This is a genomic window from Streptomyces sp. NPDC001678 (assembly GCF_042892945.1).
In the GTDB taxonomy this organism is placed as follows: Bacteria; Actinomycetota; Actinomycetes; order Streptomycetales; family Streptomycetaceae; genus Streptomyces.
Window position 1 is genome coordinate 1 of the sequence record NZ_JBIAUP010000018.1, and the last position, 55,634, is coordinate 55,634.

The 55,634-nt window shown below is 69.7% G+C and carries 54 protein-coding genes and 3 pseudogenes (1 of these 57 running past the window's edge); 31 read left to right on the top strand and 26 right to left on the bottom strand.

Going from position 1 to position 55,634, the window contains the following annotated elements; genetic code table 11:
• Nucleotides 1-401: pseudogene (locus tag ACFYZR_RS28465) on the bottom strand (hypothetical protein); the annotation flags it as partial.
• 302 nt (nucleotides 402-703) lie between these two features.
• Between ACFYZR_RS28465 and ACFYZR_RS28470 the strand changes: the two are divergent.
• From ACFYZR_RS28470 to ACFYZR_RS28490, 5 genes are all read left to right on the top strand, one after another.
• A complete protein-coding gene (locus tag ACFYZR_RS28470) occupies nucleotides 704-1,621 on the top strand; it encodes a hypothetical protein (protein WP_391915239.1) in 918 nt (305 codons plus the stop codon).
• A gap of 230 nt (nucleotides 1,622-1,851) precedes the next feature.
• Entirely contained in the window at nucleotides 1,852-2,091 is a 240-nt protein-coding gene (locus ACFYZR_RS28475; RefSeq protein WP_391915242.1) for a hypothetical protein, read from the top strand.
• Between the two features lie 823 nt (nucleotides 2,092-2,914).
• A complete protein-coding gene (locus ACFYZR_RS28480) occupies nucleotides 2,915-3,181 on the top strand; it encodes a hypothetical protein (RefSeq protein ID WP_391915245.1) in 267 nt (88 codons plus the stop codon).
• 24 nt (nucleotides 3,182-3,205) lie between these two features.
• Nucleotides 3,206-3,442 (top strand): hypothetical protein, encoded by a 237-nt coding sequence (locus ACFYZR_RS28485; RefSeq protein ID WP_391915248.1) that lies wholly within the window; start codon nucleotides 3,206-3,208, stop codon nucleotides 3,440-3,442.
• 126 nt (nucleotides 3,443-3,568) lie between these two features.
• Entirely contained in the window at nucleotides 3,569-3,820 is a 252-nt protein-coding gene (locus ACFYZR_RS28490) for a hypothetical protein (RefSeq protein WP_391915251.1), read from the top strand.
• A gap of 168 nt (nucleotides 3,821-3,988) precedes the next feature.
• Here ACFYZR_RS28490 and ACFYZR_RS28495 read toward each other — a convergent pair whose 3' ends face one another.
• Nucleotides 3,989-4,981: an amidase gene (locus ACFYZR_RS28495; RefSeq protein WP_391915253.1), complete on the bottom strand. Its 993-nt coding sequence runs from the start codon at nucleotides 4,979-4,981 to the stop codon at nucleotides 3,989-3,991.
• 224 nt (nucleotides 4,982-5,205) lie between these two features.
• Between ACFYZR_RS28495 and ACFYZR_RS28500 the strand changes: the two genes are divergently transcribed.
• Nucleotides 5,206-5,673, top strand: coding sequence for a hypothetical protein (locus ACFYZR_RS28500; protein WP_391915256.1), 468 nt, complete (start codon nucleotides 5,206-5,208; stop codon nucleotides 5,671-5,673).
• On the opposite strand, the gene ACFYZR_RS28505 is transcribed toward ACFYZR_RS28500, so the two are convergent.
• Together ACFYZR_RS28505 and ACFYZR_RS28510 are read right to left on the bottom strand one after the other, a co-directional pair.
• Nucleotides 5,575-6,327, bottom strand: a complete 753-nt coding sequence (locus ACFYZR_RS28505; RefSeq protein ID WP_391915258.1) for an NUDIX domain-containing protein — start codon at nucleotides 6,325-6,327, stop codon at nucleotides 5,575-5,577. The genes ACFYZR_RS28500 and ACFYZR_RS28505 overlap by 99 nt on opposite strands.
• A 244-nt stretch (nucleotides 6,328-6,571) precedes the next feature.
• Nucleotides 6,572-7,423 carry an oxidoreductase gene (locus ACFYZR_RS28510; RefSeq protein WP_391915261.1) on the bottom strand — a complete coding sequence of 284 codons (852 nt, stop codon included), beginning with the start codon at nucleotides 7,421-7,423 and terminating at the stop codon, nucleotides 6,572-6,574.
• Nucleotides 7,424-7,628: 205 nt separating this feature from the next.
• Here ACFYZR_RS28510 and ACFYZR_RS28515 point away from each other — a divergent pair, with 205 nt between their 5' ends.
• Nucleotides 7,629-8,501 carry a helix-turn-helix transcriptional regulator gene (locus ACFYZR_RS28515; RefSeq protein ID WP_391915264.1) on the top strand — a complete coding sequence of 291 codons (873 nt, stop codon included), beginning with the start codon at nucleotides 7,629-7,631 and terminating at the stop codon, nucleotides 8,499-8,501.
• A gap of 122 nt (nucleotides 8,502-8,623) precedes the next feature.
• Here ACFYZR_RS28515 and ACFYZR_RS28520 read toward each other — a convergent pair whose 3' ends face one another.
• Nucleotides 8,624-8,803 (bottom strand): hypothetical protein, encoded by a 180-nt coding sequence (locus ACFYZR_RS28520; protein WP_391915266.1) that lies wholly within the window; start codon nucleotides 8,801-8,803, stop codon nucleotides 8,624-8,626.
• Between the two features lie 234 nt (nucleotides 8,804-9,037).
• On the opposite strand from ACFYZR_RS28520, the pseudogene ACFYZR_RS28525 reads away from it, so the two are divergent.
• The 5 genes and pseudogenes from ACFYZR_RS28525 to ACFYZR_RS28545 form a co-directional block, all read left to right on the top strand.
• Nucleotides 9,038-9,963: pseudogene (locus tag ACFYZR_RS28525) on the top strand (2-hydroxyacid dehydrogenase); the annotation flags it as partial.
• Between the two features lie 745 nt (nucleotides 9,964-10,708).
• The gene (locus ACFYZR_RS28530; RefSeq protein WP_391915269.1) at nucleotides 10,709-10,912 is read left to right on the top strand and encodes a cold-shock protein; all 204 of its coding nucleotides are present in this window, start codon (nucleotides 10,709-10,711) and stop codon (nucleotides 10,910-10,912) included.
• A gap of 363 nt (nucleotides 10,913-11,275) precedes the next feature.
• Entirely contained in the window at nucleotides 11,276-12,763 is a 1,488-nt protein-coding gene (locus tag ACFYZR_RS28535; protein WP_391915272.1) for a DEAD/DEAH box helicase, read from the top strand.
• Nucleotides 12,764-12,809: 46 nt separating this feature from the next.
• Complete coding sequence (locus ACFYZR_RS28540; protein WP_391915275.1) at nucleotides 12,810-13,112, top strand: CBS domain-containing protein; 303 nt, start codon at nucleotides 12,810-12,812, stop codon at nucleotides 13,110-13,112.
• A gap of 49 nt (nucleotides 13,113-13,161) precedes the next feature.
• Entirely contained in the window at nucleotides 13,162-13,488 is a 327-nt protein-coding gene (locus ACFYZR_RS28545; protein WP_391915277.1) for an SCO5918 family protein, read from the top strand.
• 251 nt (nucleotides 13,489-13,739) lie between these two features.
• Here the strand turns inward: ACFYZR_RS28545 and ACFYZR_RS28550 are convergent, their stop codons facing one another.
• Nucleotides 13,740-14,075 carry a MerR family transcriptional regulator gene (locus ACFYZR_RS28550; protein ID WP_391915280.1) on the bottom strand — a complete coding sequence of 112 codons (336 nt, stop codon included), beginning with the start codon at nucleotides 14,073-14,075 and terminating at the stop codon, nucleotides 13,740-13,742.
• A 1,230-nt stretch (nucleotides 14,076-15,305) separates the two neighbouring features.
• Here ACFYZR_RS28550 and ACFYZR_RS28555 point away from each other — a divergent pair.
• Nucleotides 15,306-16,058: a DUF6424 family protein gene (locus tag ACFYZR_RS28555; protein WP_391915283.1), complete on the top strand. Its 753-nt coding sequence runs from the start codon at nucleotides 15,306-15,308 to the stop codon at nucleotides 16,056-16,058.
• A 71-nt stretch (nucleotides 16,059-16,129) separates the two neighbouring features.
• Here ACFYZR_RS28555 and ACFYZR_RS28560 read toward each other — a convergent pair whose 3' ends face one another.
• A complete protein-coding gene (locus ACFYZR_RS28560; RefSeq protein ID WP_391915285.1) occupies nucleotides 16,130-16,261 on the bottom strand; it encodes a hypothetical protein in 132 nt (43 codons plus the stop codon).
• 2 nt (nucleotides 16,262-16,263) lie between these two features.
• Here ACFYZR_RS28560 and ACFYZR_RS28565 point away from each other — a divergent pair, with 2 nt between their 5' ends.
• Nucleotides 16,264-16,590 carry a hypothetical protein gene (locus ACFYZR_RS28565; RefSeq protein ID WP_391915287.1) on the top strand — a complete coding sequence of 109 codons (327 nt, stop codon included), beginning with the start codon at nucleotides 16,264-16,266 and terminating at the stop codon, nucleotides 16,588-16,590.
• A 56-nt stretch (nucleotides 16,591-16,646) separates the two neighbouring features.
• Here ACFYZR_RS28565 and ACFYZR_RS28570 read toward each other — a convergent pair whose 3' ends face one another.
• From ACFYZR_RS28570 to ACFYZR_RS28580, 3 genes are all read right to left on the bottom strand, one after another.
• Complete coding sequence (locus tag ACFYZR_RS28570) at nucleotides 16,647-18,593, bottom strand: APC family permease (RefSeq protein WP_391915289.1); 1,947 nt, start codon at nucleotides 18,591-18,593, stop codon at nucleotides 16,647-16,649.
• A 460-nt stretch (nucleotides 18,594-19,053) separates the two neighbouring features.
• Nucleotides 19,054-19,431 (bottom strand): glycine-rich domain-containing protein, encoded by a 378-nt coding sequence (locus ACFYZR_RS28575; protein WP_391915542.1) that lies wholly within the window; start codon nucleotides 19,429-19,431, stop codon nucleotides 19,054-19,056.
• A gap of 981 nt (nucleotides 19,432-20,412) precedes the next feature.
• A complete protein-coding gene (locus ACFYZR_RS28580) occupies nucleotides 20,413-21,072 on the bottom strand; it encodes a hypothetical protein (RefSeq protein WP_391915291.1) in 660 nt (219 codons plus the stop codon).
• 197 nt (nucleotides 21,073-21,269) lie between these two features.
• On the opposite strand from ACFYZR_RS28580, the gene ACFYZR_RS28585 reads away from it, so the two are divergent.
• A complete protein-coding gene (locus ACFYZR_RS28585; protein WP_391915294.1) occupies nucleotides 21,270-21,746 on the top strand; it encodes a HEAT repeat domain-containing protein in 477 nt (158 codons plus the stop codon).
• Between the two features lie 69 nt (nucleotides 21,747-21,815).
• Here the strand turns inward: ACFYZR_RS28585 and ACFYZR_RS28590 are convergent, their stop codons facing one another.
• Nucleotides 21,816-22,196: a YybH family protein gene (locus tag ACFYZR_RS28590; protein WP_391915297.1), complete on the bottom strand. Its 381-nt coding sequence runs from the start codon at nucleotides 22,194-22,196 to the stop codon at nucleotides 21,816-21,818.
• A 171-nt stretch (nucleotides 22,197-22,367) separates the two neighbouring features.
• On the opposite strand from ACFYZR_RS28590, the gene ACFYZR_RS28595 reads away from it, so the two are divergent.
• The 3 genes from ACFYZR_RS28595 to ACFYZR_RS28605 all read left to right on the top strand — a co-directional run bounded on the left by ACFYZR_RS28595 (nucleotide 22,368) and on the right by ACFYZR_RS28605 (nucleotide 25,129).
• A complete protein-coding gene (locus ACFYZR_RS28595; RefSeq protein WP_391915300.1) occupies nucleotides 22,368-23,294 on the top strand; it encodes an AraC family transcriptional regulator in 927 nt (308 codons plus the stop codon).
• A 175-nt stretch (nucleotides 23,295-23,469) separates the two neighbouring features.
• A complete protein-coding gene (locus tag ACFYZR_RS28600) occupies nucleotides 23,470-24,108 on the top strand; it encodes a hypothetical protein (RefSeq protein WP_391915302.1) in 639 nt (212 codons plus the stop codon).
• Nucleotides 24,109-24,268: 160 nt separating this feature from the next.
• Nucleotides 24,269-25,129: a hypothetical protein gene (locus ACFYZR_RS28605; protein WP_391915305.1), complete on the top strand. Its 861-nt coding sequence runs from the start codon at nucleotides 24,269-24,271 to the stop codon at nucleotides 25,127-25,129.
• Nucleotides 25,130-25,232: 103 nt separating this feature from the next.
• Here ACFYZR_RS28605 and ACFYZR_RS28610 read toward each other — a convergent pair whose 3' ends face one another.
• Nucleotides 25,233-25,871 carry a hypothetical protein gene (locus ACFYZR_RS28610; protein ID WP_391915307.1) on the bottom strand — a complete coding sequence of 213 codons (639 nt, stop codon included), beginning with the start codon at nucleotides 25,869-25,871 and terminating at the stop codon, nucleotides 25,233-25,235.
• A gap of 135 nt (nucleotides 25,872-26,006) precedes the next feature.
• Entirely contained in the window at nucleotides 26,007-26,471 is a 465-nt protein-coding gene (locus ACFYZR_RS28615; protein WP_391915557.1) for a hypothetical protein, read from the bottom strand.
• Between ACFYZR_RS28615 and ACFYZR_RS28620 the strand changes: the two genes are divergently transcribed.
• Complete coding sequence (locus ACFYZR_RS28620; protein ID WP_391915545.1) at nucleotides 26,439-26,966, top strand: hypothetical protein; 528 nt, start codon at nucleotides 26,439-26,441, stop codon at nucleotides 26,964-26,966. The genes ACFYZR_RS28615 and ACFYZR_RS28620 overlap by 33 nt on opposite strands.
• 16 nt (nucleotides 26,967-26,982) lie before the next feature.
• Here the strand turns inward: ACFYZR_RS28620 and ACFYZR_RS28625 are convergent, their stop codons facing one another.
• From ACFYZR_RS28625 to ACFYZR_RS28645, 5 genes are all read right to left on the bottom strand, one after another.
• Nucleotides 26,983-29,055, bottom strand: coding sequence for an MMPL family transporter (locus ACFYZR_RS28625; protein WP_391915310.1), 2,073 nt, complete (start codon nucleotides 29,053-29,055; stop codon nucleotides 26,983-26,985).
• A 65-nt stretch (nucleotides 29,056-29,120) separates the two neighbouring features.
• A complete protein-coding gene (locus tag ACFYZR_RS28630; RefSeq protein ID WP_391915312.1) occupies nucleotides 29,121-30,329 on the bottom strand; it encodes a beta-ketoacyl-[acyl-carrier-protein] synthase family protein in 1,209 nt (402 codons plus the stop codon).
• Nucleotides 30,330-30,352: 23 nt separating this feature from the next.
• Entirely contained in the window at nucleotides 30,353-30,658 is a 306-nt protein-coding gene (locus ACFYZR_RS28635) for an acyl carrier protein (protein ID WP_391915313.1), read from the bottom strand.
• Nucleotides 30,659-30,777: 119 nt separating this feature from the next.
• Nucleotides 30,778-31,725, bottom strand: a complete 948-nt coding sequence (locus tag ACFYZR_RS28640; protein ID WP_391915315.1) for a lysophospholipid acyltransferase family protein — start codon at nucleotides 31,723-31,725, stop codon at nucleotides 30,778-30,780.
• Nucleotides 31,722-32,477 (bottom strand): GNAT family N-acetyltransferase, encoded by a 756-nt coding sequence (locus ACFYZR_RS28645; protein ID WP_391915547.1) that lies wholly within the window; start codon nucleotides 32,475-32,477, stop codon nucleotides 31,722-31,724. The genes ACFYZR_RS28640 and ACFYZR_RS28645 overlap by 4 nt, the downstream gene beginning before the upstream one ends.
• A gap of 382 nt (nucleotides 32,478-32,859) precedes the next feature.
• On the opposite strand from ACFYZR_RS28645, the gene ACFYZR_RS28650 reads away from it, so the two are divergent.
• Nucleotides 32,860-33,978, top strand: a complete 1,119-nt coding sequence (locus ACFYZR_RS28650) for a cytochrome P450 (RefSeq protein ID WP_391915318.1) — start codon at nucleotides 32,860-32,862, stop codon at nucleotides 33,976-33,978.
• Nucleotides 33,979-34,164: 186 nt separating this feature from the next.
• Here ACFYZR_RS28650 and ACFYZR_RS28655 read toward each other — a convergent pair whose 3' ends face one another.
• Nucleotides 34,165-35,379 (bottom strand): MFS transporter, encoded by a 1,215-nt coding sequence (locus ACFYZR_RS28655; RefSeq protein WP_391915322.1) that lies wholly within the window; start codon nucleotides 35,377-35,379, stop codon nucleotides 34,165-34,167.
• A gap of 75 nt (nucleotides 35,380-35,454) precedes the next feature.
• Between ACFYZR_RS28655 and ACFYZR_RS28660 the strand changes: the two genes are divergently transcribed.
• Together ACFYZR_RS28660 and ACFYZR_RS28665 are read left to right on the top strand one after the other, a co-directional pair.
• Nucleotides 35,455-35,817, top strand: a complete 363-nt coding sequence (locus ACFYZR_RS28660) for a MerR family transcriptional regulator (RefSeq protein ID WP_335939779.1) — start codon at nucleotides 35,455-35,457, stop codon at nucleotides 35,815-35,817.
• Between the two features lie 71 nt (nucleotides 35,818-35,888).
• On the top strand, nucleotides 35,889-36,689 hold the full coding sequence (locus tag ACFYZR_RS28665) for an alpha/beta fold hydrolase (protein WP_391915325.1): 801 nt from the start codon (nucleotides 35,889-35,891) through the stop codon (nucleotides 36,687-36,689).
• 17 nt (nucleotides 36,690-36,706) lie between these two features.
• Here ACFYZR_RS28665 and ACFYZR_RS28670 read toward each other — a convergent pair.
• Together ACFYZR_RS28670 and ACFYZR_RS28675 are read right to left on the bottom strand one after the other, a co-directional pair.
• Nucleotides 36,707-36,813: pseudogene (locus ACFYZR_RS28670) on the bottom strand (IS5/IS1182 family transposase); the annotation flags it as partial.
• A 112-nt stretch (nucleotides 36,814-36,925) separates the two neighbouring features.
• Nucleotides 36,926-37,459, bottom strand: a complete 534-nt coding sequence (locus tag ACFYZR_RS28675; protein WP_391915327.1) for a GNAT family N-acetyltransferase — start codon at nucleotides 37,457-37,459, stop codon at nucleotides 36,926-36,928.
• Between the two features lie 192 nt (nucleotides 37,460-37,651).
• On the opposite strand from ACFYZR_RS28675, the gene ACFYZR_RS28680 reads away from it, so the two are divergent.
• From ACFYZR_RS28680 to ACFYZR_RS28715, 8 genes are all read left to right on the top strand, one after another.
• A complete protein-coding gene (locus ACFYZR_RS28680; protein ID WP_391915330.1) occupies nucleotides 37,652-38,572 on the top strand; it encodes a hypothetical protein in 921 nt (306 codons plus the stop codon).
• Nucleotides 38,573-38,636: 64 nt separating this feature from the next.
• Nucleotides 38,637-39,530: a hypothetical protein gene (locus ACFYZR_RS28685; RefSeq protein ID WP_391915332.1), complete on the top strand. Its 894-nt coding sequence runs from the start codon at nucleotides 38,637-38,639 to the stop codon at nucleotides 39,528-39,530.
• A gap of 33 nt (nucleotides 39,531-39,563) precedes the next feature.
• Nucleotides 39,564-39,944 (top strand): hypothetical protein, encoded by a 381-nt coding sequence (locus tag ACFYZR_RS28690; protein WP_391915335.1) that lies wholly within the window; start codon nucleotides 39,564-39,566, stop codon nucleotides 39,942-39,944.
• A gap of 24 nt (nucleotides 39,945-39,968) precedes the next feature.
• Nucleotides 39,969-40,358, top strand: a complete 390-nt coding sequence (locus ACFYZR_RS28695; RefSeq protein ID WP_391915338.1) for a hypothetical protein — start codon at nucleotides 39,969-39,971, stop codon at nucleotides 40,356-40,358.
• A gap of 45 nt (nucleotides 40,359-40,403) precedes the next feature.
• On the top strand, nucleotides 40,404-41,687 hold the full coding sequence (locus tag ACFYZR_RS28700; protein ID WP_391915341.1) for a hypothetical protein: 1,284 nt from the start codon (nucleotides 40,404-40,406) through the stop codon (nucleotides 41,685-41,687).
• Nucleotides 41,648-42,736 (top strand): polyprenyl synthetase family protein, encoded by a 1,089-nt coding sequence (locus ACFYZR_RS28705; RefSeq protein ID WP_391915344.1) that lies wholly within the window; start codon nucleotides 41,648-41,650, stop codon nucleotides 42,734-42,736. The genes ACFYZR_RS28700 and ACFYZR_RS28705 overlap by 40 nt, the downstream gene beginning before the upstream one ends.
• 33 nt (nucleotides 42,737-42,769) lie before the next feature.
• Nucleotides 42,770-44,542: a hypothetical protein gene (locus ACFYZR_RS28710; protein ID WP_391915346.1), complete on the top strand. Its 1,773-nt coding sequence runs from the start codon at nucleotides 42,770-42,772 to the stop codon at nucleotides 44,540-44,542.
• A 46-nt stretch (nucleotides 44,543-44,588) separates the two neighbouring features.
• Entirely contained in the window at nucleotides 44,589-48,383 is a 3,795-nt protein-coding gene (locus ACFYZR_RS28715) for a hypothetical protein (RefSeq protein WP_391915349.1), read from the top strand.
• 44 nt (nucleotides 48,384-48,427) lie between these two features.
• Here the strand turns inward: ACFYZR_RS28715 and ACFYZR_RS28720 are convergent, their stop codons facing one another.
• Genes ACFYZR_RS28720 through ACFYZR_RS28735 form a run of 4 tightly spaced genes read right to left on the bottom strand, consistent with a single transcriptional unit; the run spans nucleotide 48,428 to nucleotide 52,158 of the window.
• The gene (locus ACFYZR_RS28720; RefSeq protein ID WP_391915351.1) at nucleotides 48,428-49,423 is read right to left on the bottom strand and encodes a hypothetical protein; all 996 of its coding nucleotides are present in this window, start codon (nucleotides 49,421-49,423) and stop codon (nucleotides 48,428-48,430) included.
• Nucleotides 49,424-49,458: 35 nt separating this feature from the next.
• Nucleotides 49,459-50,832: an FAD-binding oxidoreductase gene (locus ACFYZR_RS28725; protein ID WP_391915354.1), complete on the bottom strand. Its 1,374-nt coding sequence runs from the start codon at nucleotides 50,830-50,832 to the stop codon at nucleotides 49,459-49,461.
• Nucleotides 50,829-51,356, bottom strand: coding sequence for a papain-like cysteine protease family protein (locus tag ACFYZR_RS28730; RefSeq protein WP_391915356.1), 528 nt, complete (start codon nucleotides 51,354-51,356; stop codon nucleotides 50,829-50,831). The genes ACFYZR_RS28725 and ACFYZR_RS28730 overlap by 4 nt, the downstream gene beginning before the upstream one ends.
• Nucleotides 51,357-51,390: 34 nt before the next feature.
• Nucleotides 51,391-52,158, bottom strand: coding sequence for an endonuclease/exonuclease/phosphatase family protein (locus ACFYZR_RS28735; protein ID WP_391915360.1), 768 nt, complete (start codon nucleotides 52,156-52,158; stop codon nucleotides 51,391-51,393).
• Between the two features lie 359 nt (nucleotides 52,159-52,517).
• Between ACFYZR_RS28735 and ACFYZR_RS28740 the strand changes: the two genes are divergently transcribed.
• Entirely contained in the window at nucleotides 52,518-53,021 is a 504-nt protein-coding gene (locus ACFYZR_RS28740) for a hypothetical protein (RefSeq protein ID WP_391915362.1), read from the top strand.
• A gap of 30 nt (nucleotides 53,022-53,051) precedes the next feature.
• Here ACFYZR_RS28740 and ACFYZR_RS28745 read toward each other — a convergent pair whose 3' ends face one another.
• A protein-coding gene (locus tag ACFYZR_RS28745; RefSeq protein WP_391915365.1) for a pyridoxal-dependent decarboxylase crosses the window boundary here: on the bottom strand, nucleotides 53,052-55,634 show its 3' portion. 270 nt of this gene lie beyond the right edge of the window; the window shows 2,583 of its 2,853 coding nt (coding positions 271-2,853); its start codon lies off the right edge, out of view — the gene reads right to left on this strand; its stop codon occupies nucleotides 53,052-53,054.

Genomic DNA, 55,634 nt, shown 5'->3' on the forward strand with positions numbered 1-55,634 from the left:
ACGGCATCCACCGCGTCTGCTCCGACGACCAACTCCCCTGGTCCTTCCTCACCCACACCGGACTGACAATCCACCCCCAACAACCACAGAACTAATGAAAACATCAGTAGTTGGGCCAGGATCTGGTCTACCGGCAGTGCGCGTATCCGGACGGCGGTCAGTTCGATCGCCAGGGGCAGCTCGTCCAGCCGTCGGCACAGCGACGCCACCGCTCGGCGATTGTCTGCGGTCACGATGAAACCCGGCGCCGCCGCGGCCCGTTCGGCGAACAGGGTTGCGGCGGCGCAGTCACGGCCGTCCCCCAGGGCGTCCACCCGCTCCTCGACCGGCACGGCCAGCGGTGCCACCACCAGCGTGTGCTCGCCACTGATCCCCAACGGCTCCCGGTTGTTGGCCAGCATCCGGACATCCGGACAGGACATCCGGACATCCGGGCAGCAGCTTGCCCACGGAGGGCATCTGTCGAGGGCAAGTACCTCATGCTGACGGCCGGGGCGCCGGGCGATACTCGCCGTACTGCGACTGCTGCCAAGGTCGCTCGCGCGCCGCTGCCGTGTCGGCCTCCACGCTCTCGGTCGGCGCCGTTACTTCGTATCGAAGGTGTATCGAGGAGGTAACCGGGTGAGGCTGTCCCGGGGCCCGGACCGTACGTGCTGCTGACGGCTTCGGGCGGACCGGAGCGTTTGACCATGGGGGAGTAACCGTGATCCGTAAGCGCACCGCAGTGATCGTCTCCGTCGCCACGAGCGGAGTGCTTCTGCTCTCTGCCTGCGGAGCGGAGGACAAAGGCAGCTCCGCGTCCGCCTCTTCGGCGGCCGCTCCCGCGGCGGGCCAGGGCAAGGACGCCGGGGCCGGCTCCTCGGCCGGGCAGGGCCTGAGCCTCCTCGGCGGCACCGCGAAGACAAACAACGCCTCGCCCAAGACGGGTGACTGGGCAGTCGAGCCCGGGAAGCCGGCGACGAAGCCGGAGGCGCAGCGATGGGTGCAGTTGTCCGCCTCGAAGGCCGGGGCGCTGAACCCGGTAGTGGTCAACGGGGCGGGCTTCACCCTCTACCGTTTCGACAAGGACAGCGCGAACCCGTCGAAGTCCACGTGCAACGGCGACTGTGCGTCCACTTGGCCGCCGGTTGTCGTCGCACCGGGCGGCAAGGTCTTCCTCGACGGTGTCGACAAGCCGAAGGTCGGTACCGTCAAGCGGGACGACGGCAGCCTCCAGGTGACGATCGGAGGCTGGCCCGTCTACCGCTTCAGCAAGGACACCAAGCCCGGCGAGACCAAGGGCCAGGGCGTCGGCGGTACCTGGTTCGGTGTCACCCCCGACGGCAAGAAGGCGGGCGGCGCCGGTGGCAACACCGGCACCGGCAGCCCGCAGCCCAAGCCCGCCACCAGCGTCGTCCTCTTCGACGAGCGGAACTTCGGCGACCCCTCCCAGGGCCTGGCGGGCAAGGGGTGCCAGAACGTGGCCCGGGACAACGTCGCCTCCTCCCTCCAGGCCCAGGGCAGCCTGAAGATCTGGTCCGAGCGCAACTGCACGGGCAAATCCAGGATCGTCAACGGTGACGTGGCCGACCTCGCGACCATCGGCTTCGACAACGACATCTCCTCCGTCTACTTCGGCTGACCGGGGCATGGGCCCGCGGTTCGTGCGGGCCCTGATGGCCCTGATGGCCGGCCCGGGAGACTGAGGAAGGCTGGGTAATCGAGCTGCCCCGAGCGCCAGGCGGTCGGGGCAGCGGCGAGCGGCGACTCGCCACGCAGTGGTCGCTTCGTCCTCTACTTTCTCGATCGTTCAGCGCTGCCGACCGAAGTCACGGCGCGACGGGAGCCGGCGGCGAGATCGACCTGTGCGATGTGCCAGCCGGGCATGCCGAACTGGCCCTGCGTGCCCAGAAGGCACTGGGAGCCCAGATCATCGGTTTCGACGTGATCCTCCACCGGGGTGAGCCGGTCATCGTCGATGAGAACACCTTCCCCGGCTTCTACCTCGAACTCTTCCGCGCCGCGGGGAAGGACCTGGGCTTCGAGCTGTTCCGGATGATCGTCCGAGCTCTCGAGGAATGCCGCACCACCCCGCTGCGACGGCGTCGCTGACGTCTACAAAGACAGTCGCACGGGCGTGACCGCGGCTGCGGCGATTTCCGCCGGGTAAGACAGGCGCGCGGAAAGGCAATGCGAACGAGGCGGCGGCGGGTCCGTTGGTGGGCCAGTGCCCTGGTCCACGACGGCGCCGATGGCTTCGTCGCTCGGTGGGACCGGGGCCCTGACGGTCGATGAGCCGCCATCCCGGCTACCGCGAGATCTCCCTACTGCGCGAGATCAAGGCGCGAGTCGGCATCGGCAGTTCACCGACCTGACCGTCGAGCACGTTCGCTCTCTACCCGAGGACCTGTCGCCGCTGCTCGACGACCGCTTCGATCCCGCACTCGTCCGCGACCGGGACATCCCCTTGCGGACGTTGGGCACACTGTGGTCCACACTCGTCACGCCTTGGAGGGACGGCCGATGCGCTGAAGCGACTGTCGTTCATCCTGCTCGGGAATCACGGGAATCAGGCGAAGCCCAGTCTGTCCGAGCTCGCGCGCCACGCTTCGCTGCACGCCCACAAGGCGACGCCCCACGGGCGCTGTACGAGGACTGACCAAAGGTGCGGATCGCCCTGGGCCGGGGAGAGGAGTGCGCACGTGGCCGTCAGCCGGGCCAGGAAAAGAAGGAGGTTGCAGATGACGAAGGAGCTCCTCTCCGCCTGGTCTGAGCTATTCGGGCACAGTATCGTCTTTCGGCAATACGACGAGCTCCAGCGAAGCGTTTGGGTCGCTCTCGCAAGGGAAAAGAAGCGACCAAGGTGGTTCGCGGTGAGTTCGTGATACGCGATATCGCTGGCCAGAGATTCTTGGCAGGTCAAGAGGAGGGCGTGATGGCGCAGGTTTTCTGTGCCCCGACGGGCGAGATCGCGACGACCGGGGGGCATGCGGCCGTGATCACCTGGTGGCCCGGCGTCGCGAAGCCAGGGACGTGGCAGGACGTCTCCGGTTGTCCTCCCACCGGCTCCAACGGAAGGCTGAGGAAGACGGTCCTGGAGCAGTACGAGAGCGGTGGTGGCGCCGTTCTCCAGGTGGAGTGGGACTACAGCGGTACGGACAACGTCAGCTTCCGTCCCGTGTTCCTCGTTGTCGCACCATGAGGCAAGGAAAAAAAGGGGGGCCGCATGAAAGTCCATGTACTCTTCGATGTCGATGGGAAAATCATCACGCTGGTGGAATCCACGGCTGATGAAACAGGGCCCCAGGTGCGGCCATTGGCCAAAGAGGGACAGTCGGTAGCCGAACTCGAAGTTCCTACCGCTTACTCCGGCTCATCGCTCTTGGACCTCCTCACGCTGCTGCGCGTCGAGGTCCGGTCGGGAACTCCCCGGCTCGTAGGCGAACAGCCAGGTACCGGTTAGCCAGGGGGCCCCTGGCCCGCCTCGCCCGCCTGCCGTCACGAGGCAGATCAAGGACGGGGTGCACCGGTGACCCCGCTCGCGGACGCCGAGTGGAAGAGTGCCTGCATGACGGGGCAAAACGGTGCGATGTCAGCGGAGTACGTCTCCGTCGTACGCCAGGTGTTCGGGCCGGGGCGGTACCTGATCATGATGGGCCCGAGCGGCTCCGGTAAGTCCACCAAGGCGGCCCGGCTCGCTGTCGAGCCGGGCGCTGTCGTCGGCTCGTACGACGACCACCAGCGCCAGGTCACGCCCATCACGGCGGCGCTGTCGACGCTGGGCGCCGAAGGACACGCGGCCGTGGTCCGGCCACCGATCGGCGAGGCCGCAGAGACCTAAGGCGTGTCCGACGGGCCCAGGAATATGACCCAGCGGACACGCCCTTCAGTCAGCTTCCGGCTGACTCGTAGCCGGGGCGTTGGTCAGCTTTTACCGATAGTCCTCGGGGGAAAAACGGCAGCACGTATGCGGCCCTGGCACGAGGCGATGTGAACCGAAACAGCGAGGTCAGGGCCTCAGCGCACCGTCGAACTTCTCCCAGGCGACATAGTTGCCACCGGGGGCCCACTGCCAGCGGTGCCACACACCCCCGGTGTGATCGACGCCGAACAGCTCCACCCGCCCATCGGCATTGGTCTCAGCGGCAACCTGGGTCAGTCCGCCGTCGAGTTTCACCCAGTTCTCGAACCCGCCATTGGGGGAGGTCTGCCAACGGTCCCACACACCCTCGGTGCGGTCGGTGCCGAACAGTTCCAGTCGGCCGTCCGCGTTACGGGCTGCGGCAACTGACGTGAGCCCGCCGTCGAACCTCTCCCAGCCGGACCAGTCACCGCCGGGGGACCTCTGCCAGCGGTGCCACACACCCTCGGTGTGATCGACGCCGATCAGTTCCACCCGCCCATCGGCATTGGTCTCAGCGGCAACCTGGGACAACCCGCCGTCGAACTTCTCCCAGCCGGACCAGTCGCCACCGGGGTACCTCTGCCAACGATGCCACACACCATGGGTGCGGTCGGTGCCGAACAGTTCCAGTCGGCCGTCCGCGTTACGGGCCGCGGCGACTGACGTGAGCGCGCCGTCGAACTGCTCCCAGTCGGACCAGTCGCCGCCGGGGCGCCTCTGCCAGCGGTGCCACACACCACCACCGCTATTGACGCCGAAGAGCTCCACCCGTCCATCGGCATTGGTCTCGGCAGCGACGGCGACCATGGGGCCGCTCCACTTCTCCCAGCTCGCATAGCCGCCACCGGGGGAGATCTGCCGGCGGTGGAACACGTCCCCGTTGCTACTGACGCCGAACAGCTCCAGGCGGCCGTCCGCGTTGCGAGCCGCGGCAATCGAGGAACCGAAGTAGCCGACGCCTTGCTGGGGCACGGCCGTGGCGGTGCCGGCCCCCGCGACCAGTAGTGCCGCGACCGCCGCAGAGGCCACCAGGCTTGCCCGGAGAGTCCCGACCAGCTGACCGATGCGTCTGTATCCTTTGCCTGATCTCTTTCGCATGCGACTGCCCTTTCACCATGAGGCGTGCGCGGACGATGCAGGCATGACGGTGCCTCAGGCCGGGGCCGACCGTCCAGCGGATGGTCCGCTGACTGGGACAGGGAGGCTCCCCGGCGGCCTTTCCCAGCCATACGGCGGTCCGCCCGAACTCGTGCGGCAGGAAGTCCGACTGGCAGCCGGTGCGGGTTCCGGTACAGGATCGCGTTCACGATCTCCCGCATCTCGTGGACGCTCTGGTAGCCGGTCGTGGAGGGGCGTTCTGCCTTCCACGCGGTGATCGTCGGCTCGACTGGGCCGCTGCCGAGCACTACGGGTCGGCCGCCACCGCCCGTCCGGCCGGCACCTACGCGCGGATCGTCGCCCCGGACCTGGTCGCCGGCGCCGAGATGCACCTCAAGCGCGGCGGCATCGAGGAGGCGTGCGCCACCTGGCACCAAACGGTCGACGACATGGCCGGCGTCCGCTCCGTCCGCACCCGCAAGGCCGTCTCGCGTATGCGCAGCGACCTCGCCCGCTTCCGGGCCCCGCCTGCGGCCTGCGCCGCGTGGCCGAGCTCGACGAGCGCGGCCGCGACTTTCTCGCCGGCGTCCGAGTCAGGTGCCGGGCCGGAGTGCGGTCTCGGCATACCGGCGGACGACCGGCTCCACGTAGTCCGCATGCGGCCCTGCCAAGCCGGCCAGCTCCTGCGATGAGCGCACGAACGCGATCTCGGCGAGTTCCGGTTCACGGCCTGCCGCGCGCTCGGCCGCCACCACCGCGGCGAACCGGCCCCTCAGCGCGGCCTCCGGCAGGGCCGGAGCGAGATAGGTCAGACCGACGCTGAGGTTCCCGCCTCGTGTGGCCGCCCACAGCCGCAGCTCGCCCGGCTCGACCTCTACTCCGACTTCCTCGGCCAGCTCCCGCGCCGCCTGCCCGCGCAGGCCTTCCTCATCCAGAGCCTCGCCGTTCCCGGGCGGTTCCACCGAGCCGCCCGGCAGTTGCCACCGGCCAGGCGCAGCCGTCGCGGCCGACATCCGCGCTACGACGACCTCGCCGTCATCCGTCGGCTGGATCACGTTCACGAACAACGACGGCAACGCCCGGCCGCCGGGAACCCGGCGCAGGGCATAGTGCCGGTACGTCACCGCGGCCCAGCACAGGAACAACGTCTCCGGCTCCTCCCACCGAAGTCCCGTGCACCCCACCACCGGCCCATCGAAAAGCGCCGGGTTGGCGGCGACCGCCATCTCCCACACCTGGTCCCGTGCCGCTTCAAGTTCCGCGGACAGCACGGGCGCTTCACTTTCGACCAGACGAAGGCGGTGAACATCGAAAAGTTCCACGCCCGAAGGCAATGTCCCGGTCACCCAGCCCAGCGTAGTGGGAGATGGCCATCAGCCCAGGTGGCCCGGCGATAGCCCGAACCTCCGCCGGCACCCGCCGGGGTCGGTCTGCTGTGTCGGCCCATAGTCCGCTTCCCGCGCTGCGGCGGGCCGCCGGGCTGGCGTGAACGGCTACGAGCAGGTTCGGCTGTGGTGGACCAAGAGCGGGCCGGCTTGGTGGTGACGGCCGCTGTCGAGGCCCCGCACCGGGGCCCGACAGCGAGTGACGTCAGGCGGACCGGCTGACGTCGTCGAAGTCGGTGGAGGCCGACAGCTCGGCCCATGCCCGCATGTCGCGCTCGAAGGCGTCGCGTCCGGCCTGGACGTGCCGAAGCGCGTCGGTGCCGAGCAGCAGGCGCGTCGGCGGCTGGTCGGCCGCCACGATGCGCAGCACCGCGGCCGCGGCTTTGTCCGGGTCGCCCGGCTGGGTCCCACGGCCGTGGATGCGCCGGGCGCGCAGTGGCTCGAACAGCTCGTCGTAGTCGGCGATCACACGGGGTGCGCGGATCATCGAGCGGCCGGACCAGTCGGTCCGGAAACTGCCCGGCTCGACAGCGGTCACATGGATGCCGAAATCGGCGACCTCCTTGCCGAGCGTTTCGAGGATGCCCTCCACCGCGAACTTGCTGCCGTGGTAGAAGCTGAGGCCAGGCATGGTGACCAGCCCGCCCATCGAGGTGACGGCGATGACGTGGCCCGAACGGCGCTCCCTCATGTGCGGCAGCACGGCCTTGATCACCGCCACGGTTCCGTAGACGTTCACCTCGAACTGACGGCGGAGGTCATCCATCGACGACTCCTCGAAGAGGCCCTCATGGCCGTACCCGGCGTTGGCGACGAGTACGTCGACCGGGCCCAGGTGGCGCTCGGTGTCGTCCACGACCGTGCCCACCGCCTCATGGTCGGTCACGTCCAGGATGCGGGCGTGCGCGTCGCCGGCGAGCGCCTCGAAGGCCCGTGCGTCGGCGGGCGTGCGCACTGTGCCCACCACCCGGTGGCCCGCGGCCAGCGCCGTGCGTGCGAGTGCGCGGCCCAGGCCGGTGCTGACGCCGGTGATCAGGAATGTCTTGGTGTCCGACACAGGAGTTCCCTTCGTTCGCTGCGAACAGAGGCCAACCGGGGCGGCTGGGTCCCGGCCGGTCTCGACACGTTCCACTTCAGCACCGGAATCGGCTGCTGACCGGCTTCTGGGGGGTCCGCTTCGCCCCGGGGACAGCCGGACCGGGGGACTGCCAGTCCCCCCTTCACAGGCCGCCGGGGCGATCTTGGGCCCTATCGTGAACGGCATGGACCGCAACACAGCTCTCGGTGAGTTCCTCCGCTCGCGGCGGGCACGGATCACCCCGCGCCAGGCGGGCCTGTCCGACGGCGGCGGCTCTCGGCGAGTGCCAGGACTGCGCCGCGAGGAGGTCGCCCAACTGGCGGGCGTGAGCGTCGACTACTACGTACGCCTGGAACGCGGACGGCGGCTGAACGTCTCCGAGACCGTGCTGGACGCCGTCTCCCGCGCGCTACGTCTCGATCCCGTCGAACGCGCCCATCTGTTCCAGCTCGCCAAGCCCGCCGCGGGCAGGCCCCGCCGCGCGGCGACGCGTCCACAGGCGGTCCGCCCGGGGCTGCGCGACCTGCTCCGGATCCTCGAGCACACCCCCGCCCTTGTGCTGGGGCGGCGACTGGACGTACTCGCGTCCAACCAGATGGCACGCGCGCTGCTCACCGACTTCGAGGCGCTGCCGCACCGCGAGCGGAACCTGGTGCGGTTCATGTTCCGCGACGAGACCGCCCGCTCGCTGTATGCCCACTGGGACATCCACGCCCAGGACATCGTCGCTTCGCTCCGGCGGGACGCCGGACGTCATCCCCACGATCCGCTGCTGGCCGAACTCGTCGGCGAACTCTCGATCACGGATGAGGACTTCCGCCGCTGGTGGGCCGACCAGAACGTGCATCGGCACACGCATGGCAGCAAACACTTCCACCACCCGGTCGTCGGTCCGCTCACCCTCAATTACGAGTCGCTCACCCTGCCCGCCGACCCGGACCAGCGGCTGAGCGTCTACACCGCCGAGGCAGGCTCCAGTTCCGAAGAGGCGCTTCGGCTACTGGCCGCGTGGATACGGCAGCCCGAGACCGCGCACGGGCGGCGCGCAGGTCATTAGCAGGTCATTGGACGCCCGTCGGTCCGCGGGGAGCGGTCGGCCATAGTGACTGCGCCCCATGAGCCGGCATGGGCGTTATGGAACACCGGCAGGCTTTGCGCCCCACCGCATGGGAACGTCCTTCACCCCCGCTGTCGTCTGCACACCAGGGTGGCCCCCGCGACCGCGGCGATCCCGGAGTCGGTCAGGACGGCCTTGCCGTCGGCGTCCAGGAGCACGTTCTGCGGCTTGACGTCCCGGTGCAGGATGCCCTGGGCGTGGGAGCCCCACATGGCGAAGACCGCCCTGACCCGCGACGCCAAGCTGCTCGCCCTCTGCACCGGCCTCCCCGCCCCCAAGGCCCTCGCGATCAGCGGCTGGCCTGGCCGTCCAACGACCGGATCCGCCCCTGGGGCATGAAGTACGTGCCCCCGCGGCGCGACCTCCGGTACGGGGTCCGGAAAGGGCCCCTTGCTGCTTACGACCCGTTCGGATCAGCGAAGCGGGTGCGGCGGGTGAAGGAAGGACATGCCGTAGATCCCGCCGTTCCATATGGTCTGCCCCGACGACAAGGAGCACCGGACCATGGCGGGAACCACGACCTGCGGTGCCTGGACCTCATCCTCGACGCGGACACGGTGGCGACGGCGACCGGGCGCAGGATCGTCTGCAGCAGTGTCAACGACATCCTGGACGGGAACGTCCTGCGGACCCTCGCCGAAGGCGGTACGGAGCTGATCACCCAACGCGCCACGGGCTACAACAACATCGACTTGGACGCGGCCCGGGAGCTGGGTCTGGCCGTGTCCCGGGTGTTGTTCTACTCGCCTTATTCCATCGCCGAGTTCGCGTGGGCTCTCGCGCTCGCGGTCGACCGCAGGGTCCCGCGGGCCATCGCCCGCACCCGTGACTTCGACTTCCGTCTCAACGGCCTCATGGGCCGGGACTTCCATGGGCGGACCGCGGGCGTGCTCGGCACCGGCAAGATCGGTACTGTGTTCGCCCGTATCGCCGCGGGGTCGGGATGAGGCTGGTCGGTCATGACGTCGCACCGAACGAGGAGTGTGAGGCGCTGGGCATGGAATACGTCGACCGCAAGCGCCTGTTCGCCGAATCCGATCTGCTCAGCCTGCACGCGCCGTTGGGGCCCGAGACCTGTCACGTCGTCGACGCCGGGGCGCTGGCGCTGATGAAGGACGACGCCATTTTGATCAACACCAGCCGCGGGGGCCTGCTGGACGCTCACGCACTGGTCGAGACCCTGCGGGCCGGGCGGCTGGAGGGCGTCGGTCTGGATGTGTACGAGGAGGAGGCGGGCGTTTTCTTCTTCGACAAGTCCCTCGAGGTCATGACCGACGACACCCTTGCCCGGCTGATGACCTTCAGGAACGTTCTGAACAGCTCCCACCAGGCGTACTTCACCAGGGACGCGGTCGGGCAGATCGTGCAGACCACGGCGGACGACATCGCCGACCATCTCGCTAAAGCATTGGTGCCCGGGGCGACGTGCAACGTCAGAAGCAGCCGCCGGGTGGCAGCCGTACCGAGCCTGATGACCACGGCCTGGGCTGCTCACGCGGCGGCTGGACAACGAAGATCCAGCTCGCCTGCCAACAGGGGCAGCGGCCGATATCGCTGCTGGTGACGGCCGCACAACGCGGAGACAGCCCGGAGCTCATCGCCGTGTTGGAAGCCATCCGGGTGCCGCGTTCGGGACCTGGCCACCCGCGTGTTCGCCCGCTGCGAGTACGGGGCGACCGGGCCTACTCGGCCCGTCCCAACCGCGGGTATCTCCGGCGCTGGGGAATCCGCTGCACCATCATGTTCTGTTCGCGGCCGACCGGGGTCGACCGGTGTTGCCGTTGCCCAGCAGCCTCCGCCGGGTACCAGCGCGACGAGGCCGAGCACCACACCGCCTTTCCCGGAATGCTGTGCTCCGACTGCCTCAAAAACTGTTCCAGCGGATACATAATTTCAGCCGGGCCTGCGCACAGATTTATTTTCACGGCGACCGCAATAGTATTTTTCAGCGCGCTCAAGCAGCTTCGGTGTGCTAGTGTCGATCTCGGTTGCAGTTGTGGTTCCCAATATTTCAGGTACTTCGGTCGGCGTTCGCGCCGCTGAAACATTCCTGATAATTCCGGTCTTTTTCCGGTCGGGGTAATCATCGCGGCGACACGGCATTCGCACCGTGTGGATGCCTGTGCACTGCCCCGAAGGAGAATGACATGAGTTCAGGCACCGTGAAGTGGTTCAATGCGGAAAAGGGCTTTGGCTTCATCGAGCAGGATGGTGGCGGCGCTGACGTGTTTGCCCACTACTCGAACATCGCCGCCCAGGGATTCCGTGAACTGGCCGAAGGCCAGAAGGTGAACTTCGACATCGCGCAGGGCCAGAAGGGCCCGACGGCCGAGAACATCGTTCTCGCCTGACGCGACTGACACACTTGCAGATGGGGCCCGCATCCTTTGGGGTGCGGGCCCCATCTGCATGCATCGCGCGGCGCCGGTCTCACCCGGGGCAGCTCTGGAGCTGCCTCCGCTGCACCCGAAGTGCCCCGAAGGGGCGTAGGACGCACCCTAGCTGCCCTGCGGCCCAGGCCCCCGGTGACGTATCACCATCGTGTGGCCGCCTTTCCGCCTCTCCGCCTCTCCGCCTTTTCCGCAGGCGCCTGCGCAGACTGCGCGCGATCAAGTTTCTTTTTCGCGTTCCATCCGGCCGATTCACGCGATTCTCCGCGCTGCTCATCGCTGCGGAAAATTCCTTGATGTGTGCCGTATCAAGGGAGGTTCCGTATGAACCGCACAGGCAACCGCTTTTCCCGCACTCGTGACGGCCACGCCGGCTCGGAAAAGAGCAGCCACTTCGGCTCGCCGAGCGCGAGCCGTCCTGGCGGGCCGGCCCGTTCCGGTGGCCGCAGCGTGCGTCCTGCCCGGTCGCAGGCCGAGTTCGCCCTCCCCAGGACGGTCGGCCCCGCGCTTCCCGCCGTGGAGAGGTTCGCGGATCTCGACATGCCCAGAACGCTTGTGGCCGCGCTCGGTTCGCAAGGCGTGACCGTGCCGTTTCCGATCCAGGCCGCGACGCTTCCGAACTCACTTGGCGGCCGTGATGTGCTGGGCCGGGGACGCACCGGCTCGGGCAAGACGCTCGCCTTCGGCCTGGCCCTGCTGGCCCGTACAGCCGGGCGGCGTGCCGAGGCCGGGCAACCGCTCGCGCTGGTCCTTGTACCGACCCGTGAGCTGGCGCAGCAGGTCACCGACGCGCTCACTCCCTATGCCCGCTGCGTGCACCTGCGGCTGGCCACGGCCGTGGGCGGGATGCCGGTCGGCAGGCAGGCGGCCGCTCTGCGCAACGGCTCCGAGGTCCTCGTCGCCACACCCGGACGCCTCAAGGACCTGATCGACCGAGGCCACTGCCGGCTGGACCAGGTGGCCGTCACAGTCCTCGACGAAGCCGACCAGATGACCGACATGGGCTTCATGCCGCAGGTCACCGCCCTGCTCGACCAGGTGCACCCCGGCGGGCAGCGCATGCTGTTCTCCGCCACCTTGGACCGTAATGTCGACCTGCTTGTGCGCCGCTATCTCAACGACCCCGTGGTGCACTCCGTCGACCCCTCGGCCGGCGCGGTCACGACGATGGAGCACCATGTGCTCCACGTCCATGGCGCCGACAAGCACGCGGCCACTACCGAGATCGCCGCACGCGACGGCCGCGTGATCCTCTTCCTCGACACCAAGCACGCCGTCGATCGCCTGACCGAGCACCTTCTGAACAGCGGGGTGCGGGCCGCGGCCCTGCATGGCGGGAAGTCGCAGCCGCAGCGCACCCGCACTCTGGCCCAATTCAAAACGGGCCACGTCAGTGTGCTGGTGGCGACCAACGTCGCTGCACGCGGAATCCACATCGACAACCTCGACCTCGTCGTCAACGTTGATCCGCCGACCGACCACAAGGACTATCTCCACCGCGGTGGCCGCACGGCCCGTGCCGGCCAGTCCGGCAGCGTCGTCACCCTGGTCACCCCCAGCCAGCGCCGGAGCGTGACCCGATTGATGGCAGCGGCCGGTGTCGTCCCGCAGACCACCCAGGTCCGTCCTGGCGAAGAGGCCCTGCACCGCATCACCGGCGCACAGGCCCCCTCCGGCATCCCCGTCGTCATCGCCGCACCGGCGCCCGAACGCCGCCGCAAGCGCGCAGCGGCCTCACGCGGCCGACGCCGCCCCGCTTCGATGACCGGGCGGGCGCCCACAGGGTCGTCCACATCCAGTGTGGCGGCCTAGGACCTTCGTGATCAGCAAGCTGACCCAACTCCGCAGGAGGCACATCTTGACACTGGACCAGATGCACCCCCGTCCCACCATCCCCAACGCGGTCCAGACGCTGGCCGACCCCACGGCCCCGGCCGCACCACAGGTCTGGGACACCATGACCGTCGAGGTGGCGCTCTCCCTCATGACCGCCGCCCGGGTGAGCCACCTGGTCATCTGTGACGAGGACGGCCAGCGCACCGGACGTGTCACCCTGGTCCGCCTCACCGATGTCCGTGACAGCCCCGACTACACGGACCGGATCCGCCTGCGCGATGTCACCGGCGGCTCGGCCCCGGGCGCGCTCGCTGTCTCCCACTGAACGCCCCCCATCCCGCACGGCCCCGTCCGCTCCTTCCCTGTGAGGCATCATGCGTTGTGTCATCGCCCGCTTCCCGTTCGATCTGACCAAAAACGGCGTGATGGAATCGATGAAGGGCGTCAAGCCCGAGCCGGTCACCGATGACCTCGTCATCATTGGACGACACCACTATCCCGCCAAACAGGTTGGACAGATCATCACCCGCCAGGACCGCCGGGACTTCAGCGCCGTCGAGGTCCTGAGGGCCATGACCCGCCTCGGCTTCGCCTGCCGTACGCGCCCCACCGCCGGACCCGCTCCCGTGACCAGCCCCTACCAGAGGGCTTCGGCCATGCTCGGCACGCACCCCGTCCCCCTCAACCGCGGCCAAGTGTGAGCTGAAGCCGAACAGAGCTGTGATAAGCGACGGGAACGGGCCACCTCGTCCCGGTGGGCGGTGAAGCCGCCGCCTCGTGGCTGGGCCCGGAGCGGCCGCGGCTGACGGCGGTTCGGGGCCGTCGGCGTGGCAGGGAGAGCTATCTGTTACCGGAAGTGGGCTCCCGGGTCACGACGCCGCCCAACGAATCGCCGTTGGAGACCGTGCCCGCGCCTTTGAGTGCTCCGTCTCGTTCGACAGTCAAGTGAGGATCAGGCCGAGGGCTTAGGCCTGCCCTGACCGCGGAGTTCTTCGTTGATGCGCCGGGCTTCCTCAAGCTGATCCTCAAGGATGATGATGCGGCAGGCAGCCTCGATGGGCGTCCCGGAGTCGACGAGTTCGCGAGCCCGGCCGGCAATACGCAGCTGGTAGCGGGAGTAGCGGCGGTGGCCGCCTTCAGACCGCAGCGGGGTGATCAAACGGTGCTCACCCAATGCGCGCAGGAAGGCCGGCGTGGCACCGAGCATCTCGGCAGCCCGGCCCATGGTGTAGGCGGGATAGTCGTCGTCGTCGAACTTGTCGGTAGGGCGAGTACTGCGAGGGGGCATAGACCTCTTCTTCCGGGGACGCGTCGAGGGGCCCGAGCACCAACTGGCGCCCGGGCCCCGAGCCTTCAACACCATCTGCCGGCTGACTGCACCGGCCTTCTTCTTCCGCAGGTCCACACGCGAGGGCGGGGCTGCGGGGATCGCGGCTGTGTGACCGGGGACCACCTTCCAATCCGGGGTCTGCGGTACCCAGGCGGACGTCGTCCCGACCCCGGGCGATCCTGATGGCGTTCTGCTCCTTACCTCTTCGACTGATCTGCACTGGCTGGTGACACGGTACTGCTGTGCGGCCCCTTGGGCCGCTCGGCTTGACAGCCAGCGGAAGAACCCATCACTTCCGGCTCCACCGCTCCGCTGCTGGGCCGCTCCTTGCATTGACCTGTTGCATTGACCTGCTCGCACGGCAGTTCGTCTCTGCCGCGCCCTTCTGACTTCCGGGCTACACAGAAGACGCTAACCCCTGCCGACGCCAATGTCTACTCCAGCGGCTACAGATTTTCTGTGGTGTCGGCCTGCATGATTCTCCCACTGCTGCATCCGGAAAGGGGACCCGTCTCGTTGAAGTCCTGCGCTGCGGGCACAAGCCTGACTCGGTGGCGCACCCTACAGGCGCGGGTGTTCTGCGCATGAGTGAGACGGAGACAGCCCGTAGCGCATCTGCTGTGAGGCCCGTCGTGGTGGAGGGTGACAGTCCCTCCGGCATCGTGCACGCCCGCGCGTTCGCCCACAGCCTTGCGCCGCCTCCGGCCGGGGGTGCCCCTATGGGTTTCGTCAACCCGTGGGGGCGGGCTGGGGTTGGTAGAAGGTGACGTCGCGGAGGGGGGGCGGGGGCTTCGCCGACCTGGAGGGCGGTGAAGCCGGCGTGGGCCTGTTCGATGGCTTCGGGGTATCCCTCGCGCTTGGCGTGCTCGGTGAGGGCCCGGTAGATGCTTGCCCCCGAGGGGTTCTGGCCCTTGCGCTTGCCGGTGGGGGTGATCTGGTCTGGGCCGGCGCGGGCGTCGTGCTTGCCGTGGGGAATCATCCGGGTTTGACGAATCTACCGGTAATCACTCGTAACCGGCAGAAGTCTTGTCCGTTCTTGTCCGTTCCAACCAAGCGGTTGGAGCGGTCGGTCCCGGTTTGACTGACCTAGGGGCGAGACGCAGGCTGAATCAAGGAGGGGGCGCTCCCGTATGTGCACCGTGTGCGCACGGTGCGAACAACAATGGCTCACGGGAAGGCTGCGTGACCATGACTCCACAAACAGACCCGAGTACGCCGCACGTCGAACACGAGGACAAACCCTGGACCATCAACATCCCCGGGCATCCTCCACGCAGTGATTCACCCGAGTATGTGGCGTCCCGCAAGCAGATGCACAAACTCGTGGACGGCTTGGACCACCCGTTCTACGGACCGGAACCGGTCGAGGACCACCACGGCGGCGGCCTCTGGGTGAAGGACGACCAGGGCTGGTTCATGGTCCGCAACATGGCCGGCATCGAGTGGTCCGCGCAGTTCTGCGCCGACCCCGCCAAGGTCGACCTGCTGCGCCAGAACGCGCGGCGGCTCTACGCGGGCTTCCCCGACGCCGTCGAGGAACTCGGCATCCGGGAACTGCTGGACACCCCCATCACGGACGCCGACGGCGTCCAGCGGTGGACCGATTCCATCTGCAACGCCAGCGTGCCCCTGGCCAAGAAGGACCACAGCGCGGAGCTGCCGACGGGCGGCGGCGTCCACCACTACCCGAGTCCGATCACCGAGATCAGCTTCTTCAAGAGGGACGACTTCACCCTGTGGGTCACGGACGACGCGGGCGAACCGGTGGCCGTCGCCCCGATGGGCCGACGGGGCTCGGGGGACGGGCGTGTGAACGTCCTGTTCGCGTCCGAACAGTCCCCCCTCCACGCGGAACTGCACAAGGCCCAGGCCAAGGGCCAGGCACTGGTCCTCGACGCCGGCCATGCGGTGGCCCGGGCCGCCTTCGCGCGACAGGCCTGACCTGGCGGTGTCCGGGGCTGCGGTGGCGGCGTCAATGGTGCGTGGCGTACTGGCAAATCAGCGACCCGTCGTCAGGCGAAGCCGCGAGCGACGAGGTACGCGATGAGGATCAGCGCGGCCAGGGCCAGTGCCGGTGCGGCGGGGAGTTTCGCCGTCCAGGTGAGACCTCCAGTGATGCGCACCGCCTCGTTGGGGTAGGACACGCATGGCGGGCCTGCCCGAGGTCGTCCACAGCCCGGGTGCGCTGGTTCGTAGCCGGCTGACGCGAAAGATGCCGACCACGCCGACGTTCGCCGAGCAGCGCGAAGCCGACCGCCGCGCGACCGCGGGGCCGCGCGTGGGCGAGATGCGGGAGTGCACCGGGAATCACGTGCAGTCCAGGCTGTTCCGGCCGGTGGACGGCGAGACGCTGTGCCTGGCATGCCGGTCCGATGCCGATGCCAGCGTTGCTCCCGCCATCGATGCCGCCGTGCGCGGTGGCGCGGCTGCCCGCGAGCTGCTGCACGCCCGCCGGGCGGGCGTGGCGGCATGAGCTGCTAGGCGTGCGGTGTGGCGGCTGCGATTCCGGCTCGCGCGGTGGGCGGCTGGTCAGCCGACGTGGACGCGGGGGCGGCGGTCGCGGTCCGGTTCGGCCTCGCGCAGGATCTCGCGGGTGACCGGAGCGACCTCACCCTGGCCGAAGAGGAAGAAGCGGACGAAGTTGGTGAACGGGTTGCCCTCGGTCCACTCGAAGAAGACGTGGGGGCGGGTGCCGGTGAGGTCGCGGGAGTGGAGGAGGAAGGCCGCGAGGGCGTTGGGGACGGAGGAGCTCTCCATCGTGAGGACGCGGTAGCGGCCGTGCAGGATCTCGCCGCGTACCGTCAGGCCGGCCTCGAACTCGGAGGGGTCGGTGACCGTGACCTCGACGAAGACGAAGTCCTCGGTGGTGGGGATGTCGTTGTCGGCCCGGATCTGCTCGATCTTCTCGCGGTATTCGGTGGCGTCGCGCTCGTCGGGTTCGTTGGCTATGAAGCGCGGCGTGCGGTGGGATATGTCGCGAATGAACCGCTCGGCCATCTCGTCGAGCTCCACATGCGTGACGCGGAGCTCGAAGGCGCGGCCGAGGCGGGAGAGGAGGGAGACGAGGAGGATGCCGGCGGTGAAGCAGGCACCGATCTTCACACCGTCCGGTCGCTCGATCACGTTGAGGACGGTGGTGTAGAGGAAGACGGCCGAGATGACGCCGAAGCCGATGGTCCAGCCGCGCTGGCCGGCCTTGCGGGCCGCGATGGTGACGGCGATGGCGGCGGAGCAGATGAGGACGAGGACACCCGTGGCGTAGGCGCCGCCCTGGGCGTCGACGTCGGCGTCGAAAAGCCAGGTGACGAGGAAGGCGACGAGGGTGAAGACGATCACCATGGGCCGCACGGCGCGGGCCCAGTGCGGGGCCATGCCGTACTTGGGCAGGTAGCGCGGCATCAGGTTGAGCAGACCGGCCATGGCGGAGGCGCCCGCGAACCACAGGATGAGGATGGTCGAGACGTCGTAGACCGTGCCGAAGGCGTTGCCCAGGTACTCGTGCGCCAGGTAGGCGAGCGCGCGGCCGCTGGCTTGGCCGCCGGACTCGAACTCCTTGTGCGGGATGAGCACGGTGGTGATGAAGCTGGTCATGATCAGGAAGACGCTCATGATGACCGCGGCGGTCGTGAGCAGCTTCTTGGTGTCACGGATCCGCCCGGCGGGCCGGTCCTCCGTGTCGCCCGGGGCACCGTTGACGTGCGGCATCACGGCCACGCCGGTCTCGAAGCCGGACAGGCCGAGCGCCAGCTTCGGGAAGACGATCAGGGCGACGCCGATCATGACGAAGACGTTGCCGTGCTCGGTGGTGAGGGCGGCGGTCCAGTCGGTGACGACGTGGCCCTCGGTGAGGACGTGCCACAGGCCGGTGACCACGACCACCGCGTTGAGCGCGAGGTAGACCGTGACCAGGACGACGGCGACGCCGATCGCCTCCAGGAAGCCCTTGAGGAACACCGCGCCGAGCAGCGCGATGAGGATCATGGTGATCAGGACCTGCTTGTCGTGCAGGAACCCTTGCAGATTGGGGTTCTCCACCAGGTGGGTGGAGGCGTCCGCGGCCGACAGCGTGATCGTGATCAGGAAGTCGGTCGCGGCGAAGCCCAGCAGTGTGAGGACGAACAGCTTGCCCTTCCAGAAGGACAGCAACCGCGACAGCATCGCGATCGAACCCTCGCCGTGCGGGCTCTCCTCGGCCACGCGCCGGTAGACGGGCAGCGCGCCGGCCAGGGTCACGATCACGAGCACGATCGTCGCGATGGGGGAGAGGAGACCGGCGGCCAGAGCGGCGATGCCCGGCTGGTAGCCGAGGGTCGAGAAATAGTCGACACCGGTCAGGCACATCACCCGGTACCAGGGCTGACCCTTGTGCTCGGGCGTCGGCGCGGCCTGCGATGGACGCCCCTTGCCCATGTCGGAGAGCCCCTCCAGCATCCACCCCCGCAGACGACTCGTGTGCGTGTCGGTCGGGGTGGCCATGTGGTGCTCCTGGTGCTCTGCTGGGGTGGAAATTCGGCCATCAGGTGGACAGCCGAGCCAGCGTAAGCAATGGATTCTTGGCCTCGCCCGGGATGGGCGTCAGGAAAACGTCAAGATCTGGCGTGTAGGGCATAGCCGGGGCCGGGGCCGGGGCCGGGGCCGGGGCTGGGTCCGGGCCCAGGGCGCTCGGCGGCCGGCCCCGTGCCGACCACGGCGGCGGACGCCTGGCACGAGGGCTACGGGACAAGCCGGGCGACGGTTACGGGACAAACGGCTGGTGCGAGGCCAGGGGGGCCAGGGGGGCCAGCGAGGACGGCGTGGCCGGCACCGGGATCAGGCGGTCACTTCGACGACTGGCGGGACCCTTTCCCGTGGCCAACGATCATTCTCATGTTGAGCGCGGCCCGCAGTACCGGCGGGCCGCGCTCAAAGCGGGGTTTACGGTGTGCGGGTCACCAGCTCAGCACGACGCAGCCGTTGCCCCCGCGGTGGCCCTCGGCGAGCTGGGTCCGAGATCATCGGACCGCATGTCTGTGGCCTGGCCCCCCGAGCCTGGGGCACGGTTGGGGTCATTGGGGAAGTGAGGGCCCCCGCGCCCGCCACGGCCCACCGAGAAGGCGACCGCCATCCGCGGCCTCACAGCCACCCGGCAGCGAATAACGGCCCCGGCCCCGCCGCCTTGCCCGCCGTCGTACGACGACGTCCACGTACCGGCCCCGCCTCCGCCTCCTCCTCCGACCGCGTCGATGGTCAAGGTGGTGACTCCAGCCGGCACCATGAAAACCTGCCATGTGACGCCCTTGTGCGGAAGGAAGACCTTCCGTTTTGCCGCTGCCATGTTCACGGGGCCCGCTGTGGCTGCGGGCAACGCGCCCAGCAGCAGCCCCGCCGCAACCGTCCCGGTCAGCAGCCCGCGAAGCGAAGTGAACACGCTGGCACCCCCTGCCCGGATCAGTTGTCACACACCGGGGGAACGAGCTGGTCACTCACGTGGGCGATGGTCTGGCAGACCAGGTTCTGGGCCGGGCCGTCGGCGTGGGCGGGCGCGGTCACGGTTATACCGGCGAGGGAGAGCAGGACGCCTGCCGCTGCGGCGGCGATGGCACGACGGATGCTGTTGATGACCGACCTCCAGGGGAACGGGCGGCGACAACTACGAAGCTCGCGCAGAAGCTGCCCTTCCGCCTACTCCCTGCCCGGAAGGGCGCACTGCAAGAAGAGTGATCCCTCTTCGCGTGCCCGCGCCTTGCCGCCTGGGGCAACGGCGATTCCATCGAGCAGATCCAGCCCGATCCGTTCCTCCACCGCAAACGCCAGGGCTGGCACGGCGGGACCGGGGTGCCACGCATGTACGCGGCTGGGGACGTTCACGTTCACGTGTACGCCGACACCTGGGTGTGACCACACTGTCCCGATACCCAGGCTGGCACATGGGCCTGTGGAGGGACGGCTGCCCAGCGCGATGACGACGCTCCGCACCGCGCGGGGCGCCGGCCCGCGCCGACCTGTCCGGAGTCCGGGATGCGGGCGTAGGCGCTCGGCCCTTGTGCAGCGGGCGCGTCGCTGAGGGCGGTGGAGACGAGTAGCCGAACCTTCCGCGCGATACGCCGGGCCGAAGCGGTTCGGCGTACCGGGGAGGACGTAACGACGTCGGGCTTCCCTCACCCGGTCCCGAACTCGCAGCCGACCTCGAAGAACGTACCGGTTCTATGTCGTGGACGGCAGCACCGAGCAAGGCGCTGATACGCAGCAGGGTGCGGGCCCGGGGTTCCGCCGGGATCGCACCCTGTATGCGTGGCGTGGTGTGCGCCCGTTCCGGCTATTTGATATGGAGCTTGCTGAGGGCCGTGGTCCAGTCCGTGGCGATGGCCTGCTGGGCGTCGCGGAGCTGTACCTGGCCGGAGCAGATCGCGGTGTGGAGCTTCGTCTCTACCTGGTCCTTGGGGTTGTTCGGGCCGCCTCCGGGCGTGTGCCCGGGGGAGGGCGGCTCGACCCAGAGGTTGCGGGGGTCGTTGGGGTCGCCGCCGAGCTCGAGGCTGACGAGGTGGTCGTACTCGGCGTCGTGCAGGGAGTCCTTGTCGCCGTAGGAGGCGGCGTTCGCGATCTTCTCCGGGCCGGTGACCGCGACCGGCGGGCGTATGCCCTTGGTGTATCCGGACGGACGGCAGATCGTCTGCGTAAGGTTCGACTGTGTGACGGCCGGGCTCACCGCGCCAGGCGTGCATGCCGGGTCCGGCAGCGGCTCCTTCGCCGGGGTATAGCGGTAGTGGCACGTGCCCGGGGCGGGCTGCTCCTGCACCGTGTACCGGGCCTGCGGCCCCGGTCCCGTCGGTATGCTCCCGTCGCTTGCCGCCGCAGCGTGGCCGGCGGGCTGCAGGTTCGTTTCTGCGGATGCGGCGGCGCTGGATGCCGGGCTGCTGGAGCATCCGGCCAAGGCGAGCACGGCAAGCGCGGCTGCCGGAATGTGACGACGAAGCATGGGTCCCCCTGTGACGTGACTGGTGCTGACGAAGCTATCCGCCCCATCACGCCGAACTCGTGTCCGAATGCAGATCTTGCACTGGGTTTGGCCCGAACTTTGATCCGGCTTGGTGCCCGAGCCCTGCGGAGGTCTGCCGCGTCGAGCCCGAGGTCGACCACCCGGTGTGGCGAGCGGCCGTCGGCCCCTCGCCCGCCATGGATCCCCGGGCCGAGAAGCCGCTGCCAGCCCTCACCCGGTACGCCGACGCCCAGGTCCGGTCCTGGGCGGCGATCGGCGGCCTGCAATGGCAGGTCCAGCAGGCGGACACCGATGCCCTGGCCGCCGTTCTGGCCTGTACCCGGGACGCGGATGCCCGGGTCCGGGAAGGCGCCTGCCGGGCCCTCCTGCGGGCCCGGGCCGACGACCCCGCCCCCTGCGATGCCCTGGCCGCCTGCCTTTCCGACTCCGAGGAGGCCGTACGAGTCACCGCCGCGGTGCAACTGGCCCTGCGCGACGACCACCGCGGTGACGCCAGCCCCGCGCCGATGAGGGCTGCCCGGCGCCGGGACCCGGCGGCTCGAAGCCCGCCACGATGGGCGCGTACGGCCCACAGGAGCCCACGTCCGGCTTCACGCGGACGCAGACGCCAGGAACGGGGACGGGAAGACAGCCGCTCACGACGGTCACCGTAGATGGGGACACAACCTGCAGACGTACCCGCGTTCCCGCCCGGAGGGTCGGCTGCCCGTGGGTCGGGCTGATCAGGCGATGCCGAGGGGGTTGAGGAGGGTGAAGCGCCAGCCGCCGTCGGCGTCTCGGCGGGCGATGTTGGCGGTGGTACCGGTAGGGGCGATCCGTTCGCCGTCGGGGCCGTCGATCTCCAGGGTCCAGTCGGTGACCAGGAGGGCGGTTTCCGCCCCGATGAGCGTGTGCCGCTTGACGTTCGTCAGCCTGCCACGGGCGGCGACGGTTCCGCCGATCTCCGCGCGCAGCGCCTCGGCGCCGGCGATGTGCTCGCCGGCCACCGTGCGCATGCCCGCACCCGGGGCGAACAGGGCCAGCACACCGTCGACATCACCGGCGTTCAGAGCGTCCTGGAACAGGATCGGCAGCGTCGCGGGGTCGGTGACAACAGGGAGCATAGGGGACATGGTGAAAGGTCCTCACTTCACGAAGGGATGGTGGTGACGGCTTCCTGGCGCGGTGTCTGGCGCGGTGCCCGGCGCGGTGCCTGGTGTGGCGCTTGCCGTTCGGCCGTGCCTCCACGATGCCCCCGCAGCTGCCACCCGGACGAGGTAGAGTCAGGACCCGAGATGGTCGAAAGTGGACAGCGCGACGTCATCGACATCGCCTACGACAACCCCGACCGGTTGCATACCGGCATCGAAGTGCTGACCTTCGACGCGCTGAAGCGGCGCCTGAAGGGCTCGGTCGCCCGCCGGCCGAGCCGCCTCGACTTCCACCAGGTCATGCTCGTACGTGGCGGCGAGGGCACCGCGATGGTCGATTTCGTCACCTACCCGTGCGCCCCCGGCACGCTCCTGCACCTGCGACCCGGTCAGGTACAGCGCCTGCCCTCCGACGCGAACGGCCACCCCGCGGACCTCAACGCCATCCTGCTGCTGTTCACCCCCGACTTCCCACCACCCCTGCCCGCGACCCACGAGGTGCTCGACGGACTCGGCGGCTCCGTCGCACAGCTTCTGCCGCCCGACGAGTTCGGCGCCTTCAACCGCGCCGTGACGGAGGTGGACACGGAATACAGCACACTGCGAGCTGGCCGGACCCCCGACACAACAGCGCCCGCCGACACCAATGCCGAACTGACCAGAGCGCTGCTGCGGCAACTCCTCGGCGCACTCCTGATCCGCATGGCACGCCTCGCCCACCCGACCGGACACCACGCCCCCGCCACGCCCGGCACCGAGATCTACCTCGCCTTCCGGCGCGAGCTGGAACACTCCTTCGCCACCACCCGCTCAGTCGAGGACTACGCCGCACGACTCGGCTGCTCCCCCCGAACCCTGACACGCGCCTGCCTGGCCGCCACCGGCCGCAGCGCCAAGCAGCTCACCGACGCCCGCGTCGCCCTGCAAGCGCAGCGGCTGCTCGCCCACACCGACCTGCCCGTGGCAACAATCGGCCGCGCGCTCGGCTTCACCGAAGCCACCAACTTCGGCAAGTTCTTCGCCCGCGAGACCGGCCGCCCCCCAGGCGACTTCCGCCAAACCCAGCGGTGAGAGAAGCGCCGGCGCAGGTAGCGGTGCCGGTACTGCCCCGGAGTCGCGAACGAAGGCACGTCCGCGCTGCGGGACATCGTGCGCCTGAGGGCCCTGCAGAGGCTTCCCCACTCCTACCAGGGGCCGCCCCCCGAGACCCGCCGAGTACCTGGGCGGCAGGAGGGAGTTGCTGAGCATGCTCAGCAACTCCCGATCCGTGACGATCTCCTTCGACAGCGCGACAACGAGCGGGGAAGTTTCCGGCACTTGGACCAGAGGGGTGAACAAGGACTTCTCGGGACTGTGGGCCGGTGCCGATCGGCTTGACGCGACCACCACCAGATTCGCCCGAAGCGTGGTGACCGTCGAAGCCGAACTGGGTGCGTATGTGGTCTGGCCGGTCAATCCCGACCCCCGCTGGTACGCCTCGAGCCGGCTGCACGAGGCGTACACGAAGCACTCGAGTCCACCATGGGCCGCCGATCCTCAGACGCACTGGGACATGGCGTTCGGTGAGAAGTCCGGGAGGCTTCAGCGGGCGATCGCCTCGCTGCTGGTCGTGGAGAGACTCACGAGCGTGGTCACCTCGGATGCCGCGTTCCCTCCCGAGGGCCAGCAGGTCATCAAGGCCAAAGTGGCTGTCGGCCTGTGGTCGTTCTTCGTTCCGAGTGGCGACGGCGTCACCAACAAGGTCGACTTCGGCAATGGTGGGAAGCCGAGACTCGAAACCACTGCGCCGGTGGGCAGACCATTGGTCATCGGCGCTCATGTCCTTCCCATCGCCAGGTATCTGGGCGGTTCGAGCGCCATCCCTGGAGAACGCGACCTCTGCTGAAGTACCGGCGTGGACTCCACCGCCGCCCGCGCCCACCACGGGCCCGCGGCACGTTCGGCTGCGCGTACTGGGTACAAGGAAGAAGAATCCGCAAGATATGATCAAGATTTGATATGAGGGGCATGTCGATATTGCCCCGCCATGACCTATCGGGAAGAAAATGCGGCGTCCCGCCATCCTCGTCTGTGCCATTGCCCTGCTCAGCTCAGCGGCGTGCACGCCCGATTCCGCCGAACAACCCCGGCACTCGGCATCTGCATCGGCAAGCGCCCCGGCTTCCGCTTCCGTTCCCGTTCCCGGGGCGGCGGCCGATCAGGGGGCCACGGTCCGCGACGCCGTGGCGGCGACGCTGAAGAGCACCGCTCGGGTCGAAGAACGGACCGAGATGAGCGGGCCCGCCGAAATGAACTTCACAGTCGCCGCCAACGGCGAGTTCGACATGGCAGGCGGCGGAGGCCGACTCGCCGCGAAGCTCGGAATGTCCGTGGACGCGACGAAAACGATCCCCTTGGACGAGATATTCACCCGTGACACCGTCTACTTCCGGATGCCCGAGGAGAAGAGCGGCGACACCGCCTGGCGGTCGGTCTCCCGGAAGGAGGCCCAAGCCCACTATCTGCTGCGCCCGCCGATGAACGACCCCGAGTACACCCTGCGCCAAGCGGCTATGATGCGCGGCGCCGCGAAGGTGGGCGAGGAGAGCGTGAACGGTAAGCCGGCTGTGCGCTATCGCGGCAAGCTCGATCACGAGGCGATCACCGTGCGGATGGCGCCGGACAGGCGGGCCAAGCTCGACTCGGGGCTGAAGCAGATGGGTGGCGAGATCCCCGTCTTCGCGGATGTGTGGATCAATCACGACGGACTCATCGCTCGTACCCTGCTCAGCAGCGGCATGGGACAAGTCAGAATCAAGATGACGACCGACTTCACCGACCTGGGCAAGCCTGTCGAGCCCCCGGCGGCTCCGGAGGCCGTCGAGAGCCTGCCCGCGGACATGGCCGGAGGCCCGCTCACAGGCTGAGCGCGAGGTGCGACGCCGGGGCGGTCGGCCCGGGACCGGCCGCCGCCGCGGGCCGGGGCCGGGGGCCGGTCGCGTGTGGCGGCCTGGCCGGCCCTGGGGAGCGTCAGTAGTACCGAGGGCCGGAGTCGGTGGCCCGCACGGGCTGGGGGTAGCCCAGAGGCTTCTTCCCCTTGCTGACCACCTCACAGGCGTACTTGGACTGCGTGTCGAGCGGCACCAGTACGGCCTTGGGGATGTCATTGCACAAGGCGTAGTCGATGCTGTCGCGGTAGTTGCCGTAGAGCAGCCGGGCGACGCCGTCGCGAGTGAGGATGCCCTGGCGCGGGGTCGCCGTGTAATTCACATAGTTCCGGGAGAAGGCGGACTTCTCGCCGATGCTCACGTCCCACTCCACCTCCAGGCCTTCGAAAGCGGTCTTGCAGGTCACCCGCGTCCCGCTCTTCGACTCCAGGTCCTTGGGGCACTCGGCGGTGATGCTGCCCACTGCGCGGGCCATGTCCCGGGTCTTGCGGCGCAGCTCGTAGGCGAGGTTCTCGCTGAAAGGAGCGTCGGCGGCCGGGGACGGCTGCAGTTGTTCGTCGGGCAGGGTCGGCGGCTTCTCCAGCCTCTGCGGCAGCACGGTGGCCGACGGCAGGGCCTTGGCGTTGCCACGGTCCTTGCCGCCGGTCTCCTCGCTCCCGCACGCGGTGGCGAGCAGGCACACCGAACCGGCCATGAGCACTGACACGATCTTCGATTTCACGGCCGCCACCCTAACCCTCATGGCCATGACATGATCCGCGAGGTCTGCCGCACGGACCGCACGGATCGCATTGACAGCGTGCGGACTGCCTGACCGAGGACCGCGCAGGTGGGTGACGGACCTCGCGTTCCCTCGTCACCCTCCCCGTCTCGTGGGGCGTCGGGGTGTCAGCCACGTCTGGCGGCGCATGGTGAGCAGGCCGACGAGGTCGAGGTTCCTCAGTACGAGGTCGATGGCGACCTGGGCGGCGATGTGCCACCGGGGGAGGGCGTGTCGGCGCGCGAGCTTCCGTGCCGTGGCCGCCTGGCGCAGGATGTAGCACGCCGTCATGACAGCCGGTACGAGCGGCTGTCCGGTGACGGTCAGTGCGACGAGGTAGATCTCGCAGAGCCAGAAGCCGCTGCGGCTGACGGCATCGGCGAGGGTGCCGAGGGCCAGGTGGGGATACCGCCAGACCCAGCCGGTGACTTGGCCGCCCTCGCCCGGGTGACCGAGCCCAATCTGTCGGCCCTGCTGGCGCTCGGCCCACTGTTCCGCTCCCAGGACGTCCTGAACGCGGCGGACCTGGTGATCTGCCGTGGAGGCTACGGGGCTTTGCACGAGGCCACGGCGGGTGGCGCCAGGGTCCTAGCCGGTCCCGCCTCGCGGAACTTCGGCGATCAGCGGGCCCGGGTCGAGCGGTTCGCGGCCGACAGCGCCTGCGAGCTGGTGGAGAGCACCGCCCCGGAGGCCTTGGCAGCGCAGATCGGCCGCGCGCTCAAGGCCGGCAAGGGCTCGCATGGCGTGAAGGCGCCGCGGTGGGAGTCGCTCGGACCAGCTGGGGGAGCGGCTGGTGCGGCTGTCACGCCAGCACGGGGACGTCGCCCGGGGCCTGGCGGAGCAGTTCACGTACCGCTGATCGGCAGGGCGAATCAGAGGCGGGCGGGATGCGGGCGGCCGCAGAGAAGATTTCCTACTGCACGACGTGCAAGAACCGCCTCTGGCAACTCTCCCGAACGCTCCCCGACAACCTGCGGCGCGTCATCGAGGACGGAAACGGTGAAATCGTCCTCGGTCAAGGTCCTGCTCAACTTCACCCAGCCGATAGAACTCTGACCCGCAGGCGAGGACCTCAGTGCTTTCTCCTCCGTAGGAGGTCCGGGAGCCACCAGTTGGCGTTCCCCAGCAGGTGCATGGCGGCCGGCACGAGAAGCAGGCGCATGAGCGTGGCGTCGATGATCACGCTGGCGCCCAGGCCCAGAGCGATCATTTTGATGACGACGTCGGTGCTGAGCAGAAAGGCGAGGAAGACGCTGGTCATGATGGCCGCTGCGCTCGTGATGACGCGAGCGGTGGCCGCGAGGCCGGTGGCGACGCTCTCGTGGTTGTCCCCGGTACGGAGCCAGGTCTCACGGATGCGGACGATCAGGAAGATCTCGTAGTCCATGGACAGCCCGAAGACGATGGCGAGTACCAGGACCGGTACGTAGGGCTCGATGGGGACGGGCTCGGTGACGCCAACGAGGGAGCCGCCCCAGCCTTTCTGGAAGACGGCGACGACCACTCCGAGTGCCGCGCCGATGGAGAACAGGTTGAGGAAGGCGGCCTTCGCCGCGACGAGCAGACCGCGGAAGGTGACGAGAAGCAGGAGGAAGGCTGTGCCGGTCACGAAGGCGGTGATCGCGGGCAGGTTCCCGAGCAGCACGTCGGCGAAGGTGAGCCGGGCCGCGGTGAGACCGGTGACATAGCCGCGCGCTCCGGTGCCCGCGAGGGCTTTGGGCAGGACGGTGCGGTCGAGGCGGTGGAGCAGGTCGGCGGTTCTGCGGTCCTGGGGGCCGTGCTCCGGAACGACGGTCGTGATGAGGAGGGTGTGGTCGGCGGTGGGCGCCGGCGTGCTGACCGCCGCGACACCCGGGGTCCGCGTCAGGGCTGTGGAGAGGGAGCTGGCCGACGGGCCCGGTTCCGCGCCGGTCCGGGCGGGGCGGAGTTCGACGACGACGGTGAACGGGCCGTTGGCACCCGGGCCGAAGTTCTTCGTGATGAGCTCGTAGGCGCGCCTGTCGGTGTACCGGCCGGGCGTGGAACCCGCGTCGATGTGCCCCAGGCGCACGGACGCGAGCGGGATGCTCAGCGTTCCCACCGCGAGAACACCGATGGCGAGGAAACGGAACGGGCGCCGGCCGAGGATGCGGGACCATCGATACCAGAGGTCAGCGGTGCTGGTGGCCTCGTCGACGGGACGGCCGAGGCGGAAGCGGTCGATGTTCCGGCCGAGCAGCCCGAAGAGGGCCGGGGCGAGAGTGAGCGAGGCAGCGGCGGCCACCAGTACGGTGACTCCGGCGGCGGCCGCGAGCGTGGCGATGAAGCCGGTGCCGGAGAGGCAGAGGCCGGTCAGCGCCAGGATCACGGCCGCCACGGCGATCAGTACGGCGTGGCCGCCGGTGGCCATCGCGGCCCCGGCGGCTTCGACCGGATCACCGGTCTCCCGCAGCACGCGGCGATGGCGTGTGGTCAGGAAGAGCGTGTAGTCCAGCCCGGCACCGAGGCCCATCATGGTGGCCACCGTCGGGGACGGCGTGGCGAAGGTGAACGCGTCGGCCAGCAGGCCGAGCAGGCTGAGCCCGACGAGCAGTGCCACCATCGAGGTGACGAGAGGAATCGCGGCCGCCGCGACACTGCCGAAGCCCAGGATCAGCACGGCCACCGCGGTCACGAGACCGATCAGCTCCGACAGCCGGTCGTTCCCCGGAGGACGCGCCAGCTCTCCGAGCGGACTTCCGTACTCGACGGTGATGCCGTCGGCACGCAGTGGCTCCACCGCCTCGTCGACGCGTGTGAGGTAGGACGCGCCGTACGCGCTCGGGAAGTCCGCGAGCCGGACCGTGAAACACCCGGTCCTCCCGTCCCGCGAGAGCCCTCCCGGGGTGGTGAGTGGAGCCGCTACGGACAGCACGTGGGGGAGACGCGACAGGGCGGCTCCCGCGGCATCGAGAGTCTGTCGACGCTCCGTCAGCTTCCCCGTCCGGGCCTGGACGACGAGCTGTGAGCCGACACCGCGCAGGCTGCTGTCCGCGGTGGCCGTGATCAGGTCGGCCCCGCGTTGAACGGACGTCCCGGGCAAGGAGTAGTCGTCCCGGTACGTTCCGCCCCGGACAGTGTTGAGCGTGACCAGTGTGCCCAGCACCAGCAGCCAAGAGACGATCACGCGCCAGGGGTGCCGGGCACACCAGCGGCCCCCGTGGCCGAGCCGTCGACCCGGCGGCGCGGTCGTCATGCCGCGCGGAAGGCCAGTACCGCGTTCTGGCCTCCGAAGCCGAAGGAGTTGCTGACCACGGCACCCACCGCTGTGCGCCGTGGCGCAGCGGTGACCACGTCGAGGTCGATGGCCGGGTCCAGGGCGACGAGATTGGGGGTGGGCGGGATGATCTGGTACCGCAGGACCAGCGCCGCGCACACCGCCTGGATGCCGCCCGAGCCGCCGGCCGCGTGCCCCAGGACCGCCTTCAACGCGGTTACCGGAGGGGCCTTCTCGCCGAAGACCGCTCTCAACGCACGGTATTCGGCGAGGTCGTTGGCCATGGTCGAGGTGCCGTGAGCGTTCACATGGCCGATGTCGGCCGGGGCGAGACCGGCGTCGGCCAGGGCGCCGCGCAGCGCCTCGGCCGCGCCGCGACCACCGGGGTGGGGTGCCGTCATGTGGTGGGCATCGCACGAGGCGCCGTACCCGGCGAGGTATGCGTACGGGGAGACGCCCCGGGCGCGGGCGTGTGCCGCCCGTTCGAGCACGAGCACCCCGGCGCCCTCTCCGAGGACGAAGCCGTCGCGCCCGGCGTCGAAGGGCCGTGACGCGGCGCCCGGATCGGACCGGCGGGTGGACAACGCCCTCATCTGGTGGAAGCACACGGCAGCGCTGCGCGTGCGCATCGACTCGCTGCCACCGACGATCGCGATGTCGCAGACACCGGACCGCACGAGGCCGCAGCCCAGGCCGACCGCCGTGGCGCCGGAGGCACAGGCGGTCGAGACGGACAGGTTCGGCCCGCGGGCACCGAGGTCGATGCCGATCTCCCCGGCGGACATGTTGGGCATGCTGCGCATCAATGCCATCGGAGACACCTTCTCCGGCGTGCCGGCGGCCATCAACGCGTAGATCCTCTCGTGGTGTTCGGTGCTCGCGCTGGCCGTGCCCATGACGACGGCGACGCGGGAGGAGTCCCATTGGGAGGTGTCCAGCAGCGCGTCGGCGACGGCCTCGCGGGCCGCACTCACCGCCATGCCCGTATAGCGGTCGAGCCGGGCGGCGAGGCGCGGTCCCAGACGTGCGGAGACGTCGAAGGGGGCCGGGCAGGAGAAGTCGACGGCCAGTCCGGCGAGCAGCGGATCGGGCACCGCGCGCGGTATTCCCGAGAGGAGACCGGCCCACGTGTCCGGCGCCGTCGGACCGGCCGGAGTCACCGCTCCGAGCCCGGTGACGGCCACGTCCGTACTGTCCGCGGTCCGCCTCACCGGCTGTCTCCGGCCTCCTCCGGCGCGGGGGCGGACGGGGCGGTACCGGTGTGCGACGCGGCGCCGATGATCCGAGCCGCGTCGCCGAGGGACGTGTTCATGGTGAAGTCCTCCAACGTGACGGTGCCGGGCACGTGTTCGGCGACGACCAGCGAGACCTCCAGCATGGAGACGGAGTCGAGCCCGAGCTCGGCGAAGGTGCGGCCCGGCCCGAGCTCCTGGGGAACGCAGCCGATCCTCTCCATGAGGGCCTGGACGAGAAGGGCGTAGGCGCGGTCGGGACCGTCTTGGCTGTGGGGCATGGACGGGATTCCTCGGGCGGTCGAGGTCCGGGAGGACCGAGGGGGACTGGGCAGGGCCACGGGTGAACAGGTGTGAACAGGTCCACAGGCGATGGGTGATGGGTGATGAGCGATGGGCCTCACATGTCGCCGGTGGCCACGAGAGCGGCCGGCCGGCACGGGCTTCCGGGCTTCCGGAGCCGGGGCACCTCCGGTATGGCACGGTCCACCGCCCGCTCGGCGGCCCGTGCCAGGGAACGCCGGTCGGACCCCGCGCGGACCGGCAGGGGCGCGAGCCGCTCGACCTCGACGACCAGACCCCGCTGGGCGACGATCAGGATCACCGATTCCACCACGGACATGGGACCGACCAGGGCGGCCGCCGTCGTGGCACGGCCGGCCGACCGGTACCGCAGCACCACCGGCAGAACGGGCACACCCGCGTCCAAGGCGGCCTGGAAGAACGCCGGCCGGTACGGGCCGCCGGCCACGCCGCACCACGTCGTCGCCTCGGGACAGACGAACACCCGGTCGCCGGCGCGCAGCGCCCGGGTGACCCCGGCCACGGCGCCGGGCAGCGCCGAGAGCCGTTCACGGTCGACGTACAGAGTGCGGCCGAGCGCGGCGGCCCATCCGATGACCGGCCATCGCCTTACGTCCGCCTTGCTCAGCGGCCGGGCGGGGTCGTGGCCGACGAGAACGAGGTCGTCGAGCAGTGAGGTGTGGTTGATCACCAACAGGCCGGGCCCGGTGTCCCGCGGCCCGGTCGGGGACGGTGTGAAGCGCACCCGCACGCCCATGGCCCGGACGACCAGCCGGACCCACCAGCGGAAGACCCGCAGCCGCGGTCGGCGGCCCGCTGCTGAGGAGAACGCGGGAACGACGATCAGCGAGCAGGCCAGCAGCACCGCCGTCAACCGCAGGAGTCGCCGCAGAGGCCCCACGCGGTCCTGCCGCGCCGGGCCGGGCAGGCATGAGCGGCCGCACGGCGACGTGGGCCGCCATGGATCGGCGGTCACCTGCGCGTCGGTGGCGTCGGTCGCACCGGCGGCATCGGTCGCATCGGTTGAGTCGGTTGAACCGGTCACGACGCCACTGCCCGTAGCGGGTTCAGGCGGCTGGCCGGCACCCGGTCCACTGCCAACAGCGTGAACAGATCCGCGGTACGGAAGTCGCTGTCCAGCGCCGGCGGCCCGCAGACCCAGGCACCCAGCATGAGGTAGCCGCGCAGCAGCGACGGCATCGCGGCGGGCGGGCACGGGCCGGAATCCCGCGGAATCCAGGGGGTCCGGGGGCGCACCCGGTACGCGGCCGGCGCGTAGTGCCGCTCGTGGACGGTCTGCCAGGCGGCGGAGGCCTGAGCCTCGCCGTCGGCCAGGGACAGCGAGGCGCACCCGCCGAGCCACCGGAACCGGCGGTCCGTCATATAACGCAGGACGCCCGCCCACAGGCACAGCACCACCAGGCCGTTGCGATGCCCCTGATGCACACACGCCCGCCCGATCTCGACCAGCCCGCCAGGGAGGGAGGTGACGGCATCGAGCTCGAACTCCTCCTCGGAAAGCAGCTGTTTGGATCTTCCCGGGGGCAGCAGACGGTATGCCCCCACCACTTCCGCGGTCGCCTCGTCCCGGACCAGAAGGTGATCGCAGTCCCGGTCGAACCCGTCCGCGTCCAGCCCGTCGGCGGCGGAGGGCAGGCGGGCTCCTTGCTCCACCGCGAACACCTGGTACCGCAGCCGCTGGGCCCCGCGCACCTCGTCCTCGTCCCGGGCCAGGACTGCTTGGTAGAAGCCGCCGCAAGTCGCGGGACCGCCCGGCGGGCGGGCGACACGGGCCAGAACGCGGGATACCGACACGGCGACCCACCCCCCAACGCGACGCGCATGACAGACCGACCCTCGGCCTTTCTACCCAACACCACGCACACCATGCGGAGGGGGTCGATTTCCACCCCAAAGGCTGAACTTCCCCGCATTCAAGGGCGGTTACCGGAAGGCGCATGGTGTGATATTTCCGCACCACCATGGATCGACGGGGGACACGTCTATGGGGTTCGCGAGCAGACTGTCGACGCGCCTCCTGCGCCGTCGGCTCCGCCGCGCGAGCCGGAGCGGATACGACGCCCTTGCCCCGCACCTGCTGCCCGAGCCGATCCTGGATCTGTTCCGGCGCGACGGCCTGGATCCTCTCGCACATCCCCCGGTGCGCCCTGCCCAAAGGATGACCCGGGTGTCCCTGCTCTTCGGGACGAGCGTCTGGCTGGTGAGCGGTCCGGCGGAAGTGCGGCAAGTCCTCTCGGCCAAAGAGGCGTTCAGCAACGAGCTGACCAGGCTCCAGCACATATCGCCCGCTTTGCCCGATCAAGCGCTGGGCGGACTGGGGATGTGCGATCCGCCCCTGCACACCAGGGTGCGGCAGATGCTCGCTCCCGAGTTCACCGCACGGGGCCTGCGACGCCTCGAACCCGTGATCCGGAACATCGTCGCCGAACAGCTCGACATCATGTCCGCCGCACCACAGCCCGTGGACCTCGTGCAGACCTTCGCGTGGCCCGTCCCGGCACGGACCATCTGCGAACTGCTCGGGGTTCCCGCCGCGGACCTCGACGCGTTCCGGCAACTCAGCACCCGGCGCTTCGACATCGTCGCGGGGCTGGACGCGCAGCTCGGCGCCGTCTCGTCCGCACAGCTCCGCCTGGAACGCCTGATCGCCGACGAACGCCGGAACCCCGGAAGCGGTCTGCTGGGCACACTGGTGACCCGCGGAGCCGACCTCGACGACCGGACACTGGCGGGCCTGGCGGACGGTGTGCTCACCGGAGGCCTGGAAACCAGCGCCGGCATGATCACACTCGGCACGCTCCTCCTGCTCCGCGACCCTGTGGCCCGCGAACGCGCCACCGACGGCCGTACGGTCGGCGCTCTGACAGAGGAACTCCTGCGACACCTGTCCGTCGTGCAGGTGGCCTTCCCCCGCTACGCCCTCACAGACGTGGAGATCGGTGGCCACCGGGTGTCCAAGGGCGATGTGGTGCTGTGCTCCCTGCTGCGCGCCAATCGTCACACGGTTGCCGAGGCCGCGGCGGCCATGACCGGCACCGGCACCGGCACCGGCGGCGCTCGCGGCGATCGGCGTCATGTGGCCTTCGGCCACGGAGTCCACCGCTGTCTCGGCGCGGAACTGGCGCGCATGGAGCTGCGGATCGCCTACCAGGCCTTGTTCGAACGCTACCCTCGGATGCGGCTCGCCATCGACGAGCACGAGATTCCCTTTCACGGCCTGGCGATGGTCTACGGACTCCAACGACTGCCGGTGGATCTGGGCCTGGGCGACTCCTGAATACCCGGACCGTCTGCGCCGCCGACGTCCGCAGCGGCGGGTGAACGCCCATCACCACAAGGCTGGTCCTCTCGGCAGTGGAGGACCGCCCGGAGCTGCTGGCGTCCTGCCGCCACTGGGAGTGCCTCCGCGTGGTGAACGAAGAGCCGGCAACCTGCCCGCCCCGCGGTCGTCACGCGCACGAGGTCATCGACGGGCCGGGAAGCCGTGGTGGCGGGCAGTGGCCGTGATTGTCAGGGCGAGGGCCAGCAGCGCCAGGGCCGACCAGGGCAGCGAGTGCGGGCCGGTGTGGTCGAGGAGGAGGCCGCCGGCGAATGCGGCAGCGGCGATGCCGAGGTTCCAGCAGGTGACCAGTAGGGACTGGGCGAGATCGGCGGCCGTGCCCGCGGCGTCGGCGACGGCGGTCTGCAGCAGGGTGGCGGCGCCGCCGAAGCCGAAGCCCCAGAGCGTGGCGGCGCCGTAGACGGGCCAGGACGCCGAGGTGAGCAGGGCGGCGGCGACGAGGGTGGTGGCGAACGCGAGGAGCCCGCAGGCGGTGAGGGTCAGGGTGCGCAGGTGCCGGTCGATCACCGCCCCGGTGCTGAGGATGCTGGCCAGCGAGGACAGGCCGAGAACCAGCAGCACGGTGTCGGTTCGCCCTTCGAGGTCCAGCGGTTCGAGTAGTGCGGCGACGTAGGTGTAAAGCAGGTTGTGGGCAAGGACGAAGGCGGCGGTGACGCCCAGGACGGCTGCCACGCCGGGGATCCGCAGCACCTTCCGCAGTGGCAGCCGGTCGTGGTCGTCGCGGCCGGGAACGGCCGGGACGGTGGCGGTGATCCAGCCGGCCAGGGCCAGCGCGATCACGCTCATGAGCCCGAAGGCGACCCGCCACCCGGCAGCACCGGCGAGCAGGGTGCCGGCCGGCACTCCCACCGAGAGGGCGACGGTCGAGCCGCTCATCGCTACCGCCATCGCCCGTCCGCGCTGCTCCGGTGCCACGATGCTGCGGGCGTAGCCGGCCAGGAGAGCCCAGAGCAGCCCGGCGACCAGGCCCGCCGCGAAGCGCGCGGCCATGGTGAGCGGGTAGTTGCCGGAGACGGCGGTCACCGCGTTGGCCGCCGCGAAGCCGCCGACAGCCAGGAGCAGCAACCGCTTGCGCGGCCAGCCGGCCGTGGCGGCGGTCAGTGGGATGGCGGCCGCGATGGAGCCGACCGCGTAGAGCGTGACGGACTGTCCGGCGCCTGACTGGCTGACGCCGAGGTCCGTGCTCATTGCGGGTAGGACGCCGGCCGGCAGGGCCTCGGTCATCAAGGTGACGAATCCGGCGGTGCTCAGGGCCAGCAGCGCCGGCCAGGGCAGTCGGGGCGAGCGCGCGGGCGATGCCGTCGGGCAGGTGGGGGAACGGAGTTCGTTCGTCGACATGGGCCGATCGTCTATCGTTGACACGGATGTCAGGGTCCAGCCGGGACGGCTGGGCAAGGGCGTGAGGGCGGTCACATGCGAATCGGCGAACTGGCTCGGCTGACGGAGAGCACTCCGCGCCTGCTGCGCTATTACGAGAAGCAGGGCCTGATCACCCCTCGCCGCGAGGCGAATGGCTACCGGGACTACGACGACTACCTGGTGGACCGGGTGCTGCAGATCCGGGGGCTGCTGGACGCGGGGCTGCCGACCCGGATCATCAAGCAGATCCTGCCCTGTCTGGACACCCCGCGGACGATCCACTTCGCGGACGCCACCCCGGAGATGCTCGACACCCTGGAGTGCGAGACGGAGCGGATGACCCGCCGGATCCAGTGCCTGACCCGTAACCGGGACGCCATCATGGAGTACCTCTCGGTGGTCAGAGAGCTCGCCTGACCCCCGGTCCGGGCCGACTCGGAACCGCCCGCTTGACCTTGACACGAGTGTCAAGGTCGGAGGCTGTGGTCATGACCGACTCCGCCATCCGGCACACCGCATTCGGTGACGGCACGCCGCTCGTCCTGATCCACGGCTACACCGTCGACCACCACGTCCTGCTCCCGCTCGAACCCGCCTTCGCCGACCGCCCCGGCTGGCGGCGCCTCTACCTCGACCTCCCCGGCCACGGAGCCAGCCCCCGGCTGCCGGGCCCGTCCTCGGCGACCGCCCTGGCAGAAGCCGTCTTCGAATGGATCGACGCCGAGCTGGGCGACCGGCCGTTCGCGGTGGTCGGGCAGTCCTTCGGCGGTCAGCTGGCCCGGGCGGTGACGGCACGGTACGGGGAGCAGGTACTCGGCTCGGCGCTGCTGGTGCCGGTGGTGCGCTGGGGCGACGACCGGTCCTTGCCCGGGGAAACGGTACTGGAGCGCGACGAGGAACTGCTCGACCGCCTCCCGGCCGCCGACCGCGAGCTCTTCGGCTACGTCATGGCCCGCCTGGACAAGCCCAGGTGGGAGCTCTTCGAGCGATACGTGCTGCCCGGCTGGCGGGCCCATGACGAGGCGGCCGCCGCCGAGCTGGAGACCGACTTTCTGCTACCGCACTGGCCGGAGCACCAGGCCCCCGTGCACCGCGGGCGCCATCTGCTGGTCACCACCCGGCAGGACGCCCTGGTGGGCTGGCGCGACCAGCTGGCCCTGCTCGACCACTACCCCCGGATGGCGGCGACGGTGCTCGATGCCGCCGGGCACAACCCGCAGGTGGAGTGCGCCGAGACCGTACGGGGCCTGGTCGGGCACTGGCTCGACGGGCTCGCGCGCCCTTATTGATCGTTTCGGCATGCCGTCCGGAGCCGCCGGAGGCAGTCGTAGCCGCGGTCGGCGTACAGGCGCCGGGGCTTGCGGCGGGGCGTCCCCGCAGGCCCCGGATCGGCGGGACGGCATCCAGCAGCGGCGTTCGGGAGCAGGTGGCAGCAGTGGAGCCACCCGCTCCCACAGGTCGTCCGGCACGAGATCAGCACGCACCTGAACACTTTGCCGACCAAGACTCATTCTGGAACGATCAGTTAGGCCGCGAACTCGGTGAGGTCGATGCTGTGCACGATCAGGGGGAAGCCGTGCACGGGATGGGTGGTCTCGCGTTCCTGCTTCATGCCGAGCTTGTCGGCGATGTTCGCGGAGGCCGTGTCCCCTAGCCGGCTGACGCAGATGACGCGGTCGAGCCCGCGGTCCTGGAGCGCGAACTCCAGCGTCGCGTGGGCGGCCTCGGAGGCGTATCCCTGGCCCCAGAACTGGGTGCCGAGCCGCCAGCTGATCGCCACGTCGGGCAGCACCTCCGGCAGGAATTCCGGCACGGACAGGCCGGTGAAGCCGATCAGCTCGCCGGAGCCCAGCAGCTCGACGGCGAAGAGGCCGAAGCCCTCCTCGTCCCATTCCTCCTCCCATCGCTCGATCTCCTCGGCGGTGGCCTCGAGGCCGAGCGTCGAGCCGTCGTCCACCCAGCGCATGACCCGCCGGTCCGCGTTGATGTCCGCCATGAAGGTGAGGTCGTCGTCGTGCCAGCGCCGCAGGAGCAGACGGGGGGTGTGGATCTCGGTCATACGTCCATCCTGCGCGACGGCGGGGCCTCGGTGGAAATCCGGCCGCTCCCGGCCCTGCCACCGGCGTTCCCGCCCGCCCGGTTCCGTGGACACGCCACATGACCAGGATGGTTGGATTTGTGACGAAATCTATGGGCTTTGTTGCTTAGAGTGACGCTCTCGGTTCAGCTGGGTCTGTGGAGGAGCGTGTCGGTGGCAGGTTTCGATCTGGCGGTAGGGATCAGCGGGCAGGCGCTGACCACCGCGATGGCCAGGGTGCATGCCAAGCCCGAAGCCCGTACGAAGCTGTTCTCCGGCAGGGAGGAGCTGAAGTCCGGCACTCCCACCGGTACGGCGGAATGGGACATCCAGAAGGCCCCGGAATTCAAGCTCGGGCCACCATCGGCGGACCACTGGTCCAAGTCCGTCGACCCCAACGGCAAGCGCCCTTCGGCGCCACCGCCGGCCGATATGTTCGAGCTGCTGCTGCCGCAGGCGATGGGGAAGTGGACCCCCACCGATGGGACCCCGAAGAAGGGGACCGGCCCGATCAGCGCCTACTGCCGAGGAGTGGTGAACGGCAAGAAGGTGACGATCGACGTCCTGGCCGTCCGCTTCGACGAATCGGTGGTCAAGCCCTTCGACCAGGTGATCCTGAAGAAGATCATCATTCCCCGGATGTTCACGATGGGGCGTCAGCTGCTGGGCGGCATCGCGATTCCCGGTGAGCTGTTCGGCACCAAGGTGGACCTGACGCCGCAGAAGGTGCAGGCCGACAGCAGCCACCTGGTGCTCACCGCCGTGCTTCCCGGCACTCCGAACGGCAGCGCGACCTGGCCGGCGCAGAAGCCGTTCTTCACCCTCTTCAGCCACCGCCTGCTCGAGGCCGTGCTCCAGCAGGCCGCGACAAAGCAGCGGGACAAGGACCTGGGCTCCGTGAAGAAGGACTTCATGGGGTTCACGGGCGAGGTGACCGCGAAGATCAAGGCGATCCGCGAGTTCAAGGTGGATGCCAAGGACATGACGCGGAGCTCCTGCCAGCCGGCCATCGACTTCTCCGCGGTGCTCCGGGCGCCCGGCGTCGGCCCCGACGGAAAGGGCTGCCCCATCATCTCCGGCGGCAGCTGGTCCTGACCTCCCGCGCCGCGCACCACCGCCGCGCCCCATCCCGAGCCCATACGAATCATGGAGGACACACATGGACGGCGACCTCGTGGTCGGTGTCGACGAGTCGACGCTCACCCAGGCCGTGGCCAATCTCTTCGGCAGGCCGTCTCTCGGCCCGGTCTTCAGCGGAAAACAGAGGGTCGAGTGGCAGGGCAAGGGCGTCGACGTGTCGTGGAAGGTGGCCGAGCCTCCCGTGGTCAGGCTCAGCGCGCCCACCTCGAACGAGTGGAGCATCGCGATTCCGCGTCCCGATCAGAAGACGCGGCCGACGAGCGGCGCTCTCTGGGTGAACTTCCCCAAGTTCTGGGCCAAGCGCCATGACACCGACAAGGAAGCCACCACCGAGGTGCGGAGCATCTGCACGGTGGAGCTCAGGAACAACACGGTCGTGCTCCGGGCGGTGGCATCCGTCGTCAACCTTGATCATGTCTCACCGCTCGACAAGGTGCTCTACCGCAAGATCATCATCCCGAAGATCCTCGACACCGTCGACAAGGTGCTCGGGCAGAACGGACTGCTACTGCCCCGCCTGAACATCGGCGGGGTCGGCTTCGGTGACATCGCCGTCTCCGTCGGCGACGGCCGGCTGGCCGTCGCGGCCAACCTCTCGGGGCGGGGCACCCCCGCCGCCCCCGGCACCTCCGCCCTCTCCGACCGCCCCTTCACGGTGCTGCTCAGCGGCCGCACCGTTGAAGAGGGGGCGAAGGCGACCGTGCAGTCGATCAAGGGCCAGTGGCAGAAGACCAGCGGCAAGTACGGGGCGGCGAGCTGGTCGGCAGGGGTCAAGCTGAACGACGCCGGTGCACAGGCGGAGTCCGACCCCTCCCGGCTGCGGCTCAAGCTGTGGTTCGACGCCGAGGCGGAGGGGACCGTCGATCTCGGAGACGTCATCAAGAAGGTCTGGGACACGATCAAGAAGTACTGAAGCCGACCTCGCACCAACCCTGGGAGATGCCCCATGGCCACGATGCGTATCTACTACGACATCAATGTCCTCGACCAGCCGGTCGCTTCCGATGTGCGCCTGAGCCTGAACGGCAAGGACGTCACAGTGACGATCAGCCATTTGAGCCCCTTCCGGTTTTCGGTGAGCCCGAAGGGAAACATCGGCGACAAAATCCTCGGCACGATCGCCAAGCCGTTGGCGGACATTCTGGGGGCGACCGTGCTCCCGGGGCTGATCTCGCAACTCGTCCGGGGGAGAAGCTTCACCGCCTTCGGGCTGGGCGAGATCACCCAGCGCATCGGCGGGGAGGACGTCACCCTGAAAATCAACAATCCCGCCATGGACACCCGTGACGGGATGCTGAGGCTGAGCTCTTCCCTCACCGTGAGCTGATCATCGCGCCGAGGAGGTCGCGCCTTGTCCATCATTCCCGCCCTCGTCATGTTCGCGGTCACTCCCAGTCCGCCGATCACCGTGCACGTCCAGGTCACCGAGCTGACCGACAAAGAGCTCAAGACGAAGATCACGAAGATCAACCCCTTCACCGTAAATCTGACACCTTTGGGCTCGGGCGTGCAGAAGTTCGCGGCGGCGGTGGTGGCGGCATTCACCAAGCACATGGTGGACCAAGTGCCCAAGAAGGTCAGCGGCGCGTTCGTCGGCAAGGAGATGAGCCTGGAGCTCGGTGGCGCGCTCGGCTATCACCTCGAGGTGGCCGGAGTGAAGATCGACGCCTCCCCGGCCAATCTGACCCTCACCAACCGCGAGTCCATGCTCCTGATCAGCGGTGATCTCGTTGTCAGCTGACCAAACCCATGAACCCCCTGTCGTGACCCCAGCCGGAGGCCCCGCATGACCCACCCCGACAGCCGGCCCGCGGGCACCCCGCTCGACGTACCGGACACCGCTCCCTTCCCGCTGGCCCGCACGGTGGCGATGCCCGAGGAGTTCGGGTTCCCCACCGGCGCGATCAGCTTTCACCTCACGGACCTCGTGCTGCGGGCCACCGATGTCGTGCACGACGGTGAGAACGGGACGCGGTGCGATCTGGAACTGACCGGGCGGCACCACATCACGGCCGTACCCGACCCCGTGTGCGAGATCGACCACGGCGGGAACCTCGACTTCCTGCCCACCCAGGCACTCCAACCCACCGAGGGCGGAGCGGATCCGGCGGAGACGTCCCCGCCCGACCCCAGGGCTCCGCAATGGACGGAGGCCGCCAGAAAGGAGCGGAAACGGCTGGAGACGATGTCCAACGGGAAGAAAATGCTGGCCGATTACGACAAGCACAACGAGATCTACGACGAACTCTTCCGCCAGGAGGCCGTGGTCGATCAATGGCGCGGACAGACCACTCGAGACATGTGCGCCGACACCCACCAGGCGGTGGACAAGAACACTGTGATCAACGGAAAGAAGTACCCGGACGAGAACGACGTCGATCGGTCGTACAACGTCCACGCGTTCGCACGTCAGGTGATGCTGGCGACCGAACTCGACCTATTGCGTCAGAAGAAGCCCACGAAGAAGGAACAGGACAAGTACCACGAGGCCGGCAAGGCGATGGTCCACTTCGGCGGGCGGGTCAAGGGCACCGGTAATACGGACAAGAAAGTCACCGAGATGACGCGGGAAGGCGTCTACGCGGTGGTCGCCGATCCGCCCCCCGCGGTTGCCGACGTTCCGCCGCCCACCGCCGCCGACATGGCTCAGTACAGCTATCAGGAGCCCGGTGACGGAGGTGCCGCGGCGTCGCTCGCCCCGGGACCGTACACCCTCGGCGAGGAAGAACGGGCCCTCGTGCGCCGTATCCACCTGAGGGCGATGCGCCGCGCGGCCGCCCAGCCGGACACCACCGGCCGATGCCTGTTCAGCGGCGCAGTCAGTGCCCGGATTCCCGGGGTGCGCCTGGTGACGGAGCACGGCGCGGCTCCACGCGTCGAGCTCCCCGTCTTCGACCTCGACCTGGACGACGCGGGCTGGACGGGCTCCGCCGGGGACGTGGCCCGGGACCGGCTGCGCCGCACCCAGTTCCCCCAGCGGCTGCTCCACGACGCGATCCGGGCCCGGTTGCGCCGAGCCGTGCGCGAAGGATGGCCCACCCCTCAGGAAGCTCCCGAGGAGTCCCGCTGACCGCCGTACTCGCCCCCGCCGGGCCCGGCGCCTGTGACCATCAGGGCGATCGTGACCTGCCGGTCCGGATCTGGTCGGAACTGCTCGCCGAAGACCGCCCCCGCTACCAGCGGCGACTCGCGGAGGCCCTGGGCCCGCAGGAGGAATACCTCACCGACACCGAGCACCAGCTTTACCGGGCGGGAAAACAACTGCGCCCCCTGTTGTTGCTGCTGGCCGCCCGCCTCGTGCACGGCCCGTCCGAGCTGCCGGAGAAGGCGGTGGACGGCGCCGTCTCCTTGGAGATGCTGCATGTCGCGACGCTCATCCACGACGACATCGTGGACGACTCACTGCTGCGCCGAGGGCTGCCGTCGGTCAACGCCGCCCGAGGCGGGGCGACCGCGGTCCTCGTGGGAGATCTGCAGTTCGTCCAGGCCATCCGGGGCTTCGTCGAAGCCATCGACCACACCCGCGACATGGACCTGGTCAAACTCGTCCTCGACACCGCCTTCCGGGTGTGCTGCGGCGAGCTCGACGAACTGGCCACCGATCCGGCGGCCCCCACCGACGAACTGGTGGCCCGTTACTGGCGCACCATCGAACGCAAGACGGCGGTTCTCCTCGGGCTCGCCTGCGAGGCCGGAGCCGCGCTCGCCGGCGGACGGACCAGCGAGTCCCGCCGACTGGGCTTCTACGGCCGCAGGGTCGGCCGGGCCTTCCAGATCATGGACGACCTCTTCGACCTCGCCCGCGCGGACGCCGCGGCGGGCAAGCCCCGGGGGATGGATCTCGTCCAGAGGCGGCCCTCACTGCCCCTCGTCCTCGCCGCCGAAGAGCTGGGACCCGCCCATCGGGTCACCCGAGTGCTGCGCGGTGCCCGTCTGGACGAGGGAGAACTGCCGGACCTGCTGGACGAGATCTGCGCCACGGCCGCGTTCGGCCGGAGCTGGGCCCTGGCCCGGGAACAGGCCCTGGACGCCCTGGAATATCTCCGGCCGTTCCCCGCCTCCTGCTACCGCGGGGCTCTGCGGGACCTGGCGCTCTACGTCGTGGATCGCGCCCCCTGACGGCCGTACACCGGACAACGAAAGGCTTCCGCCATGGCACAGAAACTCTTCCGACTGCTCTTCACCGCCGTCGGCCACCGGGCCAACAACCGTGCTCACCCGACCATGTGGCTGCCGCGTATTCTGCAGGGGCTGCCCGGTGAAGGAGAGAAGGGGAAACTGCTCCCGGTCCGCGGCAGCGACTGGAAAGTGGGGCAGATCAAGCAGGACAACGGATACGCGCTGCAGGTGATCTTCGCCAAGGCGTGGTGGGTGTCCGTCAGAGAACTGGTGAAGGACAAGTCGAAGATCAAAGGCTTTGAGGTCATTCACCATCCGGACGAGGACAAAAAATGGCCGGTGCTCACAGCCACGACCGCCATCGTCACCGGCTTGGACAACGTCTACCTCGACGAGAAGCCCTCCATCCGCGAGGACGGAAGCGACTACCTCTGCGATGTGATCCTGCGCTTCGGTCACTACAAGACCAAGGACGGAGTCAGCGCCGACGCCGTCACGGTCGGCGGCGACTATTCCTTCACCATCAACCTGGGCGTGTCGGATGTCCGGACGCCGAAGGAGAAGGAAGAGGACAAGAAGCACAAGAGGCCTCGGAAGCTCACCACGAAGCCCGCGCCGCACCCTGATCTGAAGGCGACATGGCCGGTCAAGCCCATCCGGGCAACCGGCGCGTTCCGGTTCCACTTCAACGAGCTCAAGGCCACCGTGCGGACCCGAGTGGGGGTCACGGGCAGTGGAACGGACCGCAAGCTCACCACCACGGTCGAGAGTGTGAAAGTCACGGCCGGTTCCACTCCCGTGACCGTGGACACCAAGGCCTTCACCATGAAGACCACGGACCTCAAGGGCGACGCGAACACCGAGGAACTCAGGCGGGAGATGGCGCTGAAGCTCTTCACCGCCCGCGAGACGGCCGAATTCGTGATGAGCACGATTGGCGAGACGCTGAGCTCAGCGGACACCAGAAAGCGCCTCAGCAAGTCCATCGGCGAACAACTGGCCAAGGGCCTCGACCAGAGCGTCGGCAAGGGCGCCCCCGCCAGCCCCTCGGGCAGCTCCGGCACACCGGTCGACGCCTATCTCTTCGACCGCATCCGCACGGCCGTCGGCGACCGGAAGTCCCCGCTGTACGCACCATCGGTGGTCCTCTCGCTCGTCAAGCCAGCCCTGGACCCGTACACGACCGACGAGATGAGGCTCCCTGACCTCAAACTCAAGTTCTCCGGAGTCGAAATGGAGCTGACCGAGTTCCGTCTGAAGAAGGTGGAGAAATCCGGCCCGAAGGCGGTCGGCCTTTCCAACGCCGTCATCCCGGTGAGCACATTCACCGACAAGAACGACCTGGTGAGCACCAGGGTGCGGCTGGCCTCCGTGGCGGAGCCGGGGGACGCCGTCGCCCGGCGTCCGGGCGGCGACGTGACCGTCCCCGTCTCCAAGCCGCCGCTGCGCTTCGAGAGCGACTTCGAGACGAAGAACGAGAACACACAGCTGAAGGGCAGGATCACGGTGGACATCGCCGACTGTGCCCTGGACAGCGTGATGAAGCCGTCGGGCTCCGCACTTGAGGACCTGACTCTGACGTTCACCAAGCTGGCCCTCAACGAACCGTCGAAGATGCACATCAAGCTCGATGTCGATTCGGAATTCCGCAAGGAGATCAACGAAGCGATCAACACGCGCGCCATCTACCTGGAGGTCATCAAGGGAATCCAGGGCGAGCTCGACAAGCGGCTCAAGGAGATCTCCGAGGCCGTCACCGCCGACGTGCGGAAAATGCTGAAGGCCCGTATGGGGGACCCCACATGAGGCCCGGCCCGCACGGCTCGGGCGTGCCCGCGGAAAGCGGCCGACAGTGAAGATCGACGCGCTGTACCAGCTGCTGACGGATCCCTCGCGCAAGGGCGGGGGCGACGGCCGCTGGTCCCTCCCCGCCCAACTGATCGGAGGCGAGGCGGGGCGTCTGATCACCACGTGGATCGGGCCCGGCCTCCACCTCGCGGAATCCTCGCTGAAGCGGGTCGGCGACACCGTCGTGGCTTCGGGCCGGGTGAGCCTGCTCGGGCTGGTCGACCACAAGGTCAGCGGCCTCGTCTTCGGCCTCGTCGACAAGGACGGCCGCCCGGCGCCGGAGGGCACCCCCACCCTCCGTATCCCCCTCCAGCTGCCCGACACGTACTCGCTCGCCACGTCCTTCCCCGTCCTCAAGGACACCCCCCTCGCGAAGCTCGGGCTCTCCGGCGCCGTCTTCCAGCTCTCCTCCGCCGGGCTCGGCGTCCAGGCGCGGCACGTACTCGCCCCGCAGGGCAGGTTGCGCGAGGTCGTGGACCTGCTGCGGGAGGCCGCCGCGGAACTGCCGATCACCGGTTCCATCTCCGCCGCGTCCGGGCTGCCCGGTACGAAGGACGGGATTCAGCCGGAGATCCGGCTGCGCACCCGCGGGCTGGGGGTGGAGAGCCCGAAGCTGTCGTTCTTCCTGTGCCTGGCATCCCGGCTGGAGAACAAACACTGGCAGCACCGGGTGGAGTTCGCCGCCGAGGCACAACTGACGGCGCAGACGAAGCTGCTGCTGACCGCCGACCTCAGTACGCAGGACAAGAAGCTGCTGCTGCGGACCGACCCGGCCTCCGGCACCGGCCACCGGTCCGACACGCTCTCCCAGTGGGCCGGCGGTTCCCTCGACGCACCCCTGCGCGGGCTCAAGCTGGGGTCGCTCGTCACCCTGAGCGGCCTGGAGATCGACCTCGACACCCGGTCGCTGCGCTCGGGCCTCGCGGCCGCCGTGAGCAACCTGCGCCTGGCCATGGCGCTGGCGAAGAAGGAGACCTGGAGCCTCGACGGCAGCCGGCTGAACCTCACCGACATCGCCGTCACCGCACAGGTCGCCGCACCGCTGAAGAAGGCGAAGCGCGAGGTGACCGCGACCGCGAGCGGGACCGTGGCGCTCGGCTCCGGCATCTCGCTCGAGGCGAAGGGAACCTTCAGCACGAAGGCCGCCACCTTCCGCCTCGCGGCCAAGGAGGGCACTTCGCTCACCGCCCTGCTGTCGGCAGTCGGCGTACCGATGAACGGGGGCTCTCCGGAACTGCGGATGAAGACGCTTGCCGCGGACGTGACCGTGCCGCGCGGCCCCTTCGCCGTCGACGCGCAGGTCGACGGCCTGTGGAAGCTCAACCTCGGCAGTACCGAGGCCCACCTCACCCAAGGCGCCCTTCGGCTGACCCGGCCGGAGGCGAAGGGAAACCCCGCCCCGCCGGTGAGCGGCAAGCTCACCGCCGTCGCCCAGGTCAAACCGAAGTCCGGGCAGGGGAACTCCGCCGGTGTCCCGCAGTTCTCGGCGACCTGGGAACTCCCCGGAACATTCCGCCTCGCCGGTTCCGTGCCCAAACTCGGCCTGCCGTCGCTCGTCTCCAGCCTGGCCGGTCCCGGGTCCCTGACCTGGCCGGACGAGTTTCCCACGATCGAGATCGCGCAGGCATCCCTCGCGTTGACCGTCGCCCCCGGCGGTGGGAACAGCGGCGGGACCGGCGGGGGTACCAACGGCAAGGGCGGCGTTTACGACCTCCGTGCCGGTGGCACTGTCAGCATCGCCGGGACCGAGCTGGTACGGGTGGTGTGCCTGGCCCGCAAGACCGGCACCAGGACCGTGGTGGCCGCCGTCCTGTGGAAACCCGGCTGGACCTTCTCGCTCGGCGACCTGCCCGGCTGCGATCCGATGCTGCGGAAAGTACTGGGGGCGCTCGTCTTCCGCGAGACCGGCCTTCTCATCGCCACGGGCCCGGGGGCACAGCTCGAGTGGGACGGGCAGCAGCCGCCCAAGAACCTGCCGTCCAAGATCACGGCCGGGGTCACCTTCTTCACCCAGGCCGGCTTCGGCCTGGCTCTCCAGCCGGTGCTGAAGGCCATCGGGGTCATCGACTTCCACGGCATCCCGCTCTCCGCGACCCTGGCCAAGAGCCTCGTGGACACCACCATCAGCCTGCGCCTGGGCAAGGCCCCGGCGATCGGCGTGGAGTCCTTCCACCTCGATGTGAAGCCCAAGCTGCTGCGGTTCGCCCTGCGCGCGGAGATGCGGCTGAGTTTCCGCGACCTGACCGGCAACCTGGTGCATCTCGAGCTCGAGGCCGGGGGTGCGCTCGGGCTGTCCGGCGACCTCCTGGTGACGTTCGTGATCAAGGCCGCCGGGATCGGGAACGAGCAGCGGATGGAAGCGCTGGTCCGCCACACCGGCGGAACCGACCTGGTGAAGCACGGGCCCGGCAAGCCTCCTGACAACGCGCCCGCGTGGAAGGACGCGCTCGGGATCAAGGGACTGACCATCGAGCACTTCTGGGGTGAGATCGCGTACCTGGCGAAATCGCCCGGGCTGACCGTGGGTCTCGGAGGGCAGGTGAGACTCGCGGCCAGGGGCGGGGGCCATGTGCTGCTGCGGCTGGCCGTCAGCGTGGCCATCGAGGGGCCGGTGGTCAAGCCCAACGCCTACGAATTCCACCTGGAGGCCGGAGGCCACGGCGACAAGGGTGTCACCCTCGCCGCCCTGCTCGGCCAGTTCACCCAGCAGAACCTCGACAACGTGCCGCTGCTGCGCGACCTCGAACTGCGCAAGCTCATGATGGCCGTGGTCACCGTCCCCTGGGAGAACCCCGCCACCAAACAACAGTGGGATCCCGGCCTGTGGGTGGGCGGCGATCTGGTCGTCTTCGGCTACCACGCGGTCTTCGGGGTGCGGCTCAGCAAAGAGGGCATCACCGCCTTCGGCAGTATCGACAAGCCGATCATCCTGGTCCGCGATGTCGTGGCATTCACCAGCGCCGCCAAGAACAAGCAGGGGCAGTGGACCGGCCCGAGGGCGGCCATCGACACCACGAAGATCACCTCGTCCGGCGGTCCGCACAAGCCGTATCTCTTCCTGGACGCGCGCTGCACCCTGCTGGGGATGACCAGCAGCATCAAGGCCGAGGCCGATCGGACAGGTACCCTGCACTTCCGCTGGGAGGCCACCCAGTTCAAGGTCTTCAGCGAGAAAGTCATCTGCCAGCTGGACAAGGGTGCCTTCACGGGCAAGGTCGGCGGGAAGCTGGACGTACGGCTCAGGATCACGACCCCAGTGAAGATCGCAGGCCATACCGTCCTCCCCATGATGGACATCCCCGTCACCCTCGCGGCTGCCGTCACGATCACCACCAGCCCGGCCTTCCGCTTCCACGTGGGCGGCACGTTGGCCCTCGGCAAGCAGAACATCCAGGTCGACTTCACCCTCAACGGCCTGCGCGACTGGAACCGCCTCCGCGACGAGATCATCAACTACTTCACCCGGTACCCCAAGGAAGCCCTCGCCTGGCTGTTCAAGAACGTGCAGGTCTGGGCGAAGCTCGTCGGCGAGAAAGTCATCCAGATCACCGAGGACGTCGCGCGCGTCCTCAAGGACTCCTTCAAGGTGGCCGCCGACGCGGCGGCCAGGCTGCTCAAGGACGCCGGCGTGGCGGCCGAGCAGGCGGTCAAGGCGCTCAAGGAAGTCTGGGGTATGGCCAAGGAGGCGATCCAGGACGCCCTCGTCACCGTCTGGAAGCTGTCGACCGAGGAAGCCCGCAAGCTCCTGGACACCATCCTCAAGGCCTGCCCCGTCACCCGGGCCGCCATGACCGCCTGACCTGCGCCGCTCACCGGCCGCAGCGCCGCCCGGTCCCGCCCCGCTCAGTCCGGAAGGGGAAACACCGGTTCGCGCCCGAGCCCCATCCGTACGCACTGCACCTCGGTCGTCCAGCCGTGGTGCCCGGCGGCGTTCGCCGTGGCGGAGGCCCGCTGGAGCAGGGCGTCGGCGTCGTCCACCAGACGGGCGGCGGCGCCGCTGGCGTCGACGGCACCCACCAGGGACCGCCAGGCACGCTCCTCCGCCCGGCCCCCCGCCCGGCTCTCCCGGCCGTACGCGTCCCAGGCCTCCCGCCCCCGCGCGTCGAGGGCCCACCACAGCGCGCCGCGCGTGCCGGACGCCGCGTCCTCCACGGCGTCCTCCACGTCGTCGATCAGCCGCCAGGCCACCACGAAATCCCGCACGCGGTCGGAGATCCCCGGAGCGGCCCGGCCGGCCTCCTCCAGCAAGTGGGGTACCAGCAGCCAGATCGCCGCCTGGGCGGTGAAGACCTCGAGGTAGTGGTCCAGCCCTTGCACCGGGCCGGTGGGTGTCACCGCCCGGACGTAGCGATCGAGATGGCCGGCTACCAAGGACTCGGGCACCCCCCAGGCCTCGGCCGCCCGCCGCGCGAAGTGGTCCATCGACTGCCACGCGACGGTCCGCAGCTGGAGCCCGAGCATGTCGACCGACAGCTGGCCGTCCAGGAGGTGGTCGTCGAGGAGGTGGATCAACAGGCTCAGGGCATGCGCCTGTTCCAGCGCGTCCCACGCGGCACCGTCCTCACCCTCGCAGGCTCCCGCGCGGGCCCAGTGCAGGAAGGACCAGACCGGCACCGGGAACAGCCGTACGAAGTCCTCGGGGCGGGAGGCGCCGGCGTAGACCCGGAGCAGTTCCCCGGCCGGGGCCGCCAGCTCCACGGGCAGCCGGGCCGTCGCCGCCACGAGCGCCGCGCCGAGCCGGTCGCTCAGGTCCACCACCGGCGCCATCTCCAGAACCGTGCCCAGACGGACGTCCACGAGCCGACGGTCGGCCCGGTCCCGCAGTGGACTCTCGGTCAAGCCGACGGCGGACGCCGGTACGCGCACCATAATCATCAGCACCTTTCCCACTCGGACGGCGTACCCCCGGACAGGCCCGTCGGGCGCCGGTACGGCCGTACGCCGAAACCCCGCGCGGCCTCCTCCAGCGCGTGGAAGCACGCCACCGCACGCGCGTCCGCGCCGGGCACGGAACGGTCCCACAGCAGCGCCAGCACCGCGATCACCCGGGAGTCGTCCAGGCGCAGGGCCCAGCAGGGGGCCAGCCGGTGGGCGCGCAGAATCCCCTCCCACACCTCGATCGCCCGTCCGGCTGGGGCACCCGGCGGCAGTGCCGGGGCGAACCAGAGCACACCACAGCCGTCCATCGCGGGATCGGGCCGCGTGGGCATCCCGTCCGGGCGGCACCAGTAAGCGGTGCGCAGCCCCGTGTCATCGGGGGTCTCGTATCCCTCCTCGACCGGACCGTCCACTGCCGCGTCCGCGAACGGCGCCCAGGCCCGCTCCACTTCGGCACGCACCGCCGCCAACTCGGCCCGGTCGTCGCCCCAGATCCCCGCCATCGCGCTCCAACGCCCTGTCAAGGGGACGGGCAGGAGCGTCGCGAGCCGGGCCCGGGAGACCGGCCCGTCACCGGAGGCCGCGGCTCCCACACCCAGCTGAGCCGCGATCCGATGGTCCGACAGCACGTCGAGGTCGGTCTTCAGTCCGCTGCGGAGCATCCGGGTGCCGGCCGCGAGCACGTCGTCGAGCTCGACGTCGTCCGGGAGGGCGTAGAGCAGGTGCTGACGGACGGCGGGAGCCGGGTGCAGGCGCAGTGTCAGGTCGGTCACCATCGCCAGGCCCGCCTCCCGCAGCCGGCGTGCGGTCGAGGGGCCCGTGCAGCGCGCCCGGGCGGGACGCCCGTCGCCGCTCAGGCCGCGGGCCTCGATCACGTGGCAGGCCATGCGGCGGTACGGCCCGATGGCGATGCCGTCCTGGAGGACGTTGCCCAGCACGGACACGTCCGGGCCCGCGCCGACGACGGGCGGCCACCATCGCCCGCCCGCCCGGCCCAGGCGGTCGGCCAGCGCTCCGAAGGTGCTGCCGGGGCGTACGCGTACGTGGCCGGTGCGCTCGTCCAGCACCTGGACCGCGGCCATGCGGTCGAGGGCGAACACCGCCGTGTCCGGCAGCTGCGGCCGGGCTCCTCCGTAGCCCCAGTTGCGGCCCGTGGAGACGGCCTGCCAGGGCACTCCGCACCGCTCGGCGACCCGCAGGCACCGGGCGGCCTCCCGCACACTCGCCGGCCGGATCACCGCGGCGCTGTTCCAACCGCCCGGGTACGTACCGGCGTTGAAGCGCTGCCAGACGGGTCCGCGCGTGTGCACCTGATCCGGTCCGACGGCGGCGCGCCACCCCGCCAGGGCCCGTTCCCACGCCCCGCTCACGTGGGGCACGAATCGGGCGGCCGGGTCCAGAAGGTGCCGTCCCAGACGCCGCCGTCGCGGTACGCGCGGGGGAAGTCCGCGAAGGGCAGGGCGGCCGCGCCGGTGGCCGGATCGGCCACGTGGACGAGTTCGTCCCATGCGCCGCAGAGCAGGACGAAGTGCGAACCGCCACCGCTCCAGCGGATCTGGACCCCCACCAGCCGGCCCGCCACCAGTTCGCTCACCAGCCGGTCCCACGCGGGCCGCCCCGGGCTCCAGTGGGAGAAGCAGCCCACCGCGGCCAGCGCCTCGTCCAGCCTGGCGCCGGCTCCGGCGGACGGGTCGTCGCCGCGGCCGAGCGCACGGGCCACGTCCTCCTGCGTACACTCCGTGCCGTAGTACGTGGCCACGCCGGCGGCGACCGCGGCCCAGCACCATCGCCCGGCCCGCTGCCGCTCCACCACCGCGCCCAGTACTCGGCCGACGAGGCGTCCACCCACCGCCGTCGACGCGGCGGCCTCGGGCGGCTCGACGCGCAGCAACACCCTTACCTCCGTCGCCCCGGCCCCGTCCGGCCGCTCACCACTGCACGGGCCAGTGGTCGCTGTCCTTGCTGACCAGCACCTTGGCCTTCCACTTGGTGGAGGAGACGTCGGAGACCAGATAGTCCAGGGTGCCGCCGCTGCGCTGCGTCGCCTGGTTGGGCGCGTAGACCTTCGCGCCCACGGGGAACTTCGGGTCCTGCCGCAGCTTGGCGGGGGCGCGGTTGAAGTCGCCCAGCACGGCCCAGGACTTCATCTTGTTCTGCGAGGCGTAGGCGGCCGCGGTGCTCACCAGCTTCACGGCGTCCCCACCGCCGTTCGCGCTGGCATGGACCGAGCAGAACAGGGTGCTGTTGGCGACGTCCTTGACGCACAGCAGCGCCCGGTAGGGGCCCGGCACCTCCACCACGCCAGTGGTGGCCGGGGCCCAGTCGGTGACGATCCCGAGGTTTTTGGAGGAGTGCCGGAGGATGTACAGATAGCGGGTGTAGTGGCGGGTGCTGCTGCCCACCTTCCACTTCCAGCCCGAGAGGTTCGGCCCCAGCTTCTGCTCGCGCTCCGCTCCGGCCGGCGGAGTCGCGGAGACCTCCTGGAGCGCGACGACATGACGGCCGGCGGCCAGCTTCCCGACCGCCGCCCACCGGCTCGCCGACCCCTGGACGTTCCAGGTGGCCGGCTTGCCGCTGTCCGCGGCGGCGTGCGCGGGGGAACCGGGCAGCACGGTCGCCGTCGCCGCCAGTGCCGCGACCGCTGCCGTGAACACACGCCTGCCGGACCCGCGCTCGGGGGAAGAGTGGTTCTCCATGGGCGTCATGATGACCTCTGGGGCAGCCGGATATGGGCCGCATCGCCGTGGGTATCGGCTGAAAGGATGGTTAATGGCAGCGGGGCGCCGCGTGGAACTCCCGGCGAAGCCTTCGCGTCACAGCCGAGCCGACCCGCCTCCCCGCCCTCGGGAGGGACATGGCGGTGCCGGGGCGTGCCGGTGCGCTCCCGCGCCGCCCTCGGACGCCGTGCTGCTGCTCGTCGCCGGTTTTCGCGTCGTGCGCCGGACGGGCTTCGGGCCGGAGCGAAAGGATGCTGCCGTCGGTACGCGATGGCTTCGCGGGAGGGGACGGGCGGACAATGGGTGGACGGTTCTCATGGGGCAGGCGGCTCGGGTGCGTGGCGGCGGCTTCGCTGGCCGCGCTGGTGCACGCCGCGCCTGACGCGTCGGCACACGCTTCGCGCGCTGCCGCTGCCGCCGCCGTGAGCTGTGCGGGGAGCAACACCATCTCGTTCTCGCCCGGTCTGTCGCTGGCGGCGCGGCGGACCCGGATCGGCGGCAGTGGTGGGTACAGCTGTCTTTCCACGGACCCGGCGCTGAGGTCGGGGGTGTCCTCGATCAGCGGGGGCGGATGGAACGGCTGCTTCTTCTCCGATGCGACCACTGTCGAGCGGATCACCTGGAACACCGGGGAGCGGACGACGGTCGTCTACCGCCTGGGGAACGTACAGCAGGTGGCCGGACAGGCGGTCGTCCTGGTCGTGGGCCGGGTGGTGAAGGGGAAGTTCGAGGGGCGGACGGTGGCCTCGCCGGGGCTTCAGATCACGCTCGATCCGCTGAAGTGCGTGTCGAAGGGCGGGGTGGAGCTGATCACCGGGCCGTCGACGCTGGTGATCGTCTGACCGGGCGACAGCCCGACACCTGGCGTCACGTCAGGTGTCGCGGCCGTAGCGGGTGACCAGGTCCAGCGCGTACGCGACGTCGGCGCGGGTGCTGGTGGGGTTGATGGTGCACATGCGCAGCACGGTGGCTCCTCGCACCGTGGTGGTGAGGAGGACCGCCCCACCGTCGGCGCACACCCTCCGGCTGATGTGCGCCTGTGCCGCGTCCGCGTCCCATGTCGCGGGTGCGTCCCGGGGCCGGTAGCGGAAGGTGAGGATGGCCAGACTGGGTGGCGTGACCAGTTCCAGCTCGGGGTGGGCCTCGACGAGTCCGGCGGCGTACTCGGCGAGGTCCGCTCCCCGCTCGATGGCCTGACGGAAGGCTCCGGCGCCGAAGGTCTTCAGGGAGAGCCAGAGCTTCAGGGCGCGCAGACCGCGGCTCTGCTGCGGGCCGTAGTCGGAGAGGTTAACCTCCTCGGATGCCGGGACGGCCGGATGGGCCGGTCGGAGATACCCCTGGTCCAGGGCGTGGCGCGCGACGCCGAAGGTCTCCGGGAGCAGTTCGGGACGCCGTAGCAGGACACAGCCGATCTCGTAGGGCTGGAACAGCCATTTGTGCGGGTCGATGGTGAGGGAGTCGGCCCGGCCGAGGGCGTTCCGCAGATGGTGACCGCGTGGGGTGCCGGCGACGGCTGCGCCGTGGGCGCCGTCGACATGCAGCCACAGGTCTTCCTCCTGACACAGATCGGCCACGCGGTCGAGCGGGTCGACGGCCCCGGTGCCGGTCGTGCCGAGCGTGGCGACGACGGCGAAGGGGCGCAGTCCCGCGCGGCGGTCACGGCCGACGCGCTCGGCCAGGGCGCCGGCGTCCAGGCGCAGGCCGTCGTCCGGAGACAGGACGGTGAGCTGCTCGCGGGTGAAGCCCAGGAGGTGCGCCGCCTGTGCGACGGAGGGGTGGGCCTGGGAGGAACAGTACAGCCGGGCATGTGGCCGCTGCCGGCCGTCGAGTCGGTGGTCGCGGGCGACGGCCAGACAGGTCAGGTTGGCCACGGACCCGCCGCTGACGAACAGGCCGCCGTGGCCGTCAGGGAGGCCCAGGAACGTCTTCAGCCAGCGCAGGGTGGTGAGTTCGATCCGGGTGGGGCCCGCCCCGACGAGCCAGGCGCCGGGGACGGAGAGGTACGCGGAGGCCAGCGCGTCGGCGAGCACGGCCGGGAAGTTGCCGGTGGAGGGCACGAAGGCGAAGCAGCGCGGATGGTCCAGCCGGGTCGCCTCGGCGAGGGCCCGCTCGGTGACGTGGTCGAGGAGGCCGGGAAGGTCGTGGGTGCCGTGCTCGGGGAGGGGCTCGTCGAGGGAGGCCCGGAGGGCACCGGGTGAGGGGACGTGACAGGGCGGCCGGGAGCCGGGGGTGGTCATCCGGGCGATGACGAGGTCGATGGTGTGGCGTCCGGCCTCGCGCATCCGCCGCTCGTCCAGCCGCAGTGGGGGAGGGCCGGACTCGGTGTTCCGCTCGTCCTCCTCGGCGTGCGTGTCCTTGTCGGCGTGCGAGCCCTCCTCCTCTGTATGCGAGTCCTCCTCCGCGTCCGGGGCGAGCGCCTCGATCCAGGCCGAGGCGTCGGGCCGCAGTCGCGGACGGGGCCGCAGCCCCGCGACCGGCCCCGGGAACTGGACGAGCGCCAGTTCCTGGCCCGCGGTGACCGGCCCGGAGCGGGCGACGGCCCACCACAGGGCCTCGTCTCCGGCCAGCCGGGACACCACGAGCGGCCCGTGGAGCGGCCCCGTCACCGCGTGGCCGTCCCTGCGGTAGCGCCCCGTCGGGGGCGGGCGGCGCACCACGGTGTCCGTACGGGCGTGCACCACGAGCTGACTGTGGCGCGGGCCGGGCGGCAGCGGTCCGGCCTCCGGAGGGGGCAGGGCGGGAAGGAGGAAGGACAGGACGTGCAGGCCCAGGGACGGCAGGAGGCCCGCCGCGCCCTCGGCGGCCTGGACCAGGGACACCACCGTCTGGAAGCGCGGATTGACCTCGACGGCCAGCAGCCGGCCGCCCTCCTCCACCAGGTCCAGGCCGAAGACACCGCGGAAACCACGCCCCCGCAGGACCTCGCCCACGTGGTACGCGGCCGCCCGGGCCTGCCCGTACAGCCCCTCGGGCAGGTCGTCCGGGCCGACGAGCTGGTTGCCGCAGTGCGCGCCCCAGGAGGCGGCCAGCTCGGGCAGCCCGACGAGCTGGTGGGAGACCGCCGAGACGACGGTCCGGTCCGGCCCGGCGCACGCGGTGACGGTCAGGGAGATCCCGGGAGCGAAGCGGCTGAGCTTGACGGGTTCGTCCGGCCAGGCGTCCAGGCAGGCCCGCAAGCCCGGCGGCCCGTCGACGAGGACGGTCCCGCGGCCGATGAGGTTGTTCTCCGCCCGCTGGGCGACGGCCCGCCGCCACCGGCCGTTCCAGTACGCCTTCGCCGGCTCGCGGCCCGTCGCGGGGACCACCAGGAAGGGCGGGACGGGGACCCCGGCCTCGGCGAACAGCCGGGTGGCGCTGATCTTGTCGGCGGCCCACGCCGTGACGCCGGCGTCCGGGGCCAGCAGCCGGTAGCCGTGTGTACGGGCCCAGGTGCGGGCGTTGTCCCCGTGCTCGGG

What these genes read in the sequence shown, in the direction of transcription:
- ACFYZR_RS28665 (WP_391915325.1), top strand. Translation starts at nt 35,889, where the DNA reads ATGACCGACTCCGCCATCCGGCACACCGCATTCGGTGACGGCACGCCG.
- ACFYZR_RS28550 (WP_391915280.1), bottom strand. Translation starts at nt 14,075, where the DNA reads ATGCCCCCTCGCAGTACTCGCCCTACCGACAAGTTCGACGACGACGAC.
- ACFYZR_RS28535 (WP_391915272.1), top strand. Translation starts at nt 11,276, where the DNA reads ATGAACCGCACAGGCAACCGCTTTTCCCGCACTCGTGACGGCCACGCC.
- ACFYZR_RS28515 (WP_391915264.1), top strand. Translation starts at nt 7,629, where the DNA reads ATGGACCGCAACACAGCTCTCGGTGAGTTCCTCCGCTCGCGGCGGGCA.
- ACFYZR_RS28675 (WP_391915327.1), bottom strand. Translation starts at nt 37,459, where the DNA reads ATGACCGAGATCCACACCCCCCGTCTGCTCCTGCGGCGCTGGCACGAC.
- ACFYZR_RS28580 (WP_391915291.1), bottom strand. Translation starts at nt 21,072, where the DNA reads ATGCTTCGTCGTCACATTCCGGCAGCCGCGCTTGCCGTGCTCGCCTTG.
- ACFYZR_RS28690 (WP_391915335.1), top strand. Translation starts at nt 39,564, where the DNA reads ATGGCCACGATGCGTATCTACTACGACATCAATGTCCTCGACCAGCCG.
- ACFYZR_RS28585 (WP_391915294.1), top strand. Translation starts at nt 21,270, where the DNA reads ATGGATCCCCGGGCCGAGAAGCCGCTGCCAGCCCTCACCCGGTACGCC.
- ACFYZR_RS28650 (WP_391915318.1), top strand. Translation starts at nt 32,860, where the DNA reads ATGACCCGGGTGTCCCTGCTCTTCGGGACGAGCGTCTGGCTGGTGAGC.
- ACFYZR_RS28545 (WP_391915277.1), top strand. Translation starts at nt 13,162, where the DNA reads ATGCGTTGTGTCATCGCCCGCTTCCCGTTCGATCTGACCAAAAACGGC.
- ACFYZR_RS28605 (WP_391915305.1), top strand. Translation starts at nt 24,269, where the DNA reads ATGCGGCGTCCCGCCATCCTCGTCTGTGCCATTGCCCTGCTCAGCTCA.
- ACFYZR_RS28600 (WP_391915302.1), top strand. Translation starts at nt 23,470, where the DNA reads ATGCTCAGCAACTCCCGATCCGTGACGATCTCCTTCGACAGCGCGACA.
- ACFYZR_RS28570 (WP_391915289.1), bottom strand. Translation starts at nt 18,593, where the DNA reads ATGGCCACCCCGACCGACACGCACACGAGTCGTCTGCGGGGGTGGATG.
- ACFYZR_RS28660 (WP_335939779.1), top strand. Translation starts at nt 35,455, where the DNA reads ATGCGAATCGGCGAACTGGCTCGGCTGACGGAGAGCACTCCGCGCCTG.
- ACFYZR_RS28735 (WP_391915360.1), bottom strand. Translation starts at nt 52,158, where the DNA reads ATGGAGAACCACTCTTCCCCCGAGCGCGGGTCCGGCAGGCGTGTGTTC.
- ACFYZR_RS28480 (WP_391915245.1), top strand. Translation starts at nt 2,915, where the DNA reads ATGGCGCAGGTTTTCTGTGCCCCGACGGGCGAGATCGCGACGACCGGG.
- ACFYZR_RS28655 (WP_391915322.1), bottom strand. Translation starts at nt 35,379, where the DNA reads ATGTCGACGAACGAACTCCGTTCCCCCACCTGCCCGACGGCATCGCCC.
- ACFYZR_RS28485 (WP_391915248.1), top strand. Translation starts at nt 3,206, where the DNA reads ATGAAAGTCCATGTACTCTTCGATGTCGATGGGAAAATCATCACGCTG.
- ACFYZR_RS28565 (WP_391915287.1), top strand. Translation starts at nt 16,264, where the DNA reads ATGGCGGGCCTGCCCGAGGTCGTCCACAGCCCGGGTGCGCTGGTTCGT.
- ACFYZR_RS28700 (WP_391915341.1), top strand. Translation starts at nt 40,404, where the DNA reads ATGACCCACCCCGACAGCCGGCCCGCGGGCACCCCGCTCGACGTACCG.
- ACFYZR_RS28705 (WP_391915344.1), top strand. Translation starts at nt 41,648, where the DNA reads ATGGCCCACCCCTCAGGAAGCTCCCGAGGAGTCCCGCTGACCGCCGTA.
- ACFYZR_RS28635 (WP_391915313.1), bottom strand. Translation starts at nt 30,658, where the DNA reads ATGCCCCACAGCCAAGACGGTCCCGACCGCGCCTACGCCCTTCTCGTC.
- ACFYZR_RS28575 (WP_391915542.1), bottom strand. Translation starts at nt 19,431, where the DNA reads ATGGCAGCGGCAAAACGGAAGGTCTTCCTTCCGCACAAGGGCGTCACA.
- ACFYZR_RS28530 (WP_391915269.1), top strand. Translation starts at nt 10,709, where the DNA reads ATGAGTTCAGGCACCGTGAAGTGGTTCAATGCGGAAAAGGGCTTTGGC.
- ACFYZR_RS28490 (WP_391915251.1), top strand. Translation starts at nt 3,569, where the DNA reads ATGTCAGCGGAGTACGTCTCCGTCGTACGCCAGGTGTTCGGGCCGGGG.
- ACFYZR_RS28495 (WP_391915253.1), bottom strand. Translation starts at nt 4,981, where the DNA reads ATGCGAAAGAGATCAGGCAAAGGATACAGACGCATCGGTCAGCTGGTC.
- ACFYZR_RS28685 (WP_391915332.1), top strand. Translation starts at nt 38,637, where the DNA reads ATGGACGGCGACCTCGTGGTCGGTGTCGACGAGTCGACGCTCACCCAG.
- ACFYZR_RS28555 (WP_391915283.1), top strand. Translation starts at nt 15,306, where the DNA reads ATGACTCCACAAACAGACCCGAGTACGCCGCACGTCGAACACGAGGAC.
- ACFYZR_RS28590 (WP_391915297.1), bottom strand. Translation starts at nt 22,196, where the DNA reads ATGCTCCCTGTTGTCACCGACCCCGCGACGCTGCCGATCCTGTTCCAG.
- ACFYZR_RS28710 (WP_391915346.1), top strand. Translation starts at nt 42,770, where the DNA reads ATGGCACAGAAACTCTTCCGACTGCTCTTCACCGCCGTCGGCCACCGG.
- ACFYZR_RS28595 (WP_391915300.1), top strand. Translation starts at nt 22,368, where the DNA reads ATGGTCGAAAGTGGACAGCGCGACGTCATCGACATCGCCTACGACAAC.